A 56,040-nucleotide genomic window follows, 5' to 3' on the forward strand; every position below is an offset into this window, starting at 1 on the left:
CTGGTCACCAAGTCGAACCTGATCCTCGGCATGGGCGAGACCCCCGAGGAGGTCACCGAGGCGCTCAACGACCTCTACGACGCGGGCTGCGACATCATCACCATCACCCAGTACCTGCGCCCCTCGCCGCGCCACCACCCGGTCGAGCGCTGGGTGAAGCCCGAGGAGTTCGTCGAGCACAAGGAGATGGCCGAGAAGATCGGCTTCCTCGGCGTGATGGCGGGTCCGCTGGTCCGCTCCTCCTACCGCGCCGGCCGCCTCTACGCCGAGGCGAAGCAGAAGCGCGGCGAGGACCTGCCGGAGAACCTCCAGCACCTGCTGACCGTGTCGGCGTCGCAGGAGATCACGAGCCTGCTCGCCCCGCGCTGACTCTCGTCGAACAGGCAGGCCACGTGGCCTGCCTGTTCTCATTTGAAGCGGACCTCGCTCGCGACCACGCCGTCGAGCTCGCGCACGAAGTCGGCACCGAACGCGCTGGACGGCGTGTGCGAGCCCGGCGCCACGCCGTTGATCTTGCCGATGGCCCTGAGCACGGAGTCCGCGGTGAGGCTGTACGCGTTCGGCGTCGTGATCGCGCACTCGACCTTGGACTTGTCGTCCCACGCCTCGCCGAACACCTCGGCCCTCGTGTTCGCGCGCTTGCGCTCGTCGGGGCCCTTCACCTTCCCGGCGACGGTCTTCGCGACGTTCTGCACGAGCGGTGTCTGCAGGACGGGCGCGAACACCTGCTGCAGCTGTCCGAGCAGGCCGGGCACGATGGTGAACGTCGTGATGTTCGGGATTCCGGTCGAGCGGTAGGCCGTGCTGACGTCACCCCACGGGATGCTGCCGACCTCACGCGGCCCCGACCGGAAGTAGGCGGTGCGCCTGCGGTGTCCGATGCGGACGCTCTTCAGGTCGCCGTTCTCCCGGATCCGCCCACCGACGGCGGCGGCCTCGACCGACGTCTTGGTCGTGCCTGCGCTCGCTCCTCCCCCGACGACGAACGCGAGGTCGAGGTGCGTGGCCGTCGGCAGGGCGTTCTTCAGGATCGCGGCGAGGCAGTCCGTGGGGACGACATCGAACCCGGCACCGGGCAACAGCATGATGCCGGCCTTGCGCGCGTCGATGTCCCTCAGGCCGACGGACTCGAAGACGTCGATCTCGCCGGTGATGTCGAGGTAGTGCGTGCGGGTCTTCAGGCAGGCGTCGACCATCGCGGCAGAGGTGTGCGCGAACGGGCCCGCGCAGTGCACCACGGCGTCGATGTCTTCGAGGTTCGCCTTCGCGTCGGCCAGGTCGAACGCCCTGTGCTCCAGCCCCAGGGCGGCGGCGACCGGGGCAACCTTCTCGTTCGAGCGACCGGCGAGGATCGGCCGTTCCCCCCGCTTGACCGCGAGCTCCGCGATAAGACGTCCTGTGTAGCCGTTGGCGCCGTAGACCATCCACGTCATGCCGCGACCTTACCGGCGAGTAGCGTTGCGTGAAGCGACCAAAGAGCCGATCAGCAGCAGTGCGCCCACCCCCATCACCGGCAACGCCCAGAGCAGCCTGCGATGCCTCAAATCGGCACAGATGTCCACATAGGCCGGACTGACCGCGGCGGCCGCCGGCTCGTCGAACCCGAAGCCGAGGCCGTTGCCGCAGGGGATCAGCGTCCCGCTCGGTGCCTCGACGGCCAGCATCACGAGCAGGATCGCACCCCCACCGAGCAAGAACGCGAGACCGACCACGACGGCGAAGGTGCGCACTGACATGAGGGAAAGTTACGTCTCAAATGGACTTTGGGATAGCCCTGGTCAGACGCATTGGGGTTGATCCCCTAATCCCCGGCTAAACCGCTCTCACACCCTAGTCGCGCGCTACGAGGGCGAGAACGAGTAACGCTGCTCCAGTCGGTCGGTCCGCGGATGCGGCGCAGGGTCGCCGACCTTGATCCATCCGAGGCGTTCGTAGAGCCGCACACCCCGGACGTTGTCGACGTAGACCAACAGCTGCGCCTCCTTGTACCCGCGTGTGGTCAACGCATCGGGCAGAGCGCGCAGCAACGCCTCGCCAACGCCCTTGCCCCACGCATCGGGATGGACGCCGACGTAGTTGATGTAAGCGGTGTCCGTCCCCTGTGGACCGCCGGCCAGAAAGCCGACCGCCTCACCGTTTTCGCACGCCAGCAGCAACAGCGACGGCTCGTTCGCCAGTGCGTTCTCGATGCCAGGACGTGCCTTTTCCAGCGACGGAACCTCGTCGTAGCCGTCCCTGACCGTGACCGCGTGCGCCCAGATGAGTGCCGCCGTGTCGACGTGCTCAGGTCCCCCGTTGATGATCTCCACGCAGCCCACCGTAGGTCAGCGGCGCAGGACGACGGGAAGCGATGTGAGGCTGGCCATGATGTCGTTGTGCGTCACCGCGGGCTGCTCGTCACCGAAGTAGGTGGTGTGCGGGAACCGGGCGGTGAGCTGCCGCAGCACGGTTTCGGTCTCCAGCCGGGCGAGCGCCGAACCCAGGCAGAAGTGCGGGCCGTGACCGAACGTCGCATGCCCCGTCGTCGGGCGATCGATCCGGTACTGCGCGGCGTCCTCGTGCGCGACAGGACAACGTCCCGCGGAGCCGATGTTGATCAGCAGCAGCGTGTTCTGCGGGACCACGACACCGCCGATCTCGACGGGCTCGGTGGTGATGCGGTGCGTGGCGTGGCGGACCGGCGAGTTCTGCCGCAGCGTCTCCTCGACGAGCACCGGCACGAGGCCGGGGTCGGCAGCGGCCTTCGCCCACAGCCCGTTGTCCAACGCGTCGTGCACGACGTTCGCGATGAGGCCGGCTGACGTCTCGTGACCCGCGACCACGAGAAGGAACGCCATCGCCATGAGTTCGTCGTGGCTGAGCCGGTCGCCGTCCTCGTCGGCGACGACCAACGCGCCGAACAACGAGCTCTCGTCCAGTGCGTGGCTCATGAGCAAGGTGTGGAAGTAGCCGCCCAGCTCGTCGCTCGCGGGCTGCGACACCTCGGGGTCCATCGACATCATCGTCTCGATCAACGTGCGGACACGCGCACGGTCGTCCTCCGGCACGCCGAGCACCTCGCCGATGATGTGCAGCGGCATCGGCACGGCCAGCGCGTCGACGAGGTCGATCTCCTCGCCGACCGGCAGCCTCTCGATCAGCTCCGCGGTGATCTCTTCGATGCGAGGCGCGAGCTCCTGCACCGCCTTGCCGTTGAACGCCTTGACGGCGAGCGCGCGCAGCCGGGCGTGCTGCGGGTTGTCGCTGTTGAGCATGCTCGGCCCGAAGAGCCCGGCGAGGTCCGTCTGCGTGCTGCCGAGCTCGGCGAGCTGGCGCTTGATCTCGCGTTGCAGGGCAGCGCTGTCCTTGGACAGCCGCAGGTCCGCGAGCAGCTTGCGGGTGAGGTCAAGCCCGACCGTGACCACTTGCACGCGAACGCCGTTGGGCAGCGTCACGCCGTGCAGTGGTCCTGCTGCTCGTGCCTCGTCCTCAATCCGATGGTGCTCGCGCGCACGCAAATCGCCGCCCGTCAGCAGGTCTGACATGTCCCGCTCCCCCCGAATGTGCTCGCCACCGTTTCTACCGTGACGAAGCCAGATGTCCAGGGACCGTTCCACATCACTGCAGCGCGTCGAGCACCCGGATCGTCTCCACCGCGGGCAACCGAGGCGGCGGCGCGGCAATCGCCTTGCGCCCCAGCACCCACTCCGGCAGGTGATGCCGCAGCGCGGCCCGTCCCGCGGCGGTGATGTCGACCGGCGCCGCCATCCCGTGATCCATCGCCCGCTCCGGCTTGACCCACGTGATCCAGTCGCGCTGCTGCAGGATCTCCAGGTCGTCTGCGTCCCACTGCTTGGCCGGCCGGTGCTCCAGGTACCAGCTCGTGGCCCCGCGGTGCACGCCACCCTGCTCCACCAGAGCAAGCAGCTTGATCTGCTCCTGCGTGATGGTGGTGCTGACCGGCTTCGCGGCCTTGGCCTTGCGCTTCACAGGTCGTCGTCCTTCGGAGGTGGCGGGCCCAAACGTCACCGGCAAACTCGTACAAAATACGGCACCACCGCGACCCGTTCCAGAGGCTTCTCACGGACCGCCGACAGGCCTGGCCAAGTGGGGGGTGCACCCCCAGAAAGCACTGAGGCGACGTGTGTCTGCGCATTCCGCAGACACACGTCGCCCGAGACGAATGGGAGCAGTTGAGGCCCTTTCAAACCCCTCCACCGCTGTTCAGCGGCTTCTTGATCTTGCAAAGACCTGGTCAGATACGCCAAACGGCGCAGGCCCCTCACCGCCACCCGCGCCCTTCAAGACCCTTCGTAAGCTCAAGCCTCACGAACTCGATGAGCTCGTCGAGCGCTACCAAGCCGGCTCTAGCGTCTACCAATTAGCTAAGCACTACGGCATCCACCGCATCACCATCGGCAGACTCCTACGCTCCCGCGGCATCGACACCACAGCCCCGGCGCTTACCGAGGAGCAGGCGAGGGAAGCAGCCCGGCTCTACGCCGACGGCTGGAGTTGCAAGAAGATCGCCAGGCATCTCGGTGCAGGAGCTGAGACAGTGCGCGAGCGCCTTCACGAAGAAGGAGTACCGATGCGGGGGCCACATGAGCGGATACAGAAGCGATGAACGCCCGCAGCTTGTAGCCAACGCTGCTTGAGCAGGCGAGGCGCAAGATCCTGCCGGACACTTCCTTGCATGCCGGATCCGGACGAAGACATCAGCGCTGGTCATGCTGCGAGCACGCCACGCTCGACACGTGGGCACAGCAAGCAGCCCGTCCGAGTGATACTTCCCGATGAGCTTCCGGAACTCACGCCTGCTGTCTGCCGGATCTTGCTGGACATTCTGTTCGAGCTAAGAGACGGCACAAACCGGCGGCAACGTCTCCGCCCTGAAGACGGTACCGAGCCAGGTACAGAAGCGGCATCGAGGAGCTAGCTCGATATCAGTACCTTCGCCGATTCACAGCACAGGCTCCTTATCTGCCCCCTCCGCGAGAAGTCTCTCAGCCAGCCTCTCAAGTTCGATTATCCGCGACTCCAGGTCGGCTGATGCGTTGCCCTTCTCAGCGATTTCCCCGGCATTCAATTCTTTAGCGCTCAAACGCCGGTGATGGGCCCGTGGTGAGATCCGGTCAATCTTGACGTTCCAAGCTTCCGCCTGCGGAATCATCCACTGTTCACCTGCAGCTGTTGCCAGTTTCCGAGCACCGGGAAACAGGACTCCTTCTTTAATCCTGCGCCTCACCGTACTCATGCTGACGCCATGCCGCCGAGCGAGGCTTACTGCATAGACGTAGCCGTCGAGATTCACTTCACGATCATTCATATACCTCCAGTATGGACTGGGGCGCGAGAAGGATCAAGGTGCACTCATCCGCCGGAACGCGGAGCGGCTGAAGGGACAGAAGGACTAGGAGGCTTCGGAGCTACACTAGCAGTCACTTCGAGGCAGCGGATTCACATCTCGGCACATCTGCTTCTGGAACTCATTGCGCAGATCAGGATATTTTTCGCCACTTACCTTTTTCGCCGACGGCGAACGTCTAAGTGAGTATTGATGATCCGGCAAGCTGCTTCTTATTCTCTGCGCCAGCGCAAGCGCACCGCTACTTCCATAAGTACTGATCTTGTCGACTGCCTTCGATACGTCCCGTGCAGCTTCCCTGGCCGCGACGCTTTCCTCGAAGCAAGGAATGCCTGCAGCGCGCGGAACAGGCGGCGCCGTGCTATTGGTTGGATCAATTCGTTCAACTTCGACCCTCCTAGACGCCGAAAGTTCACAGTCGACTAGCTCCTCGTTGCGACTTTGCGCTCGGTCAGCACTATCTATGAGGTTCTGGTAATCCTCGACTCTGAGCTTTCGCACCTCGTTCTCGCGCTGCTCGCGAAACATGCCTTCCTGGAGCTGCGCAGTTGAGCGGGCCGTGACGACACCACCGATGGCAGCACCGAACAGTGCGGCTAGGAGCGACATGACCGCAGGAAAAATTATCGGCCAACGCGCCGCTGCTCCACTCTTGGATCTTCGCCTCGAAGGTCTAAGCGCCTGAGCCTCGGTTGACGATTGGCGCAACCGGCGCGGAATCATGGCGTCACCCCGTAATCCTCTGCACGTTACTGATCTTCTGGAGGAGGGGCCTAAGCCGCATTGAGGCTCTCCGCAACCCGGCAGGTTGCCTGCCTCCCGTCGTATGACGCACCTGTATCGGGCAAACATCGGCGAGCGTTAGCCCGACGCTGCAGACGTAGCCGTACCAACGTTGGGGTTGGCCTGAACAGGTGGCCGCCTCATTCATCGTGTAACGCCGGGGCGCGGGGAGCCCGATACGGCTGGCACGGCAGGGACAGATGACCTCGCCGGCGTCGCGTCTGCACCGCACGGCTCGACCTTAGGTATGGAACGCCGATTCACCACTGCGAACTGCCGACAGAGGAGCTACGTATGCACGTCGCCCTGCTTGAGCCGCCACCGTTGAAGCCCGATGACATCTTACTATGGTTAATTGAACAGCAGTTCACGAAGGGGGTCATCTTCTATCTAGTCACGGCCTTCTTCATCATCACTGCGTGGATAGGTTTCGGCAAGAAGGCTCTGGAGATCGGAAAGGGCATAGGGGACACGACAGGTGGCATAATCCAACGCCTGAAGCAGAAGCCAAAGGCGTATCGGATGCTGATTCTAGTCGCCACGGGCGCACTACTTGCAGTTGAGCTGTTCTGGATGTACGTCGCCTTCATGGGAGGAAATATTCTCTCGTTTGCCTTTGGCGAGCGTGAGACCACCATCTTTTCGCTTGCCTTTGACAACGGCTCCGCCGACGTTGGCCCGCTTCAGCTCGACAACATTTCGGCGCTATACCTCGCGCTTGCAGTCGTCTGCTTATTTCTTGCTAGTCGCGCCGAGCTTCGCCTAGACGACAAGATAGTTCCGTTTTATGGAACGCTTGCCGGTGCCCCTGCGCTCTACTGGGGCGTACCGACAACCTTTGTGGTAGCTCTCGACACAGCGTCCATGCTGTGGCTTGACGGCAAGGAGTTCCTACCCGACGACATGATTGCACCAGCCATCATCGCAGGAACCTCGCTGGCCTACTTGCTGACCTGTTGGATCGCCGTCTATGCAGCTGTGCTACTCACTCGGCTTTGGCGATCCGCCAGGCAGCTTTACTCGGGATCGCCAGGGGGAACGCTGCCAGATTCACCCTACTCAAATTGGACACCTTGAGTAGAGGAGATTCAGAGGGATGGGGTTAGCAGCCTCCAAGGAGACGCGATAGAACGGATCCAGCCCGACTTATGCTGCAAAAACAACAACGCGGCATCGAAAATTCCGCGTTGACATCTCGATTCGACACTGCCATAGTGGAACATATTCTACAAACAAGAAATAGCCAATAAAAGCCTGTCCGGCTAATTTGCGGTCACCGAGGCTCAAGCTGCAACTTGAGTCTCTTTTGTTTGCGCCGTTCTCGCTGGTCACGACACCACAGACTCCAGGTGTGCAAAGAGCGTACATCGACGATTGCCCGAGCGGAGGCTTGATCGATGACCGGTAAGCGCTGAAGAGCCAACGCCCTCAGTCTCTGAGCTGCCACCGGCTTTGGCCACATGCTGCGATTTCCACCATATGCAATGTTGGCGCGCCCTGGCTAAATAGAACTATCGCATGATCATCGACGCCCCGCCACAAGCTCCAGGTGCAGTGAGCGTGCGGCTTGGCGTGGATACGAACCCTCCCGCCAGGCATGGGTCATGTGGTTCCTAAGCGAGCACTAGTGGTGCAAGCCATCGTGGTCCCAGCGGACCTCTCCGAGCCAATCAGGCTGGAGCAACTCGACAAGCACGACGCCGGCGCGTTCCGCCGGATCGTAGGCGGCAGGTTGGAAGCGGTGCAGCTCACCGAGCCTGCCGCAGGTGTGTACTTCAACGACGAGGGCAAGCTCCAGGAACTGCCCATCAACCATCGACTCACCATGCTGCTGTGGATGCACAACAAGCTGTTCCGCGGTGAGGACGTGATCATGGGCAGCGGTCTCATCGTGGGCCCTCCCGATCACGAAGGTGATGATCAGGACGCCCCCGCCGAGCTGGTAGAGCTGCTGTTCAATACTGCGGCGTACCGCGTGCAAGCTCGAAAGATTGACGGGCGGAGCTGGCACACAACCCTCGACACCGTCCCTTGGTGGACTGACGCGTACAGGTTGGCGCTGAAGCTCGGATTGGAGTGGCGCAACGTGTTCGCAGACGTTCGAGTGGTTCCCGAGCTCCCCTCGGAGCTGCTCGACACCTGGTACGAGGTCGGCATTGCCACGCCACCGCTCCACGACGCCGTCGATCCGGCGTTCACGAGGGACAGCTTCTTGGGCTGCTTCAACCTTGCTGAACTTGAAGAACGAGTCGGAGAGTGCTGGTGGGTGCTCGGCACCGCCTTCTACTACCGCGACGCCTGCTTCATCTGCATGGAAGAGGGCGGAGACGACTGGCTCGTCGTCCGCCACGGCGTAGCAGTTGGCCGAACGGCGCTCTGGCCCCGCCTCAAGGCCGGCGAGTTCGGCGAGTTCGTTGCCCGGCTGCTGGCCGCTTCCAAGGAGCAGTGCTTGCGGATGGAGTACTGACCCGTCAGGCCCGTTGCGCCCACATGGCGCAACGGGCTCATCAACCACCCAACTGGGCACACAAGCTAGTTGTCGCAGCCCGAAACATCCTTTAACTTCTCTGCCTTCACATATCCCGAAAGGGCAGAACCCTCAACCCTTACGTACAGACGGTCTTTGAAGGGCGGACGAGAGAAATCAACAACGACAATCTGCCCAGGGACGACAGCGCCGATACCAGTACCGTTCGCATCGACGACGTTGCCGCTCACCGTCACCTCATGCTTGCGGGCCGGTTGACAAGTGGCAGATGGCTGGGCACTAGGCACAACTTGCGGCGGCAACGAAACCTTCGTCGAACCATCATAGAGTCCATAGGACCCGATCCATACGCCAATAGGCATGGCGGCCACAATGCCAGCCGCTAGGTAGAACACCGAGCGTCTTGCAACGCCACGGCCATCCTCGTGCCGCCGGGCGATCTTACTCAGCCGCTGATCAAGCTTAGTGAGCTTGTCGACCAAGTGGTTCAGGTCTTCATCGGCGTGGCGCCGCCGAAGCGTGACATATTGGTGCCGACTCAGCTTGGCGAGCTCCGGCGGCAGGTCGGTCTCGGCGGGCATTCCCACCCCGTCCAGCAAGATCGGGATCACCCGCACATCCCGCGCAAGCGCCTCGATGATCTCACGGCGAACCCAGTCAGTCGGGTCGTCCACACGTCTCCGGCCGGCTTCGTCGGTAAGCGTCAACCAGTGCGGGCCGATCACAACCAGCAGCACGCTGCTGGTGCGCAGTCGCCCCAGCAGCTCCTCGACGAAATCAGCCCCCGGCTCGATGGACTGGCTGTCCAAGAACACCATGTCCCGCCCGAACCGCCCTGCCAGCTCCCGGTCGATCAATGCCGCCGTGGTCAGGCTGTCGTCTCCGCGGTAGCTGATGAACACCCCGGCCACTAAATCTGCCCCCTTGCTTGATCTCATTGTCGTGCCAGCGTAGCGCCCAAACGGAGCACAACGGCGATTGTCTACCACAGCTCAGATTGCAGCCTTCGCACCTCCTCATTGAGTGCTTCTTCGATTGTTCTGCCGTCCCTGCGGTCGAGTAGGCCGTACGCCATGAAGCAACCAAGTAGGCCCAGCAATGACTTATTGTTCGTTTCATCAACTGCGGGGACGCGAGGATCAATCAGCACGCGCTTGGTGAGCCCCTCGTCGCCAGCAGTCATGATGTAGGTGAAATGCTCCAGCGAGACACGCTCCGCTAGACCACGCATCTCAAGCACTTGACGATAAGTGCTCTTCCATACTTCGTCGATCTCACTGTACGTTTCCAGCAGCGCTTCGCGGATCCTTCGGTTTCCAACGACGTACGGGGTCAAGAGAAACTGAAGTTGACACATGTATGGCCGTTGCTCCAGCGCGGCCCGAATGTTGGCCAATGCCACATCATGGATAGCTTGCGCGAGATCGTCGTCCTGCGTGAGCCGCTTCACCACGTCTGCGGGATCGTGACGCAATGCCCAGTGGTTTCGCCGCACTGCCTCGGAGCAGAGTTCTGCGAGGAACTTGTCGTGCTGCGGCCATAGGTGTTGGAAGCGCCCGCGATTGAGCCATGGCCATTTCGCCTTCGCCTTGTTAATCACTTCTTTGCGTCCCGGCAGAGGCGAGTGCAGGCCGACACCACTGATGCCACCAGTGATACTGCCAGTTTCTTCGTCTATGGAACCATGTGCCGGTTCATCCAGCTTCCACGGTCTCACTCGCTTATCGATGCACTCTAGTCCGATCTCGATGAACTTGCTTTTGTCATTCGTGTCTTCGGCGTCATTGCCTGGCGATGGCGGCATGCGGGGCATCCTGCACTATCCGGAGTGACTGGCACCACATGCTGGAGCATGCTGGGAGCAGAACTTCTGTCTCGCATGGCATCGCGACCACCCGTCGGGCTGCTCTACAGCGGCGGACGCCCGTACTGCGGCAAGTAGCTCACCAACTCCGTGCGTCGGATGCGCGGCTGCTGGCGGCTACCAAGGAGCAGTGCTTGTGGTTGGAGTACTCAACCAAAAGGCCCGTTGCGCTTGCGAGCGCAACGGGCCATCTCAATGTCCGGAGAACCGTCCACCTGAAAAACTGCCGCTCAACCCTTGTCCGGATCGTAGTCAAGCTGAAGCACGTTGATCGTCAGCGGCGGCAGACCCAAACGCCCAGTGATGTTCGAGACGTACTCACGGGCATAAGGATGCAAGGCAAAATTCCCCATGCTCCATGCGTAAGCAGTCAGTTCACCTTCTTGTGGAGTGTCATCACCATCTCGCATGCGCAGCTCAAAAAGGCCTGCCAGCTTGAATTCGACCTTCGCGACGATGTTCTCTCCGCCATCCTCGATACGAGGCGGCTCGTGCGCAGGCTCGTTCTCCGCCTCAGCAATCAAGAGAGAGTAATACGAGGTGACGACAAAGAACCCATCGCCCTCGCTGTACTCAACTTGAGGGTCCTTCTCAAGCTTGTACGCCATGTGGTCACCGGCCGGCATCCGGTTCAGCTTGGCGTTGCTCTCCAAGAGGCGAACGTCGCGGATTTCCGCCCGCGCGGCGATCCGCGCCGCATCACGACGCGCTTCTTGAAGATCATGACCCGTCATGCCGCCTTCTCGTAATCATGCCGCGAATCGCGCTTGGCGTTTTCAGCCCACGCACGCGCAAGGCCGCTCTTGTGCATCTCGGGCCGCTTCGGCGTTACCCGCTCACCCTTCCCGTAGGTAGTCATCCCCTGCGATACCCAATCACTGAGTGCAGGCATTTCCACCTTGATCAGCAGCCGCGCTTCGACCGCCCGCGCGTATCGCTGAAGGGTCGACAGCTTCGGATCGCTCGACTCCTTCTCGAAGCCCGAGACCGTCGGCTGACCGATGCCCATGCGCTTGGCCACTTCCTTCTGGGAGAGACCGAGCACCTGCCGCAGCGTCACGAGAGCATCGATCAGACGCTGACGGTCGTCAGCGTCCTCGTACTCAGCGCGGAAGACAGGGCTCTGCTTCGCCTCTTCCAGGTACGCGCCGAACTCGTCCTCGAATTCGTCCACAACGAACTTCTGCTCGTCGTTTGCGCTCATATCAAGCTCCCACGTCAGCTTGGCCCCAGCCTCTGTTCCACGGCCCGGAGGGGGATCTTAGCGCTCTACCCGCTCGCGGGCTCATCACCGTTAGCATCGCGCCACCGCCGCGCCCGATCAATAGCCCGTTCGAAGTCAGGCTTCGGTGTCTTCTGCTGGTTCTTGTAGAACGCAGTCAGCGCAAGGCAGTACGGGCCCCACGGCGTGAAGAGGAGGCGGTGGTGATTGTTAGAGTACCGATGGCGAATCTCGTAGATTCCGCGGCCGAGCGAATCTACATCGCCACGTCGAGACTGTCCGGTCAGGTAGCGCTCTAGCGCGTTCGACAATCCGGCCTGAGCCCTTACAGGCAGGGCGCGGAACTCTTCAAGCGCCTTCGGGCGACCTGAATCGGTGCGGTACCACAACAACTTGCGGCGGGCGGCTTGGGCAGACTTTGGTTGGTCATTCTCGTCTTCAGATGCCTGCCGGGCACCGCTGACCATAGAGGCTCCGTTCGCCTTCCAACCAGGATGGTTGCACTACTTGCCGTGCATCTTCCCGTGCACGCCGAAGCAGTAGCCAGCTAGCCACAGCAAGCCCGAGGGCTGGAATCCGGGCGTGGACTCCAGCCTCGGATCATCAGCCCTTGCCGCTCTTGTTCTTGGTCGGGTCGACGTTCACCCAGGTCTGCCCCGGCTTCGGGGTGGGCGGGAGACGGTGCCCCTTCGGGACCGTCACCTCGTTGCCACCACCCTTCGGGCGGTACTGACCGGAGGTCGGCGCGGGCGTACCCGGCCGAACAGCCTTTCCAGCCATAACTATGCACCTCGCTTCCCGAAGCGCTACGGCTCCGAGTCACGAAAATGCATCGACCAACGCCCGGCCGAGCCTCGTCCAGTAGAGTCAGAAGAGCGTCCTACCGCACTCAAGACCCCGTCTCGGAGCCAGACCCCGAGGGCGGGGTCTTTGGCTTCTAAGACACAGAGTACACCAGCGGATATCGGTTGCAACCGATACTCTCAACTTACTCTTAGTAAGTTAGGGTGAGGCGGCTGAGGACCTGTCTAGACGCCTATCGCGCGTTCTAGCGTTTCGCGGAGCCGCGAGCTCGTCATCCAGGACCCACACGAACGCCACCCCAGCCCGCGGCAACGTCCACCCGTCGAAGCTGATGTTCACTGTCTTCGCCTTGTCCGCACGGCGCGACTGCTCCACGCGGGTCGACTGACTGCTGGAGATGTAGTCCACCGTGTTCATGCGCCGGATGCCTGCAGCGGTGTAGTCGAGCTGCACATGCAACTTCTTCGCCGGCCGCGGCAAGTCGAGGTAGAGCATGTGACCGTGGCGCTGCACGAGAACCTTGTAGGTGTAGGCGACAGTGATCTCCTCGGCTGTTGACGCACGCTCACCCATGCCAGCCGCGTAGAGCTGCGCACCACCTCGCGAGGTTCGCCGGATCTTCCGTTCCTTGCCGTCCACAGAGAGGCTCACGAGTTCAAAGACCTCAGGATCTTCGGCAGCAAGCCCACCTGAGAGATCAAAGTGCCAAACTGCAGTGACCGCCGGGTCGCGCAGCATCTCCCGGTACTCGCGCTCGTCAGCTACGCACGCGAAGCGCAAGGTGGGGCTCGCAGACCGCACCTTGTATTCCCACCGCACCGTTGCCACGAACATCGAGCCGTGACCAGAGGCCGGGCCACCTGCCCACGGCTGCAGTGAAACCGCCACGTCGACATCACGCCACCGCTCCACGGCGTTGATCACCTGATCACGCACATCGGCGTAGAGATCGTGCGCCAGCTCCTCGTCCTTGAGCCGCAGCGCCAGGGCGTTGGCAGCAACGCGGTCGAGGAGCTCGTCAGACGCCGCGATGCCCTGCAGCATCTCGGGCCTGAAGGCCAGGCTGTCGATCACGGCGTCACGGAACGCGGGGGCTTCATGGCGAAGCGCTCGGTGGATCCGCTTCTCCAGACGCTTGTCTCCGGCGGCGCGATCGAGGATCTGGAAGTAGATGCCCAGCACCCCGAAGCCGAAGAAGCCCGCACCGAGTTCTCCCAGCGGGACAGGGAAGGTCGACAGCAACTCGATGGCCGGCGGCCACCTGTTCAGCATCAGCAAGCCGATGCCGATAACCGTCGAGAGCACTGCGATGAGCTGTGCCTTGGTTTCATAAAGCTGATCGAGTGTGTCCTTCATTCACCATCAATTGTAGCAAGCATTGTTACAATTGTTAATACGCGGAAGTTCTTCGCGTGTGCGGCTACCGCAGAGGAATTGGCCCAGACCACCAGAGCGCGCCGCTTCGCCAGGCTCGCCACATGACCCCGCGTAGCCGATGCGGGCGTAACACACGTGAGCCCACTTCCGACGTACCAAGCATGACGTGTCGCCTAGCTGCGACGAGCGGCCTCCGAGCGCCGCTCGCCGTTCGGTCCGGCTGATCCAGTTTTCGCAGCCGAACGACTACGCAGCGTCAGAATTCTTCGTTTTCGAGAATATTGGCCATTAATTGGCCGCGATTTGACGCACCGCGAGCAGTCGACAAGGGTCGTCGCCCAAACCGTACGGACGGTACCTACTTCGAGTTCCTGCGACACGCCGTGTCGACTTGCGTTGCGCTTATCAGCTCGACGACACTCAGCCTCCAGCTAACCGGCAAAACCTGCCGCTCGGCGCAGAGCATCGAACCGAACGAGAACACCCTCGTTCACTTGAGGCATGATTGATCACGTTCGGGTTACGCTACGCTTGCCCGAACAAAAAACGCGACCCCCTGCGTCAACAGGAGGCCGCGTGAAGCTCCACCCCATCCGCCTGGCCTAGCAACCAGCATGTCTTTCGGAGGAAGCGCGTTGAGTCTAGGGCTGATGCCCGCGTTCCACTAGAGCCACGGCCGAGTGAATCGGCCGCTCAGGTGTTCGCTTGCGCACAAGCCAGCTGAGGTCGATCGACCTTCTCCCTCTTCACAGTCGCGTTTGGTGACGCTCCTGCGCATCCGAAGACGTCGGACACGACGTCTTCGCTAGCAGCGCTTGCGCCGCGGCGGTTGCTGGTTCTTGCTCTGTCTCGAAGCCAGCAACCGTTGGCACACAAGCCTTCGCGCAGTCGGCGATCTCACTTGCAAGTACGGCCGCGTCCGTACACATCAGACTCAACGTCACGACGCGCGCGCTCATCGCTGCGCTCGTTGTTTGCAAGGCAAGGACGACTTCACTTGACAGGCAAGCTTCTCCCCACCGGTCCCGCGACGATCTACCGATTCCGGGCCGGCCTTCCCCTTACTGACTACATCAAGCTCGCCGACGGCGCAGAGGTCGAGTTCGACGGCGCCATGGAGATCGCGAACGCATCCGCGCACGTGCTCGCAGGCATGCGCATCGCCGACGAGGCAGCGTGGGCGCGACACCCGCAGCAGGTGACTGGCCTCGGACTCACGTTGTCGGCGATGACCCCGTTCACCGTGGTTCTTGTCGAGATTGATGTGAACTGGGTGGTCGCCGCATGCTGGGGCGCCAGCGCGCGGCATCTGCTCGACGACGTTCTGCTCGATGAGAGCTTCGGGCTGAAGTTCGGCATCCGCCGCCTCGACCCGATGAAGCTGCGCACGTTGAACAGCAGCTCGCTGGACACCACCTCCCGCAGCAAACAGACCTCGTTCCCGTTGGGCCACCCGCTCTCAGGTTTCGGCCTTGAGCCTGCGGGCGAGTTGGTCACCCGGCTGGCCGGCTCGGCGAGCTTGGAAGGTCTCACCTACCACACCGCCACAGACGGCAAGGCCTGGCAGATCAGGTGCGGGAACTCGCTGCACATCCAGCTGGGCCGCTCACCGGAAGACTTCGTCGCGGATCTGCGTGCCATTTCGGCCATCGTGGACTCGAGCGACGCGGACTCCCCGCTGCGGTTCCTGAACGAGGTACGACCGGTCAGCTCCAACCACCCGCTGAAGGCCGAGCTCGATGCTCGACTCGCGGTGGCACTGGGCGGCGACGAGCGCTTCGGTCCGATCGGGATCTGCTGGCCCACCGCGGTGCACGGCGTGGTGGAAGAGGCTGACTTCTTCATCACCACGAGCATCTGGGATTTCGGCTCGCTAATGCTCACCGCCGACTTCGACATCGACGAGATCACCACCCGGTTCGCTCGCATCCCTGAGGGAGCCCGCCTAGTGGAACTGCAAGCGGTGCGTCTCGTGCCCTGCGAGGACGACCAGGGGCAGGTTGAGTTGGCTCGTCCGATCTCGATGTTGAAGTGGATCGCCTTCGAGACCAGCATCGGCGACAAAACCTTCTGCCTGCAACAGGGACGGTGGTACGAGCTCAGCAAGGACTCCATTGACAGGGTCAACGAGCAGCTGGCCGAGCTCATCGCGAACAAGAGTTCACTGCTGTTCCCCGTGTGGGAGCGGCAGAAGGGCAAGGACGATGAGCACCGCTACTGCGAAGACGAGCTGGCGAAGCAGCCGGGGTTCCTTTGCCTGGATCAGGACTTCGCGAAGACGCCGATGCATCCGAAGCTGGAGCTCGCGGACGGGATCGGCCCCGGTGACGAACTGATCCACATCAAGTGGCCATCGCGCGCCGCTGAACTCGGGCATCTGTTCAACCAGGCGCAGGCGTCGGCCTGGTCGCAGCGTCTTGAGCCTGAGGCGCTGCAGCAGCTCCGGGAGAAGGTGAAAGCACTCGACAGCACTCGCACGCTCACCGACCGGCCGCGGACGGTGGTGCTGGCGCTCGGCGGTCGCCCGTGGGAGGTCAAGAAGATCTTTCCTCTCACGAGGGTCAGCCTGCTGCGCTTGAACCAGGAGCTCACGTACCTCGGCATCAAGCTGGAGTTCGCTGACATCCCGTCCGTGGCGAAGCCGAAGAACACGACGGTCGCAGGGCCGTCGAACGGACAGGCGGCCTAAGCCCGGCGCAAGCCGGCCGCCGGCCGCTTCGGGTTCAATACAAGGCGAGAGCCCTGGGTGTTAGAGGCACCCAGGGCTCTCGCGTGTGCTGGCGGGCTATCAGGTGCCGCCTCCACCGCCGCTCATCGCGATACGCATCTCGCCACCCCCTCAGGGAATCCGGTGAAGATGGCCGAACGGCCACTCGCGACGATATCCGATTTTGGGATATTTGCAACGGCGGTTGTGCCCTTTGCAGATGGATAAGTCGATCTACTCGGCGGCGTACCAGCGACTTTGCGCGCTTCTCCGGGAGATCCGCACCGAGGCAGGTCTCACCCAGGTGCAGGTAGCGGAACGCCTCGACGAGCCACAGTCGTTCGTGAGCAAGTACGAGTCCGGGGAGCGCCGGCTCGATGTGGTGGAGCTAGGTCTGGTGGCCGAGGCACTAGGGACGACGCTCGGCGTTGTGATCACGCAATTCGAAGCAACGAAGGGCTGAGCGGGGCGTCATCGCCGTCTACGGATCAAAACATCGCACGCTCGAATCCTGACAACGCACAGAGGTCAGAGTCTCAATGACCAGGACCGGTGCCTGGAGCCCAAGTGTTAGCCGGGTACGTCAGATCCCAGTTCATGGGGCGCCAGGGTGGGCGCGAATATCCGCCAGCCGATTGACGTGTTTTTTCGAAATTCACAGTGGCGCGAGCAGAGACGGACGCTTGGCGCTGTGCTGCTCTTTCCCGCTCACGCTCCGCAACGCCTACGGCGAAGTTTCGTGCGATCGTAAACAGCACGGCACTTCGACTGAAGTCGGGCTGGTAGCCAACATTTTCATTTCGCACGCGATGCCACCAAAAAGGAACAGCCTCTGGCAGCGGCTCATCTCCTGCGGGAAGCTCTTGCCACGCTTGCGTGACCCAACCCAGAACAGCATCAATATCTTTGGAGGTAGGGAAGGATAGTGCGCCGTCGACGTAGTGCCATCCGCAAGAGATTCCTGCTTCGATGTATACCCGTGCGGCATGTCGACTGAGCCGAACAGGCGTGAACGCAACGAAAGATGAAGCGTCTTTCTCCAGGTCAAATGCCCACTGATCGAGAACAGGCCAATCGGGGTTGACCTGTTCTCGATTATGTCCCTGCCGAAAGCTGAGCCAGACGTTTCGATGCTTCTTTAGCATCTCACTGGCCAGGTTTGGCGACGACTGCAACTGCCGATATGCAGCCTGACTGTTAATTGCTGTTCGTTGCTCGCGCCACTGGTTCTTTTTGCTTCCTCGTCGCCACACCTCGCTAAGCCTCTTTGCGAGATCCATTTCTTGGACAAACGACGGCGCGGTTCCGATGACCGCTGCACGAAAACTGGCTACTTCTCTAACTAATCGCCAGTCGAGGTCTGCCCCGCCAAGTCCTCCTTTAGCTATGACCTGTGCATTCGTGGCCATTGGCCCGCCTCCAAGGCTGTGTCGACACTTCCAAGGTGGCAGGGCGTGGAGCGTATCGGCAGAGGCGAAGTGCCCATGTGACTCGGTGTAGGCATACCCTTCTAGCCTGCTGTACTGAGCGGCGGCCTTGCAGAGCAGAGACGAGCGTCAGCTGCGCCGCCATCGAGTCGCAGAACCGAACTGGGCACGGCGACGCCCGCTGACGCTTCGTGCCAACCGCCAACGAGGCCCCGCTCCTAGCTGAGCGGTTCACGTTGTCTACCCACGCTGAGGTGGCGATCTACCGGTGCGCCTTCTCGAACTCTTCGATGATGCTGGTGGGGATGCGGCCTCGGTCGGAGATCTCGTGGCCGTTAGCCCTCGCCCAGTCCCGAATGGCCTTCGTCTGCTCCTTGGTGCGCGACTCAGCCACGATGGTGCGCGTGGTGGCCGGAGCCTTCCTCGCCCGACCACGAGTCCGGCGAGCGCCGGCAACGAAGTCCGCCAGGCCATCGCGGAGCTTGGAAGCGTTGCCCGGCTTCAGATCGATCTCGTAGGTCACGCCGTCCAAGCCGAAGCTCACGGCTTCAACATCCTCAGCCGCCGTACCATCGAGATCATCGATGAGCTGAACAAGAACTTTCTGCGCCATGCCTGAACTCCTTTGAGGTTTGGGCGGTGACTTTAGCAAGATCACTTTGGCGGAGAAGTCTGTCAGCAGGGGCTCGCTTGGAGTAACACCAAGATTCACCGAAACGACGGAGCGAACATGCACCGCCGTGGAGCCCGCGATGTCGACCGGCGCCGGCTTGGATTGCTGGCGGCGGTGTTCTTCGTCGTCACCCTGGTCGACGCGGTGGTAGCGGTTCAGATGGCGAGTTGGTGGATGACCGCGGTGGGCACCAGCTGCGCGGCGGCGGCCAGCTCGTTGCTCTTACTCCGCCAACGCATCCCAAGCCACACTGCTTCGTACCCCGACTGTCTCGGATGGGTTCGAGCGCCTGCGCCGAGAAAACATGCTGCAGCACAGCATCGAGGCGCTCGTACTGAACCCGCGCTACGCCGAACTGTTCGCCGAGTATGAGCTGGAGATCGCACGGAGGCGGCTTGAGGCCGTGGGCTTCGATGTTGAGGAGTACCTGCGGAAGCTCCCGCCGCGCGGTAGCTGATAGCCCGACTGCCTAGGGCACACCGGAACCACCACGATGCTTCATTTCCCACGGCGGCGGGCTACTGCCCCTTGAAGCCCGCCGTTGAGCGCCCTGATGATCGCTGGTCGTTCAGCTGGCGTGGTGCCTCTGAGCGCGATGGCCACGATGACCGTGCGGCACACCGCGAGGCCCAGCACTGCGAGCAGGCCGGTCAACCCGATGCTCGACCACACAGTTACCTCCGAAGCAAGTCCATCTTCACTGCTTGCGGATTGTTGCAGCGACCCGCGAAGTGAAGTAGCGGCAAGCTAGGTGAAGGGGAATAGCACCTGGTGAAGATTCCGGCAGGGCGCTAAACGCCGAGTCGAGCTAGAGGGTTCGCGCACCCTCACCGCCACGGAGCAGCTCATCCGGGTCCGGGATGTGGAATGTGAGCAGTCGCTTCACCAACCACTCGTCCTCGAAGGTCCCCCCGACCAGCTGCGCCACGAGCGCCAGGCATGCTGCTCGAAGCTCGTCCGGCCTGAGATCAAGTCCGGCTGCGCATGGCGGGATGACGTCGTTGGACACAGGAGGCTCCGTGCTAGCCGGCGGCTCCAGCAGGTAGCCCACGGCGCGGCCGATCAGTGAAGGACCGCAGCTTAAAGCTGCCGAGCGAGTGCATACAGCTAACCGCTCACCCAATGATCCCAAGTCTGTACAGAAGATTACGAGAGCCCACACGCGTGCAACTAAGGGCCTCGGTTAACTAAACCAAAAATTTAGCATTCATAGGCTCCTCCACATGCATTAGCAGTGTGAATAAGTCACCCGTACGGCCTATGGCGCCCCACTGAGACTGATCAATATGGTCCTTCTCGGGGGTGAGCAGCCGGAAGGCTCAAACAAAGTCCCGCTATCCGCCGGGCGAGACATAGTCATACCTTGCCGTTGCCTCAGAATTCTCTCGGGTTACGGAAATTTGGCATGCTCTGCCACCAACACGGGTACGGCACTTAGCGACGGCGTCACAAGCATTCCGCCGTCGCATTGACTTAGGGGGGACATGAAGAAGATATCAGCAGTGGCGGCAGCTGCAGCCATTGGACTCAGCTTGCTTACCGGTAGCGCACAGGCCGCCGATCCGGTCAGTACGGCGGATCAGCTTTCGTTGCAGAACTTCACGCAGACCGCGAAGGCTCGCTACGGCGTCGATCTGAGTTCTGCGGACTACAGGGTGAGCAAGATCGAGGGTGTACGCGTCATCCATCGGAAGGATGTGCCGACCCCTGAAGCGTCCATCACCAAGATGCCGAACGGCAGCATGAGAGTAGGAGCGAAGGTTCAGCATACGTCCCCCACGGGCACTGATGTTGGGAAGCTGGCTGCGCTGGGGGAAGTGACCGCCCAGCAAGAGGCACAGTGGCGGCAGCCGTCTTGTTTCAGTGTCGGCGACGAAGACGACCCAGCAAACATCGGAGACATGCTGACATGTTCAGCATGGGCACGAATGTCTTACCCAGGAGAAACGCGCTACAACTGGGGCTACAAGGTCTACGGAACTTGCACCCATACGAACAACCTTAACACCTACGAGCTCGATGCCTGCGACGTAACGACCCAGCAGTGGGGCGATACCAATTCCCCCAGGCTGCACTGGAACGATTGGCAGCCCAAGGGAAAGATCGATCTTCCGAACTGCCAGGACAAGCCGTTCAGCGTCGGCTGGGGCGGGGTAACGGCCGGCCACACGGCGAAGATCTGCGAGAAGTTGAACCCCGTCCCCACTCCGGACCAACCGGGGTCTATGGCCGCGCTGTGGTCTGGCGACGCCTGGGACGGAGAATCCCGCGAAGTCGCATTCGTCGAGGCGTTTGGTGCTGAAAGCACGCTCGCAATTACCATGTACAACGAAGCTTACTACTATTACTCGACGTGCAGCCTCCTCCCAGGCTTCGACCAGTGCGGTTGACCTGAATAGGTAGCTGGCCGCATACTGCACACTCTGCGGTAGCGGCCAGCTACCCACCGCGGGGGGTTGAGATGAAGGGCGAACACCATCGATCCACCAGGATCCTATTTGTTGTCCTTGCGGTCTTTCTGCTCTCCGGCGCTGGCTTGGCCGTTTGGAAATTAACCAGTCAGCCGAGGGCTGGAGAGCCGGTAACACAAAAAGACGCCGAGATCCTCCTCGAAGAGACGGTTTCCTACGTGAAGGCAGGCGACTACAGCGGCCTCTGCCGTTCGGTGGCCACCGAACCCTCCGTGTGCCGACAGCTCACAGAGGATGCTCGCGCCCAAGCTCCATCAACCGATGCAGCTCGCCCGGTCGTAACTGGGTTCACGGCAGACGCTGGTCAGTTCAGCTTGAACCGGGTATCTGTTCTCCACCTTCAAGGCACACGCGCTGATGGAACGCAGTACACGAGCGATTTCGCAGTGGTACGCAAGCCGAGCGAAGGTGGTCGTCAGCTATCGAGCCTGACACCGGTGTACTGGTCTGGCGTCAAGTACACGCCTGGGCAGCCGTGCAAGGACAGCGAACATCAGGCAGATGCCTGTGGAGCGAACACTCGGACGGTAGCTCCGTAGAGCGGACACAACAGGCCGCCGCATGATGACGATGCCGATTCGTCTCCTCTCGCGCTACGGCGTTCGCGCGCCGTCAACGCCACGGAGCAACTCGTCCGGATCCGGGATGCGGAAGGTCGGGAGCTTCTTCACCAACCAGTCCTCCTCGAAGGACACGCTTGTCTGCTGCTGCACCAGCGCAAGGCAGGCGGCGCGGAATTCACCGGGCTGGAGCCCAAGCCCTTGCGCCCAAGCGGGGATGACGTCGTCGGGCGCGGCCAGCTCCGTGCCGAACGTCGGCTCGAAGTACGCCGTCACCTTGCCGCCGCGCGCCTCGGTGATGCGGAACATCCCATTGGCGTTCCAGTGCACGGAGAAGAAGTGACCTTCGCCTTGGGAGGCACGGCGAGCGATCTCCGGCACCGTGCCACTCCAGCCGTTGTTCTCCAGCGCCACCACGGCGTCCTGGTGCTCGAACACCTGGAAGTAGAAGTCGTCGCCATCGTCGAGCCCGGCATCCTCGGCCTCGATGGTGGTCATGAGCTGGCGCTCCTCGGGGTCGCCCCCATAGATGCGCACCACTTCGTCGACGCTGCGCCCCTGGATGACAGCGAAGGTCATCACCACGTCGAGCTGCTGCACCCACTGGTAGCGGTCGATCAGGTCCCGCACGACTGCTCCTTCGCGATATCCACGCCCGTGTAGGGCACGGTGGCGATCTTCTCCGGATTGGTGATCACCACGGTGAAGGCACTGCCCTCCACGATGCCAGCCCGGCGGTACTCCTGCCGAAGCGTGCCACCTTGGCAGTTCTGTTCACGGAGAGGCACCTCCATGATGCGCACGTTGGCGACAACGCCACCTTCGGCGCTCGAGGCGAAGGCGTACTCGTCGCAGCTGCCCTTCGCGAACTGCGCTTTGAAGTTGCCGCACACAGCGGCGCGCCGGCCTGCGTCTGAACCGGGCGCTCCCTTGTGCAGAGTGAACGGCTTGCCCTCCGCCCACGCCAGCGAGATGTTCTGTGCGATGAAGGGCATCTTGGCAGCGTCGACGAGCACGACCTTCAAGTCGTCGCACTGGCGCTGCTTCAGCAGCTGGTCCGCGGTGCACTTGTCGGTCTTGGGCTTGGCGCCGGGCGCCGCCTGGTAAGCGGCGGCGGTATCGGCGGTGAGGTCGCCAAGGAGATCCGGGAAGCCTGGCACCAGCTGCGGGCCGAGTACAACCACCGCACCACCGATCAGCAAAATCGGCAGGATCCCTAAGCTGGTCTTCGTCGCCACTGCAGCGCCCCCTCAGGCATCCGTCTTCGTGGCTTGAAGTGATCGATCTCGACTTCAAGCGCGAAGGCCAGCGTCTCGGCTCGGAGATCCTCAGGAACAGGACGGTTTGCGGGCAGGAACCGGACATCACTGTGCTTGAGCTGCACAAACTCCGGAGCGCACATCGAGATGCTTGGTGTTCTTCCCGCCTCACCAGGTAGCTAGGTAGGGCCGCGAGTGGGAATCATGAAGAGGTCATCTTCGATCTTGAGGAGCCTCGGATGAGCACCGGCAGCACCAGCACCACCGTGCGCACGCATGATGGCTTGAAGCTCGCGGGAACCTTCGACGCGCCTGATGCTCCGCCGCAGCACTCGGTGCTGTTGGTTCATGGTGCTGGCGTCACCCGCGAAGAGGGCGGCTTCTTTACGCGACTGGCTCGTGGTCTTGCCGAGGCCGGCGTCGCCTCGCTGCGGTTCGACCTTCCCGGCCACGGGGAAAGCGAAGGACGACAAGAGGATCTGTCGCTCTCCGCGGTACTGAACGCCATCGATTCCGGCCTCGACCACTTGAACGAGCTCACGGGCGTGACGCCTCCGTCGATCATCGCCGCGAGCTTCTCTGGTGGCACGGCGGCGTACTACGCGGCGCAGCGACCCGAGGCGATCAGCCGCCTGGTGCTGTTCAACCCGCTCATCGACTACAAGAAGCGCTTCGTCGACGAGAAGAAGGCCTGGAAGGCGGGCTATATCAACGACAAGGGCGCCGAGCAGCTGCTCGAGCAGGGCTACCTCGGCCACTCGCCGACCTTCAAGCTCGGCAGGCCGATCCTGAACGAGGTGTTCTGGTTGCAGCCGCGGGCGGTGCTGGGCGAGATCGCGGCGCCCACCCTCATCGTGCACGGCACCGAAGACACCTTTATCCCGGTGGAGTCATCTCGCGAGGCCAACCGCCAGCTCACTTGTAAGCACCAGCTGCTGGAGCTCGAAGGCTCCCAGCATGGCTTCGCCGTCCACGATGATCCGGAGTACGCACACCCGCAGAGCCAGAAGTGGCAGGCCGAGGTTATCGAAGCAGTTACCAGGTGGCTCGCATAGCCGCCAGGTGAACGAGCCCAATCACTCTGGCGGAACCGCTCCCTCTCTAACGACGATCGTCATAACCAAGCCAAAGCAGTACGAGTTGGGAAAATACCTTCGACCAAACATATCAACCATCTTCCATCGCATCTGCGATGTTCCCTCCAGTGGCTGCGCCCTCACGGGAACGGCGATTTCTACCTCACACCCAGGCATAGTCTCTTCGATCTGAACATAAGCAGGCGTGAAGGGAACGCCATAACCACCGGCTGCGCCATCACGCGCTAGTCGCCGCCCCACCCAGGGAACAGATCCCGCGTTGCGTATGCGCCAAATCTTCTCGAAGAAGTGTCCAGGAGGCATCACCGTCCCATCAGGAACGGTCACATCCGCAACGAAGGAAGACTCATCACCTGGAATTGGGTAGCTGAACTCTTCGATGGCGCGCCGCTGAGGAGATCTCGGCGTTGTTTGAGCCTCCACGTACGCTGACCACAGAATCCCATCGCCGTTGAACATCTCTTCGTACAGAGCGATCAGCTGCCAACTCGCACTGTCCCGACCGGCTTCAACGTTGCTCAGATGCCCCACACTGCGCCCGAGGCGTGCAGCAAGCTCCTTGAGCTTCACTCCATGCAACTGTCGCATCAGGCGGAGTTGCCGCCCGAGAGCCACACGTGCACTTGAGGTCGTCATGCCTACATGCTGGTTTTGAGATCGCCAAAACTATAGAACCGTTCGTACCATTCGCCGCGTTGGAGCGCAAAGGATTCTCGTACGGATGGTTTGGGGTGCCAGTTCGTGGCCAGTTCGTGGCCAGTTGGGAGCACATCTAAGCTCGCTGGCTCATTCGATCAAGGCTTCACAGCTCCATATGGGTGAACCAGCGCAGCCGAGGTAACAACCATGCGTGAGCAGGAGATACGAACTTCACACGCCGGGCGACCTTGGAGCAATTGGTTTTGGCCTCAACGAGGGGGAAGCGTGGTAGCGGAACTCGAGCCAGCAGCACTACTACCCGATGTAAACGCGCGAACCTTCAATGTTCACCTCTTCATCGGAGCACGGCCCAATATCCCAAAGGCCGCAACGGTGCAACGAGCATTTCGGCTCCACCCGCTTGCCAGCCATGCGCGGCTCACTACGGTTCACACGGGGCAACACAGCTCAAAAGCCATGGCATCTGCGCTCATCCGTGAGCTCGGCGTTGACGTTGACCACTATCTCAGGAGCCGTACAGCACAGACGGACCCAGGCCATCTAGCTCAACTCGTGCGAGCATTAGATCAGCACATGAAGCACCATGCGGGCAGAATCGATAGCTCAATTGTTGTGGGAGACGTAAATTCAACTGTCGCCGCTAGCATTGTCTCCGCACGGTATGGGATTCCTGTCGTACATGTGGAAGCCGGCCTTCGCTCGCACTTCCAGGAGCCAGAAGAGCTCAACCGGAAGCTCATAACCGCAGCCTCATCCTTCCATCTGCCAGCAAGTGCGACAGATGCCAGAAATCTCATCGCCGAGAGCGTCGATGCCAGTGACATCTTCCTCGTCGGAAACGCGCATACTGAGACGCTGCTCACCGCGCGATCCAGAAGCGCCCGTAAAGGAATCGTGGCAAGACTGAAACTAACCGATAAGCCGTACACAATTTTGTACGTTCACAAGCCAGCGACGATACGAAATGGCGACTGGGTTTCCGCGCTTTTCGCTAAGGTCCAGCAACTATCGGGCGACCTTGTGATCGCCCTCCATCCTGGCGCCAAGAGGCGACTACTAAAGCTGGCCCCTGAAGTTCTCTCCCTAGAAGGGGCGATCTACGTTCCCTCTTTGAGTCACGGAGAGTTTAGTGCGCTCATGCGCCATTCAGCTTGCGTCGTCACTGATTCTGCTGGCTTGCAAGAAGAATCGACGGTGCTCGGTACTAGCTGCATCACCGTTGGCGCACCGACAGCCAGGCCGGTTACTTGCACAACAGGCTCAGCGACGTTCGTGGGCTTCGATTTGGAGCAGTGTAGCCACGCTCTGATTAAGGTGCGCGAGCCGCGTCAGCTTAACTATCCAATACCACCCTTATGGGACACGGAAGTCTCACAGAGAATCAGCAATGCAATCTCGGAGATATTGAGGCGTACAGCCGATAATCAACAAGGACGGGCCGTCTTACGGGTCGTATGAAGACAGGTGTCGAGATGACCACTGAGCAAACACCGCGAGTACCCGAGCTTCGGCGCCGAAGAGTGGACTTGCCAAACCTGATATCGCTCTTTCGATACCTCGGCGCTACTGGGTTTGCCATCGCGAGTCTTGCTCCCTCTCACCACTTCATCTCCGCCGCAATCCTTGCGCTGCTCATTTTCACGTACCTCAGCGATGTACTCGACGGGTATCTCGCCAGACGAGCCGCAGGCAGAATAGCCCCCGAAGGTCGTGTCATCGACAGCGCCGCCGATAGCTACACGTTTATCGTTGTGTTCCTTGCTCTCCTACGGCTCGATGCAACGTCAGAAGGTGTATTGCTAGGAATCATCGCAGCAAGGTCCATCTTTGACCTCACTCGCCTGATTGCGCTTTCCCGCGGACATGAATATGCCGCACCAACGTCACTCACGAAGGCGAAGGGGCTCGTGTATGCACTAAGCTCAATTGCGCTCTACGCAGGGTTTGCCGTGCCGGGGCTTAGCTGGATGGTGGCTGGCCCCATGCCAGCTTTGATCAACGTGGCCATCATCGCTTTCACGATTCTCGCTGCGGGATCGTTTCTTCGGAGTCATGGCCACCACCTCGCTCATGCGATTTTTCGTCAGACTCCATGAAGCGCGACTTCTTCAAGATTCGCCTCATGGCGATCACCAGGACGCCAGCAACCAGGCCCGCGACCCCAATCGCCACCGATACCCATCCCCCCAGCCATTCCGATATTGCCGCACCTAGAAGCGCCCAAGCGATACTCGCCGGAACGCCGCCAATAATTGAGGCTGCCACAAAACGAGAGAAGGAAACTCGCTTCGCACCGATCACGTAGCTGAGCAAATCCCACGCAGGAGACAAGACGAACCTTGCCGCAATAAGTACGGCGAGCTTGTCGATCCTTCTGCCCGACAGAATCTCTGCGCCGGCGCGGGGATCCCGGCGTGCTATCAGCTGCACGCCGTACCGGCCAAGAAAATAGTTGGCGATACTACCAATTGTGTCACCTAGAACAATAACTACAAACCCGAGCTCCCACCCCAAAGTTCCGCCAGCAAGCACCTTAAGCCCAGCGCCGCCAAGCGGAGCTACAACGTAGGTAAGGATCTTTAGGGCAAGCAACGCGAAGAAGCTTCCAACCCTGTCGAGCGAGCCAGTTTCAACATACTGAGTAAGCTGCTGAGTAGCGATGAACCCAGCTGCAAGAACCACAATGAATACGCCGACAACTGCAGCGAGTCGCGGGGTTGCGTAGCCCTTGAGGCGACCCCAGAGAGAACTGATTGGCGGGCGTTTCGGCATCGTGTTCCTATTATACCGCACGGGAGGCAACAGCTGTGAGCGCGAGCAGGCAAGTCATCCAACTGCTCTCTCCTTGGCAGATCGCGTTCGCTCAAGGGGCGCAACTGACTATCGAGCAGTTCACCTCACGACTCCTTCTGAGGTCTTTGCGCGGCGTTGAGGCGCTCCTGGAGACACGCTCTGGCGTTCTAGTGTCCAATCATCCCTCAATGCTCGATCACCTCGCGATCGGTACGGCCGTGAAACTTCTGCATGACCAGAAGGTTTACTTCCTGTCCAAGGAGAAGCTACATCAAAGCTGGCTAACCCGGCGCTTATGGCATGAGAGCATGGGGTCGATCTCAATCGGCGGACGTCGACTGACATCTACATCGTTGCGCGCGTGCCTTGAGGTTTTGGAGAGCGGCAACCTCCTTTGCATCTATCCCGAGGGAGGAAAGTTTCCGAACGGCACAACAGGTCAGTTCTTCTCCGGAGCTTTCCGGATCGCCCGCATGGCTAGGTGCCCGGTTACAGCTGTGACGATCGGGCAAAACACAACGACATCTCAACTCGGCCGTTTTCCCGCTTTGCGGCAACCATACATCGATCTTGGTTTTCAGAAAGTTGCGTCCGCCGAGACCGTGCAGGGATGGTCTAAAGGAGAGATAGATCTGATTGCAGCGTCAGTGCAGGTAGATGTTCACAACTCTACGTCAACCTATACTGAAGTTACACCTGCGGATGTGAAGGCACTCCGAGAGGCGATTGACTCAATACGTGATCGTCGACGATGGAGTCAGCGACTCGGAGAACGAGCGACGCTATCCCGCCACGCACGATTGCTGGAGATGGTGGCCAGCCGAATGGATAGAGTAGCAGCGCCGTGATTCTCTTCGTCTTCACCAGGTATTGCTGCTGCGCTGCTGTCGCTCGAACTCCTTCTCCTCCCGGCGCTGCCGAGTCATCTCCGCCATATCCAGCACGCCACCGGACTCCATGACATTGGCGATCAGCTGGTCGATCGCGGCTGCGGGCACCACGTAGCGCGTGCGCAGCCTGACCGCAGGAAAAGCGTCTTCGCGGATCGAGCGGTAGACGGTGGCGACATCAACACGCAGCAGCTTGGCCGCCTCGGGGACAGTAAAGAAGAGTTTCTTCGGTTCCTCGGCTGAGTTGGTCACGTTGCCAGGCTGGAGGCGCTCGGCCTCATCTCGTTTGCAAGAAGCCAAGCGCCAGCTGACCGTCACGCCAACACTTGGAACCTTGAGCAAGCCCTCTACCTGCACAAACCGCTAACTTCAGCGCCAATCGGGGGCAGTTTTAGCGGTCAACCGTGGCTTGTAGCTCCTTGACTGCCGGACGGTTCTGCCACGGGGCCAAGGCGTCGACGACCCGCGTCAACTCCCTGTGCGTGCGCTGCGAGCTGACGCCAGCCGCGCGCCTGGCGGACTCCATCCCTGTCTTGGCCGCCTCGTCGGGCTCGCCGGCAAGTGCTAAGGAGCCCGCCATCCAGGAGAGGAAGAAGCCGTAGTCGCGCGGCGAGAAGCTGTCCTCTTTGAGGGACTGGCCATAGAGCTCAACGCCTCGACGCGGTTTGCCTGCTTCCGAGTAGCAGACGGCCATCTGCATGGTCAGCAGCGTGTCGTTGTAGTGCATGCCCATCGTGCAGTCGCTGCTCTCCTTGGTGCCGAGCAGTTGCCAGGCCTCGCTGAGCTTGCGCTCCACCGATCCAAGCGACGCACCGAGCATCGCTTCAGCGCGAGCTACTTGTTGCGCCGCTTCAGCTTGTACACGGTATGGAAGCGCCCACGAACCAGTCCGCACAGCGTGCGCCAGATCAAGCATCCGGTGCGGGTCACGTTCGTCGTAGGCGAGCTGCGCCTTCTTCAACAGCACGTAGCCCTGCATGGCGCTGTCACCGGTCACCTGCGTCCACTCGATGGCCCTGTCGTGCCAGAAGAGCGCGCGTACCAAGTCACCAGCGTCGCGGTAGAGCCAGCCAGCGAACTCGGCACACTCCGCACCAAGTACGAGCAACTCACGCCGAACGGCCGGCTGCACCTCACGCGCGGATTGTTCAATCGCACCAAGGATGCCAAGCACGATCGGAAGCGGCGGGGTCTTCAAGGCATCAGTGCTGCCGTCACCGGCCTTGCACCTACCGAGCTGGTTGCGCAGCTTCCCAACCAAGTCGCTATCGAGGTAGCGCCGGGCATCTTCCATCGCCGCGGCAACTTGCTGGTGTGCCTCAGGATCAAGCGCTGGCAGCGCTGAGGAGAGAACACTGAACTTCAGGAGCGAGCGTCGGCTAAGTGGACTCATCGCATCCTCTCCGGCGGCCGGGGCGAGGGCACCTGGAAGCGCGGGAAACCCTTTCGCTGCAAGCGTAGTTGCATCAACCGGCAGCAGCACCGGCTTCCCATCCACCAGTACAGGCAGCATCACCGCACCGGGTGGCACCTGGGTAACTTCCGGCGAAACAACCTCGCCGTCGACCACGGCCGCCTGCTCATCTGGCTCGCCTGAGAGCAGCTCATCGAGTCGTTCAAGCGACACCTGCAGGTAGCGAGCGAGCTTGGGCCGGATCCATGGCTGAGGGCCCTTAACGAAATCGCCGCTATCCCAGCGGCGCACGGTGCGCACGTCGATGTTGAGGCGCTCCGCCAAAGCCTCCTGCGAGAGGCCCATCGCCGCACGCCTCCTGGCGAACGGACTTAGCTCCTCGTCCATCATCGCCCACTCCCCTGTACGCCTGGCCTCCTATTTGGCCAGATCACCGCCCCGATGTCCGGGTTGTGTCCGGAAACCGCCGCTACGCACGCCCTGTGTTTGGCCCGTTACGACCGGTTCAGTGAGAGTACGGCCACACCGGGCCGGACGGCAACGACGGCAAGGAGGGGCATTGACCAGGCAAAAGACGCTGATCCCCGCTGGCGCCTCTGACCCGCTCCCCACGCTCGACCGGCTCGCTGAAGTCGCGATTGCGGTATTCGACGAGCACCTCAACTCCGCAGAGTGCTGCGCCATCTGCGGCACCGGCTGCGGCACCGGCTGGCCGTGCGAGCAAGTGGTGCTGGCTGACCACAACCTGGCGGTGCTCTAGATGGTGCCGCCCACGAACCGGCAGGGTCGGGGATGCTGGTCCACCCCCGACGCCCATCTCCGACCCTGCCACCCAGCAACAATTCGCCCGCTTCTCGGCTACATCCGGGTGCAGCCGCTTGTCACTGAGCGGCAAATCGAAGTGCTACGCCGCACGATGGCGGCATACGCCAGCCTTGAAGGCTTCGTCCTCACGCGCGTCTTGGTGGACAGGAGCTTCGAGCACACCACCGCACTCGCTGAACTTCTCGCCGCTCTGGATGACGGCGAGGCTCGCCACGTTCTCGTGCCTGCACTGCACCACTTTGGACACTTCGAGGGCGTGCAACTGGCGATGAAGGAGCTGCTGGAGTCGCAGCACGGCGCTCGTGTGCTGGTGCTGTTCTCCGGACCAAGCGCAGGGGTGACGCCATGACTGCTGTCCAGATCCACGAACTGCCTACTGCGGCACTGGCTATTCCTCAGCCCCGCGGCGAGGTGCGCATGTACGAGTTGGGGCTCGTGGCCGTGCCGAGCGCGATCACCTGTGCCCGGCTGCTGGTGGCGTACGTGGCAAGGAGGTGGCGGCTCGACCGCACCTGCGAACGCGAGCTCGGCCGTGCCGCCGAAGCTCTTGTGCACTACGCCGTGGCTGCAGCTGGCGGCGAACGGGCTCACAGCCGCCACGCGGAGGTACTGAACCTGATCGCCTTCCGCCTGGTGCTGACCCCGCGAGCCGTGATCGCCGAGGTTTGGGATTCCGGCATGGAACCACCGAAGCCCTTTCCCGTTACGACAGCAGCAGGTAGCGGCTGCGACCTCCCGCGCCCAGGGCTCCGTGTGGTGTGGTGCGCCATCTGCCTCGAGGGCACAGAGAAAGAAGTCGAGGCTCAAACCGCGGCCGGCTTCCCGCGGCGCCAGCGGCTGCAAGGCCCCGTTCAGGAGTGCGTTGCGATGCGCGACCCGGAGCTTCTCCAGCGAGTCCTTAGTGGACTCCGAGCCTTTGGCGCTGGTGAGGCCTGAGGACGCTCATCACCTTGAAGGCTATGACGATGCCGTCACGTTTCATGCGCTTCACAGCCACACGACTCTCCGCATACCGCCGCCCTCGTGGACCGAGCAGCGGCCGTCGCTGGTTCAGCACATTCTGTAGAAGGGAACGCAGCTCATGACCGAAGTGGTACAGCTGCCGCTCGCACATCGCCGCGGGCATCAAGCGCAGGAACGAGCCACCAAGCTTCGTGCGGGCGTGGTGGGGCTCGGTAAACAGGCGCTCGAAGACCACATACCGGGGCTGCTCAGCTCCGACGGCGCGGAACTCGTCGCCATCTGCGACTCGGCAGGAGACGTCGTCCGCGAGCAGCAGTTCAGGCTCGGCGTGCCCGGCTACACCGACGCCGAGGCGATGTTCATGGCGGAGGAGCTCGACCTCGTCGTGGTGTGCGTGCCGCACAGCGAGGGCAGGCGGATTGTCGAGCTGGCGGCGTCCAGCGGCATCCACGTGCTGAAGGAGAAGCCCTTCGCCACCACCGTGACCGAGGCGCGGGAGTTGGTGGAGCGCTGCGAGAAGGCCGGTATCCACCTGATGGTCACCTTGCAGCGGCGTTTCAACCCGATCTACACCAGCTTCACGCAGCTGGCCGACCAGATCGGCACGCCGTTCATGGTGGATGCCGCCTACACGCTGCACATCGCCGATCCATCGGAAGGCTGGCGCGGCCGCACCGAGCAAGCCGGTGGCGGCTGCATTATCGACATGGGCTACCACCTGGTGGACATGCTGCTCTGGTACTTCGGCCTGCCGGATCGGGTGCTGGCCGACATGTCGATGAGTGCCCGACCAGATCGCAACTACGACGCTGAGGACACGGCGCTCATCCACTTCAGCTACGACAGCGGGCTGTATGGCTCCCTGTTGCTCTCGCGCTTCATCGGGCCGAAGTCGGAGCAGATCAGGCTCATCGGGAACAAGGGCATCGTCCACCTCGAGCGCGGCCGGATTCGCCGGCTGAGCAACGACGGCCAGGTAGTGGAGTCACTTTCCCGCGAGCAGGCGTGGCCCTCGGCCGCGGTGAGCCAGATCAACCACTTCTGCCGGGTCATCGAGGGCATGCGGGAGAACGTCAGCGGCCCCAGCGAGAACCTCGCGCACCTGGCCTTCATCCAGAGCTGTTACGAGTCCGCGCGCTCGCGGGCCCACGTCAACCCGAAGGAGCTGCTGTGAACTCGCCCCTGGCACTGCTCGGTGGAGAACCGGTCATCCGCCAGCCCGGTCAGCACTTCAGCTGGCCCCCGATCACGGAGCAGAGCAAGAAAGCGGTGGTCGAGCAGCTCGGCGAGAACATCTCCATCTACGACCGCTCCGGCGTGGTCGCGGAGCTAGAGGATGCGCTGGCCAACTACTTCGGGGTGAAGCACGCCGTCTCGATGAGCTCCGGCACTGCGGCGCTACACGCGGCTTACGCGGCCTGCCTCATCGAGCCGGGCGACGAGGTGATCGTGCCCGCGTACACCTTCTTCGCCACGGCTACGCCGCTGCTGCACCTCGGCGCGATTCCCGTGCTGGCCGACTGCGACGAGACCGGCAACATCTCCGTCACGGAGGTGGCCTCGAAGATCACGCCGAACACAGTTGCCATCGTGGCGACGCACATGTGGGGCATTCCAGCCAACCTCCCCGCACTGCGTGCCCTGGCCAACGAGCACCACCTGATCCTCCTTGAGGACGGTTCGCACGCCCACGGCGCCAGCCTCGACGGGCAAAAGGTCGGCAGCTTCGGCCAGGCGGCCGCCTTCTCGATGAACGGCCCGAAGCCGTTGTCGGCGGGCGAGGGCGGCTTCGTGCTCACCAGCGATGACGACACCTACTTCCGCCTCCTGCTGTTTGCTCACTACAACAAGCGCTGCCGCAGCGAGATCCCGTCCAGCCACACGCTGCACCGCTTCGCCGTGACCGGCATGGGCTTGAAGTTCCGCATCCACCCGCTGGCTGCTGCCTTTGCCCTCGACCAGCTCACCCACCTAGATGAATATCTGGCCGGCCGTGCCCAGGTCGCCGCGCTCTTGTGCAACGAGCTCAAAGAGGTTGCTGGCATCTCGGTGCCACAGCTGCCGAGCAAGCACCAGGCCGCTTGGTACGGCTTGCCGCTCACCTACGTGCCCGACGAGCTTGGTGGCATCACGGTGGAACGCTTCCACAAAGCGCTGCTAGCTGAAGGCCTGAGTGAGGTCGACCGACCCGACTCAACCTGCCCGCTGAACCAGCTGCCGCTGTTCCAATGCCCAGCAGCCTTGTTCACGCACCAGCGGGAGTTCGCGAGGCTCCGCTACCAACCGGGCGGCTTCCCGGTGGCCGAGCTGGTGCACCACAACACCCTCAAGCTTCCGGTCTGGCACCGGGAGGAAGATGTGCCGCTTGCACGTGCCTACGTGAGGGGCATCCAGAAGGTGGTCGAGCACCACCACGACCTCAAGGGATGAAGATGATCGACTCCGCGCTGCTCGAACGGCTCACTGAAGAGGCCGCAGCCGATGACGTGGTGCAGCTCGTTGTAGGAGCCGTTGTTGAGAGCGACGAGAAGGTGCTGCTGCTCAAGCGTCCTGCGGACGACTTCATGGGCGGCATCTTCGAGCTGCCCAGCGGCAAGGTAGAGCGTGGCGAGGACTTGAAGACGGCGCTCACGCGCGAGGTCGAGGAGGAAACCGGACTCCAGGTCGCGGCCGCTACCGCGTATCTCGGGAGCTTCGACTACACCTCGGGCAGCGGCAAGAAGAGCAGGCAGTTCAACTTCGTGGTGGCCGTGGACACGCCTGGGCCAGTGGTGCTGCAGGAGCACGACGAGTTCCAGTGGGCGCCGATCGAAGAGGAGCTGCCGGTTACGGATGCCGTGAAGAAGGTGTTCGAGGCGTATCGGGAGCTGCAGGCAAACTGAGCGTTCCTACGGCTGGTGTCCCTATCTACAGCAGGGACACCAGCTACGGGTGCCAGCTGATGTCTACGCGGATGTGCGGAATGACGTCGACGAGCAGCCACACAATAAGGCCGCCCGCGATGGAGTAGAACAGGGCGCCTTGGCGCGACACCGGATCCAGCAGGCGGGCACGCCATGAACGACGGACTTCAGGAGGCTGGGCGGAAGCCGCGTCGCCCGTGCTCATGCCGACTCCTTCCTGCTGCCTGTACGAACCGTGTAGGCGTATCGCGGCATGGCAAGTAGCTGACACGTCGCCCACCACTGCTTGCGCAGGTCACCGGTCAAGTCGGCAAGGTAGGCACGGTTCTCTTCGATCCAGTCGCGACGCTCAGCCACGGGCAAAAGATGGGACGCAAACGAGAGGGTCATTGAGAGCTGCCCCTCCAATATTCCACTAATGAACCCATGAACACCTGCCCAAACAGAACGTTTCTCCCCCTCACTGAACATCTTCGGCGTAGCAAGCAATGATGGAGATTCCGAGGACTCGCAATCAGCACCCTGAGGCGACGATTCCACCTCCGACCTCCAAGCCAGCAGCATCGCATTAAGCTCATCATCAAGGATAGGTGCGTTTTCCGAAGAAGGTCGTGATTCCACCAGGAACGTTCCAGATCATGGAGTCCACTCACCCCCTCAGACTCATTTCCATCTTCGAACTCGAAAGGATCCATCAGAATCCGCCCGCCAAACCAGGCCGGAGAGCATGACCGCCCTTAAACGATTCCCTGGCCAGAGCCTCTGCAAGCGCATGCGGCACTTCCTGCGCTCCCTTCTCGGAGAGCTTGAAGTACCGCCGCCGCGGCCGGCCTTCAGCTTCGGCAACCTCGTCCTGCTCCCAGTACCGCTCCACCCACCCCGCCTGCCGAAGCCGTTCGAGCGCGGGGAACAACGTCCCGTTGGGCAGCCCCGTGATCTTCGATAGTTCCAAGCCATAGAGACCACGCACCAGCACCTCGTGCCGCCGCCCCTCCTCGGTGCGGCGCCCCAGGAGCACGTGAAGCAACTCCTGGGTGTGCGCCGTCATCTTCGGCTCTGACATATCCACAACCTACCTAGGTAGATGCTGGCTTGTCTACCTAGGTAGAGGGCGTACCGCTCATGCCTCGCGCACGTCCACCCAATGCCGCAGCCAATGTGCACCAGACGGCAGGCGGCCGAACGAGTGACGCCGCCACCATGGCGGCGTGACACCGTTGCGCGCTCAATGAAATCCTGTTGATCAACACGCCCAAAGGTGTGGTACGCGTCTGCCCGGATGGCGGATGGCGGATGGCGAACCATTGCCCACGGCGAAGCCGTACAACCACACATAGGAACGCCGAGCGAACGGTGGCCAAGTTGGGCAGATGCAAGAGCGCGGTGGGACGAAGATGACCGCGAACGGGGAGTCATCTGAACGTCCTCCACACCCGTTGGCCAGTGGCGAGCCACCGATCGCCTGCGGCTACTTGCGAAGAGGAGAAGGCAAGCGAGTCTCCGTGCCGCAGCTTCAGGACCGGATCATCGCCCACGCCAAGGAACTTGGCTTCGCGCTCTATCACCCTATCTTCGTCGACACGCTCCCAGGCAGTCCCCTGGACCGTCCGGCGTTCCGGGTTCTTCTCGACGTCGTGTGGGAACTCCACATCACCACCGTGATCACGCCGAGCATCTGGCACCTGTCCCAGGAAGAAGCCGAAGCTAACCAGGTACGAAGGCGCCTTGCGGCCTACGACTGCCGCGTGATCTTCATGCGTTAGGTGTGGCCAACTCCCGCTCCATGCCCGTCACGAGCGAGGCTCGCAGCCGCAGGCTGAGGTCGAGCGCCTCATGACGGAGCCTGCCGAGTTCGTCGTAGCGCAACGAGTGCGGCAGTTGGCCGTGCCGCGGCCACACTCGAAGGTGCATCCGAAGCACGTCGCGGTTCAACAGGTACAGCCGCTCCCTGGTGTCGAGCAGTTTCCCGGCAAGCTCACGCGCCGCCTTGAAGTGTCGGCTTTCGGTCGCCAGCAACTGCTGCGCCAGCACCAGAGCCGGCACGTTGTGCGCCGCGCGCCGGTTCTGGAGGCGTGAGATTCCTACCGCATGCAGCAGGTCGAAGCTGGTGCTGCGCGTTCCATCAGGCGCAAGCACCATGACTAGGTGCTGGGCCAGCCTGAGTTCGTTTCCCCGAAACCGGCTCGCGCGAAGGTACTGCAGGCGGGCCCAGCTCAGCTCAGCCCAGTTGCGCGGAGCCGTCACGAACAGGTTGGTGAGGAACGCCTTCCGGCGTGGCCCGTCGAGCTCGTTGAGCTGCGCCTGCATCTCTTCGAGCCACACCGGAAAGTAGTGCTCGGGCATGCCGATCGCGACGAAGGTCAATACCCAATGGCGCGTCTCGCTCTGAAGGTCGCGAACGTACTGCCAAGACCAGAGAGCCATGGCGGCGCCGGCCCACATCGCCATCACGATCAGGCCCACGATCATCGAGACCACGAGCGAGAGATCGAGAGCCTGGCTCAGCGCGGTTCCAAGCGGAACCGCCGCGAGAAGCGCTAGCCAAAGGCAGCGCTCACCCGACTCCTTCAAGCACTCCTCCGGTCATCGGGAGTGCAAGGCACCCGCCAGCTCACACCAATATCCTCACCGAGATCATCTCGTGACGCTCCCGTTACCTTGGAGTACCACACCATCAGGCGTTTCCCCGGCGGCGCTGTATCTGACGTTTTGGCTGCTTCTCCTTGTTTTCCAAGGGCTCCTTGACGCCTTCGAGTGAAGGAAGCGCGGACGGCGTGTCTCTCACGACGTGAGACTCGATCACGGTTGGAGGCGCGCTTGCCGGCTCGAACTCACCTTTCGCCAGGCGGGCCAGCTCGGTCACGCGGGCGAAGGGCTCGTTTCGTCGAGAGAAGACAGCCCAGAGCACTCCTCCCACGACGACCAGCGCGATGAACAGGAGCCCGCCAACCAGCCATGACATCCAGGAGGCGAAGAAGACGCTGGCGAGCGAACCCCCGCCACCAAGTACTGCAGCCACAGGCGTGAGACGCGCGCGGCGGCCGGCTTGTTGAACGGGTGCGCGACGACGACGGTGCCGCGGAGACATTGAACGAAGTACCTCACGTAGAAGCCAACCGAGATGATGCACAACCTGCACACGCAATGTGCCCGCCGCGGCGGAGAGTCCGAAATTGTCAGGGGCGTGCGGTAAGCCTCGAGGCGCACGGAGCACCAGACGAGCAGGGGAACGCGGGCATGGACCTGTCGGCCAGGTCGGCGATGGCGGTGCGGGCTGGCCGCAGCTGCGTCATGTGCAGAACCTACACCCTATGAAGAGCTCTATATAGGTCCTTACGCGCCGCCACCCGATCGTGTACCGGTGGCCATGATCACTCAACATTCCGCAAGCCCCGGACGTTCACATCTGATGGTCTGATCGCGCCGTCCGGGTGCACTGAAGGGTGTTTCCAGGCACAGGCCCTGCAGGGTATCCAGAACTCAATATAGGGTGCTTCGTTGTGGGAGCGCTGCGGATGACCGTCCAGACGCAGGCCGTCTTGCATGCTTTTTTGGCCGATCCAACTGCCGAGCTGTACGGCCTAGAGATCGCCGACCGAACCCACCTGATGCCTGGCACGACGTACCCGATCCTGGTTCGCCTTCTTACAGCCGGCTGGATCACCGATCGCTGGGAAGACGTCGACCCGCGCGAGGAAGAACGGCCGCGGCGGCGCTACTTCAAACTCACAGAAGAAGGTGCGGACAAGGCCCGCGAAGCGCTTCGCACTGCAGCCTCGAAGGGGTTCGTGCAGTCACTCGCCCAAGGGCGCCTCGCGAACGGACTGGGCTAGGCAGCCCCGTCGACCTTGCGCCTCCAGCTGCGCCGCGAGGTTGCCAGCTGCTCAACAAGCTCGGTGATCACTAGCGTCGTGTGGTTGATCTCCAGCATGTAGGCAACCTCAAGCGGGCACGGCAAGCGGTCTTCCGGTCGAGGCCGGTCAGTTCGCGCTTGCTCCGCAAGGAGTCCGCTGCAGCTCTTCGCCAGCCAGGCAGCGTTCGTGACGATCTTTGGGTGATGGCGCTCGCTGACGCACGACTCCAGCAGGCGGCCCCAGAACCGAAGCTTCCGCATCTGGCGCTGTCGTTGATGGCGCTGCTCCTCGTGCTTCGGCCATACCGGCATCTTGGAGCGCAGCAGCGCGTTCATCCTGCTGATTCGCGGCAGCATCCACATCGCCGTGAGCCAACTCGACAACTCACGCAGCACGTCGAGCTTCTTCGCAACCCATGCAGCCCATGTCGCGCGCAGCAGCACGACAAACGATCTCCCGATGTGCGACCGCACCACATCACGCTGCTTCGGCTCCAGATCTCCGAGCTGCCCTTCGAAGTCTGCAATCCATGAACGAGCCTCTTCGAGCGGAAGCAAGGGAGCGATCAGGAGAAGCCATGCCGTCTCTCGTGGCCGAACCGGAAGCGACCGAATGACGAGGCAGTAGCGCACGGCGTAGAGCAGAGCTGCGGTACCAACCACAGCGCCCGGAACGACGGGAGAGCTCTGCTCCGCTTCAGCCAGCGCAGCGGCGAGCGCAAGCACTCTGTCATGACTCCCGGAAGCGACCGGCAGCCAGACGGCGCTCACTCCGCGTTCTTCCCGCCTGCGGGCCACGAAGGGACGAACCGCGGACGGTTCTCGGCGGAAACCCAACGTCCGTAGACGGTTGCCCGGTGCAGCTGGCGGCCCTTGCGCCCAGGTGTTGACACCTCAGCCATATCCCAGCGCGTGGTGACCTGATTCAGCCGGCGCAGGCGCACCAGCACGGGATACAACCGTGCTGGGTTGAGGTCAGCCGCCTCCGCGAGTGCTGCCGTATCAAGCTCGATGTCGGGTCGTGCTGTCAGGGCTCGCAGCACGCGACCGGCGTGCCGCCGCCGTCGCCAAAACATGGCCGGACAGTACCCCGACCTGCCTGTTTTGTTCTCTATATAGGGGGTGCACTTCACCCCAAAGAGATCACGTAGGACTTACGACTTCACTCGTTTGGCCCATGGTTAGAGCCATCCCGTAGGTGCCGCACCTCAACGGATCACCCATCCGAGGCTCAGCGACTCAAACGTCACTGGGCATGCCTCGGGTGCCCGTAGCGGAGTCAGCACGGCTCCAACGCGCCATTAAGTTGAGTCAAGTCTGCAAGTTGAACGGAACCGGACTTCACGTGAACCTGCGCAGTCCAGGTCTTAACACAGAAGCTTGCTCCCTCATAGGAGATCCACCTCACACTGAATCTCCCTTCACCCCCTTCAATCTTCTCAACTGCAGCCTTAGCTGATGTCGTCACGTGCCCCAGGTTAATCTGTCCAACAATGGCAAGACTCTCGTCATATACCACGATACTTTCAGGCCACGAAACTCCACCCTGTGTGCACTCCAAAACCGCCGCCACCTCATCCTTTCCATCGCCAGTGATATCCGCTACCGCAACCAGATCTCTATCGCGCTCCGGAGAGCGCACGGCAGCCAGACGAACAAATCCATACATCCCGTCAATCCCGGGAAGCTTCCCTCTAACGAGCTTTCCCTCTGGGTGCTGACACAGACTCGGAACACGAGCACCCTTTAGCTTGTCAATAGTGGCCATCCTGGAGCCGGGTGCGATTGTAGCCTCTTCGCGCCAAAGACTGACAGGGGGCGGCGCGTAAAGCATCAGGACACCATTGGCAATATCATAATGGTGCGAGCCTTCGAACAACTGAAGATTTCCGACGTTGCAGTATGTCTGCGGGTCAGGGTCTTCAACTTCACCATAACAATCGGGGATAGCCAGAACCGCACGACCATCTTTACCTACGGGACGCACAACTGTAGCAGGGAAGTCACCCTCAGGAACCCATGTTCCCCGTTCTAGCTTCCATAACTTCGAAGTCGAGTGTACGACCTTCTTATCATGATGATTCTGCTTGATGCCATCGCACGTCCACGAAGCAATCGTGGCATGGAGAGTTCTGCTTCCGTCCCACCATAGGTCATGTACCTCAATACCTTGAGCCTGGTTTGAAACAAATCCTGGAGGTGCCGCCACACCCCAATCAGTACGGGTCACCTCGCCGGCCGAGCTAATCAGGACGATCGGGAAATCAGATTGACACAAACTTGGCCTATTTTGAAGCGCAACAGCGAATAATGAGTCTTCCTCACCCACGCTCATGATACCTGCAGCGGGAATATACGAATTGGACTCAAATAGTCCAACATCCCAGCGCAGTCCACCATCGGATGAGAGAAGTTCAAGCTTCTCCTGCCCTACTTTCGCTTGCCCCGTAGTTAGAACGAGATGACGTGAGCCTGCCAAGAAAAGCCGCGCATAGTCATTGAGGATAGTGATCTTCGGCAGGCTTATCTCCTCTCCTTTACCAAGTGAACTTAGACTAAACTTGCGCGCGGTTAGGTACATCATCACGCCACTAGCCAGTATGTCGTCATTACCGACCGCCGCTATCCACTGGCAGTTTGGGCACGGGACACGCCGGGTTTCACCTGTCCGAACATCGACCGAGATGAGCTGCTCATTTGCCCTCTTCTCACCCAAGAACCTAACACCAGCCAACAGAGCAATATGTCGACCATCGTTTGACCAGGCAACCTGATTGTTGTGCGGATCTGATCGATCAAATGGCCTTGAAACCCGTGCAACCACTTCACGCTCTCGCATCACGACAAGCTCTGTGAGGGTTGTATAGGCATAGGTAGAACTGTGGTCAGCGTTTACACTGTGCCAGCCTAACCAGTCAACTACATCCCGGATCCGCAATATAGCCATCGTGGTTGAGCCAGCGAACAAACATACGACTAGGGTGAGCAGAGCCAACTTCTTGGGTGACACGTGAGCACGCCTACCTCTCTATCGGCGTCTTCGGATCTACACTCTCCCAGGAAAGCGTCGGCCCTTGCCGATAAATCTTCTGGTATCCAGAGTAGGGAAGGCCATTTTCCTTTGCGGTAGCCATGCCAGTCACTTCAAACTTCTTACCCGACGAATCGATCTCCTGCAAGAACGATCCTTTTTCTGTTGCAACAACCAGCTTCAGCTTGAACTTGCAATGCTGCCGCTTCGTGTAAGCGCCTACAGTTAGGACTTCAGTCTCGCCTGATGCCAGCTCTATGGTCTGCCCGGCGAAGTAGTTGACGCCCGAACCCTGAAGACCATCGTTCAGCAGCGTCATCTGTTCTGGTATTGGGTTCGGGTTGTCGAGATTGAAACCAATCTTAATGGTTTCTCGACCGCCGCCCTGCGTGTACCCCATGAGAAAAGTTCCGGAGATGGGCGGCGAACATTCGGTAGCTATCTTTATGTCCGTAATACGAACAGGCTTGGCGCTATTTCCTTGAACGGTGATGTTTGTGAAGCCCGACTCAAGGGCGGTACCGCCGTGCTTGTCGAACCAAGAGTGGAAGCCTTCGCCACCAGACGAGGGGACCTCATCACGCAGCGCAAGTACTCGGGGTGGCTCGGCTACGACATCGGAAAGCACGAACCTGTGGTCACGAGCACTATTCCTAAAGGTTGTAATATCCTGAATCTTAATAGGCAGAGCGTCTGCTGAAGCGTCTTTCAGATCACCGCCCACACTACTACCAGAGCCACCCTCGACAAGCTCGCTGATAAAGAGAGTTGCACCCACAGTGAGCACTGTCGCGGAAAGCAAAACTAGCGCAACCGTAGTAGGTCTCACCTGGCGACCACGCTGCTTGATCGCAACTCCACCGCCAGCTGACGGCAATTCTGAGAATGATTCGACTGGCGGTATGCCCTCCTCTGAATCCAGGTGAGCGTCGCCTGTAGATAGCATGTTCGCCATCTCACTGATGCCATGGTCCAGCTCCCGCCGGCTTGTCCTGGTTGCCACACTAGAAATGCCATGGGAAACTGCGTGACGCCCAAAGGAATACGCCGAATCGACCAGAGCGCTGGCAAGCGATCGCCGAAGTCTTAAAACACGATCCCGAACCCTGTTATCACTTACGAACAACCCGGCAGACTTTGCAAGTCGATCAAAGAGGTAACTGTACTTCTTTTCATCTATTAGCTGCAGGTCAACGGAAGAAATTTCCGGAAAGCCGGGAGACCCATCCAGGTTGAAGAGCAGCAAGGCTGCTTCCTGAGCGCTGATCTTCTCAAAGCGCCCGTCAAGTTGCTCTATGCCGAAACGCAGAACACGTTCAAGCGTGGCTACGTCCCAACCTCCAGGCGCCAGATGGCTTGAGATCTCCCGAAGCTCCCGCAGTTCCAAGGCCCCTTGGCCGCCCAGCTTTACGAAGGCACGAGTGAGAACTCGCCGCGCCAAGCTGTCGAGCTCGATGGTGACGCGCCCAACGAGGTCATCCCTATCCACCGCATGAGTATGCACGCAGCAGCGGACTCAGGGCGAAGGATTCATCAGATCGTACTATTCCATCCCGCCGAGCCTGCGGCGGACACTCCTGTTGGCTTCCTGCATCTTCTCCACGATAGCCACTTTCGCTGGATCATCAAAAAATTGATCTTCAATCAAGTCGTTCAATATTTCTCCGGCCACGCTTCGAACAAGCTCCTCCCTGTCTTCCAGCATACGAACGCAGGTATCGAGGATGTGTTGCCGCTTCTCGGGGTCAGCGCCGTAGTGCCAAACAAGAGGCGTTGCCATATGAAGCACGGCGGAAGACTTCGTCCACTTATTATCGGTGCCCACAAGCGTGAAGTAGACCTCTGCGGCCTTGTCGGGTAGTTGTTCGGCAAGCTGCTCAAGATCTCTACTCAGAATCAGGCCAAGCTCGCTAATTGCGGCTGCTGGCGTAGCAGTCTTTCGCTCTTCCCAGTCTGGGTCCGTCTCAGCCTCGTTGATGGCCTCTACCAGCCCTGCAATCTGTTGCGGTGATATCTTTTCGAGTCCGAATACGCCTGCGGGAAGTTCATGCCCTTGCTCCCGTTCGGGGGATGGCGGTCGTTCATGGTTCATAGTTGGTCCTTTGTTTACAAGATCAACTATGGACTTTGGCAGAATTTTTTTCAAGCCCTTGAGAACCGGGGGTACTTAGCAACTCATCTAGAAGAGTTCAACGAGTTACCTCCCAACTTACCGCCCGACTTGCGCGTGACCAGCAAGTTCATCGCCAAGTCGAGCGGCAAGCCATATCCAGCTGCTCCTCCACTTCCTAAGTTTGGTTGCAGTCGGTAAATCCGCCGACAAGCCCAGAAGGAAGAGGAGTAGGAGCCATGCCACACAACCGCCACACCAAGGAAGTTCACACCGAAGAGCGCCAGCTCATCGAAGTTCAACAAGTGCAGATGGAGAGGCTTTCTCGCGCACTGCAAGACGAAGCACACGGCGCCGCGACGCCTTTTCTTCCCGTGGTCAATCCCAAGAAGACCCAGCGCAGCGAGCGCCGTGCTCAAGCCAGAAAGCACAAGCCCGCCCGATATCGAAACGCCGGGACGCAGTCCTTCTAACTAGGCAGTTCTCCGGGGCCGACCAAGCGTCGGCCCCGGACTTCCTCAGCCCCTCGAACCATCAAACTGAAAGGACACATCACCATGTCTTCAAAGAGCAACGCCCACGCCCGCCGCATGCTCGCGGCAGCGGCCGTTATTGCTCTCGCCGCACTTGGGACCAGCTGCGCTTCCGAGTCGTCGCCCCGCGGCGAACTCGGCGCCAATCAGGAACTGCTCAAGACCTGTGACCCGGCGGCTCCGCCCGCGTCGCTCATCCAGATTGACGGCACCGGCTCCAGCGACTCGGACGCCATCACCGCCGAGCGCATGACGGCCGTCGAGGCCATCGTCCGCCGCACCGCTGTGTGTTCGGGCTACCTGCGAGTGGTGGTTTTCAGTGTCTCGAGCGCGGCCACCATGGTGCTCTTCAACAGCGCGCTCAAGATGGACGGTGCCACGGAGAACGCGCGCCTGAAGCGAGTGCCGGACGCGGTCGCCGACGTCATGAACAAGGTGCGCTCCGCTTACGCGCCGGCAGTACAGGCATTGCCACAGTCAGGCTCCGACATCACCGCGCAGCTCCGGCTGGCGGCCGAGTGGAAGCTGCAGCTCGGCGGCAACCACCGCCTGGATCTGACAGTTCTCTCCGACGGTTTTCAGAACGTCGGGGTGGATCTCGGCGCCCGAGCTCTGAGCAAGCAGGAAGCTGAACGCCTGGCCGAACAGCCGGCCGTTCCGGAGCTTGCCGGAGCGTCCGTGGTTGTCGCGGGGCTGGGGCGTGTGGCTGAAGGTGCGCCGCCGTCCGCGGTCGTCGAAGGCCTGGTCAGCTACTACACCAAGCTGTGCCAGCGCACCGAGGCAAGCTCGTGCACGGCCGTCAGCGACTACGCCACCGCCACCCGCTGACGCCGATGAAGCTGTCGACCACCCGCACCTCGACTCTGATGCAGTCCGTGGACGCCTGGACGGACGAGGCCGACCAGATCACGCTGCCGCGCCTCAACAACGTCGGCGCCCATACCCGGCCCACTCAGCTCGGCACCACCTACGCCGAGATCGAATACGCCGCACTCGCCGACGAACAGGAAGCGGCGTGGACGGCAAGCGGTGAGGACTCAGCACGACCACACACAAGCACCGCTGCAGCACTCGAGGCACCTGCTGTAGCAACGACCTTCGTTCTCGCCGAAGCGGGCAAGGAAGTTGTTGCCGCGCAAGCCGATCGCCAGCACGCCATGCAGGTGCTCGCCCCGTACGTGCGGCGGGAGCCTGGTGCGAAGCTCCGCTACTGGATCGCCTGGATCACGCTCGTACTCGGTGACACCGGCGGCGTGTGGTCGGCCGCGGTGGTGAACGGCGACGTCCCGATCATCGCATTCTTCCAAGCTCTCGCCTCCGGCTTGGCTGCGGCCTGCTCGGGCTTGGTCGGTGCCGAGCTGAAGGACATGCGCATGGCCCAAGCCCGGCGTCGCGACCCTGAATCACTAAGCGAAGACGAACGGCGGTATCAGCGGTTCTTCACGATCTCCACCGACGGCACGTCGATCGTGAAGCTCATCGGCGCTCTGTCGCTTGTGGTGGTGGCGCTCGTGGCCGTGGGCATCTTCGCGCTCAGGGCCGCCATCGAGGGCAACATCTCCGGCCTGACCTTCGGCTTGCTCGCTGCGGCCACGGCGCTGGCATCAGGGTTGCTGGCGTACTCGGCGGCGGACGACGTGGCTGATCTGCTCTCCTCGATGGACAAGCGCGTCACCATCTCAGAGAAGCGCTATCTCGCGTTGGCAAACCACAAGGCGCTCACCGACAAGGCTGCGCACGAAGCTACCGCGAAGTCCATCCACACCGAGGCCCAGCTCCGCGGCGAAGCCGCCGCCAAGAGAGTCGAGTCGCTCGGGTGGCGCGTGCAGCGCAACAACCCCGGGGTGCTTGGACATGGCTTTGCACCAGGGGAATCCCACGGTGCCATCGGGTGGCGTGCGCGACGAGGCGACGCTCGATGAACACCGAACAGCGACTCCACGCCTCGGCGCTCCTTGCTCCGCGCCTGCTTGGCACAGTGTCCTTGGGCAGGGAAACTGCAGCGCATGCCACCAAAGTGGGCTACGACCTTGGCGACCCCGGCCGGCCTTCCTCGGTGCCAACCCTCCTGATCGCGGTGGCCGACGACTCGGCGTCGGTCACCGCCCCTGGAGGCACCGATCCGCTCGTCAACCGCTACGCCGAGATGGATCACGCCTTTAGGACCGTTGCCAGGCGGGGCTCGCGGCGCGAACTGGCAGCCGTGCTGCACTTCGATTCCCCCTGCGATGCCGACGTCGCCCCGCGGCCGCTCACCTTGCATACCGTGCGTGCACTCCGACAGGGGCTTCGGTTGCCAGGCAACGGCTTCGGGTCAAGCGAGCTCGGGCCAGCCTTGCGCCGAGCGGTTGTGCTCGCACAAGCGCACCCGGAACACGAAGCCACCCTGGTCGTCCTGAGCGACTTCGCATTGCTCGACTCCGACGTCGACGGCGTACTCGCCGAGTTCGCAGCGTTTCCCGGCCAGGTGCACGCAGTACTGCTCGGCAGCGATGCCAGCGAGCACCAGTTCGACGCCTCGATCACGGTCACGCCAGTTCACCGGAGCGACCCGCCAGGTTCGGTCGCCTGGGCGCTGTTCTCCAGCCTCATGACGCACCGAGGCACGGCACAGCCTTCTTGATGAACGCAACGTTCAGCCACAGCAAGAGAAATCAGCAGCAGCTGCCCGCTGGAACCTCCACGGGCCGATGGAAGGAGGAAGCCGTGAACGAGCACATCATGCCGACCAGCTCCACACAGCAGTTCCGCACCGTTCTGGTGGATCCTCCATGGGACGTTCTCCAGGAGGAAACCGCGGCGCAAACCGGCACTACCCACTCCTGAGCTTGGAGCGCATCAAGGCGATGCCGGTGGCCGAGCTTGCCGAACCCAACAGTCACCTCTGGCTGTGGTGCACGAACTCGACGCTTCGCGATGGCTATGACGTCGCAGCTGCATGGGGCTTCACCGTCAGGGCGCCGCTTACGTGGGTGAAGTTCCAGCTCGGACTCGGGCACTACCTGCGCTGCGCCACGGAACACCTCCTGTTCGCCACCCGCGGCCGCGCGCCGGTGAACTTTCGCGCCCAGCCATCGTGGATCCAGGCGCCGAGGCAAGAACACTCACGCAAGCCTGATGAGCAGTACGCCGTAATCGAGCGTATTTCGGACGGCCCGTACCTTGAGATGTTCGCGCGGAGGCGCCCACCAAGCACACACTCGTGGGCGGTGTGGGGAAACGAGATCGACTCCGACATCACCATCCCCGGCTACCCCGTACCGAGCGATCGTCAGGTGTACTGAAGATGAATGATAAGAAGTCACCGTTCACCGATCCTATCGGATACGTCCTCCGCCCCCTCCTTATCCTTTGCGCTGCAAGCGTGGTTCTGAAAATCACGGCCACCTACCTGCATAGCTACGCACCTTGGATCGGGCTCGCCGTGGCACTCTGGCTAGTGATCGCCGCAGTCCGTTGGACCTGGTCACGCAGGAAGTAGGCGTGACATGGCCGTACATGAACCGCGTTTGGCTGCACCGCTTCCAGATGTCAGAGACCACCGATCGGTGTTGTCGAATACGCAAACTGTGTTCAAATCAGATAATTTCTAGCAGATAATGAAACAGGACTGCGGGGCGCCACATGCGGCAACTCGTAGAGGAAAGTCTTGGCGGACACCTCCACGACGCACACGGCGGCGCAGAGCCCACGTCCATATCAGAACCCTCGAAAACGAGGATTACATTCCATTTACACACAGACTGCGCAGCTCCGTCAAGCGCAGAGCGTGTTGCTGGCGTGTGCTCCCACCTCGTTTCGAGCTATCGAAAGGAGGCAAAGTCATGTCCGGGTCAGCCGAAGAACCCAATGTAGTAATTACAGCAAGTCCTCATGTGCAGCCGGCCGTTCTCACGCTGGCCCGCGCATGCATCGCCCTCGCCCGCCTGCAGCTGGCGGAGGAGAAGGTGTCCAAGAGCGCCACGCCGCGCCGCGGCCCTGATGGCGCTTCCGCCGAGGAGCCCAGCCATGAGTGAACTGATCTGGCGCGAAGTGATTCCGCCCAAGGGTCTCACCTTGGCTGCCGTTACCAGCCTCGTGCGCGCACTTGCTGGGAGGCCCCACTTCGGACTTGCAGGCCTGCAGCCCGTCGTCCTCTTCGAGTTGTGGCTGTCGAAGGAGTCTGCTCGTTGGCTCGTTGGCTACGACGAGCAACTCGGCCGCCACTTCGCCGGCGATTTAGCGGCTCAGGTTCCGAACCTGGCGTTGGTGACAATGCAGGACTCGCCCCGGAAGCTGCCCACTACTGCTCGCGAAGTGCGACCGACCAACATGGCGTACCCGCTGCGCCTTGACACCGCGGCGTCCGTCACGACGGGACTGCTCGGCCTTCGGCAACGGCTTGGGCAGGAAGAATCCGTTGTGCTGCAATGGATAGTCGGCCCGAGCCATGCACGGTCGATGCCACCTGCACGTCTCACGTTGCTCCAAGCGCTCGGGCTCAAGCCTGCGCCGAAGGCCGCCAGCGGTGACCAGGCGGCCTGGCGCACGAAGATCGCGGAACCGCTGTTCGGCATCCGCGGCCGTGTCGGCGCTGCGGCCAGCACCACTCATCGCGCTACCCAGCTCATCGGACCAGCTGTCAGCGCACTCGCACTCGCCTCCGGCCCCAATAACCGTGTGGTCGACAGCTGGCAGTCGAAGAACATCGCGAGACGCCTGTTCATGCCAGCTCGACGGCCCCGCAGCTGGAACGGCATGGTGAACGCTGCGGAGCTAGCCGTCCTCGTTGGCCTTCCCGTCGACGGGGTACAGCTCCACGGTCAGGAATCAGCACTCGCGCCGCCACCGCGTTCACTCCTGTTGAGCGACCAGGACACCGAGCTCACAACAGAGCGCGTCGTTGGCACCAGCACCCACCCGCGGACCGCAGACAGAGCCGTTCGTGTTCCAGCAAAGAGCCTCGCCTCGCACATACACCTCATCGCACCCACGGGCGCCGGCAAGTCCACCACCTTGGCCAGGTGGGTGCTTCAGGACATCAAGGCCGGTCGCTCGATCTTCCTAGTAGAGCCCAAGGATGATCTCGTGACAGATGTTCTGGCCCGCATGCCAAAGGAGCTCTGGCCGCAGGTTCGCCTCGTTGAGCCAGGTGCCTCGGGACCCGTCATCGGATTCAACCCGCTTGCCGGGCCCGTGGCCGACGCCGAACGCCGGGCGGACTCCTTGCTCGGCTTGTTCCGCGAACTGTTCGGCACAGCGCTCGGGCCACGCAGCAGCGACATTCTGCTGCACACCCTGATCATGGCTGCACGCCTCGAGGACGGCACGCTCACCGACATCCCCGCCATCCTCACCAACGACGGCTTCCGCCGCCAGGTGCTCGCGAAGGTGAGCGACCCGCTGACCATCGCGCCCTGGGCCGCCTGGTTCGACAGCCTCAGCGAGTTGGAGCGTTCCCGCGTCGCCATGCCAATCCTCAACAAGACGCGGGCGTGGACAGCCCGTGGACCACTTCGCCATCTGCTTGGGCAAGCCGCGCCAGCTCTCCGACTCGACGATCTCTTCAAGGACGAACAGCTCATTGTTCTGGTGAGCCTCAACACCGGCTCCGTTGGTCCGGAGACCGCCAAGCTCCTCGGGGCGCTGCTGCTTCGACAGCTCCGCGAAGCCATCCAGCGGCAGTCGATGGTGCCGCGGGACTCGCGTAGGCCGGTCTCCGTCATCGTGGACGAGTGGCAGAACTTCGTTGATGGCATGGATTTTGGCGACATGCTGGCCACAGCCCGTGCCCTTGAGAGCGGCTTCACGTTGGTGCACCAGCTCTTGCCGCAGCTGACCCCTCGCCTCCGAGCTGATGTTTTGGCGAACGCTAGAAGTCGCATGATCTATCGACCTGCAGAAGCCGACGCCAAGGAACTTGCCCGCGTGCTCGGCGGCGACACCACCGCCGAGGAACTCCTACGCCTTCCAGCTTTCCACGCAGCGGCGCAGGTGCTCGTCGACGGCGCCACGAGCCGCCCCTTCATCGTCAGCACCTCACCACTCAGCGAGCCAACCGAGGATCCTTCGGCGGCACGGCAGGCCATCCGGCAGCAATTCGGCGTGGCACCCGAGGAGATCGACGCGCGCCTCATTCAGAGGTGGCAGGACGGCGGCGGAAGCAACCCCGATGGAGGTGTTGGCTTCGTACGTAGGAGGACCTCATGATGCGTCGTCCTCCTACCGCTCGCCCTACCTATCGCATCAAGCACGCAGCCACCTGGCCAGCAGCGATACCTAGTTCACGCCACCGACACTTCGCCCCCGCCGGAGGTGCCGTGTGAGCGGCCGCGGGCGAGCCGCCCGGCTCCGTGAGCGGCTCTCCGAGCGCGACCTCGGCATGCTTCGAGATCTTGCTCGGCTTCGTCTGCTCACCGGGAAGCAGCTCCGCAGACTTCATTTCGCTGTTGGCGACCTGACGACGCAGGCACGCAAGGCGCGCAGTGCGATCGGGCGGCTCGCCGAACTCGATCTCGTCGTGCGGCTCTCGCGTCGGGTCGGTGGGATGAGGGCAGGAAGCGAGGGCTTCGTCATCGGCCTCAGTGGCTGGGGGCACGCCGTGCTCGCACTCGACTCGACGGCTGAACCTCGGCGCCGGCGCCGGGTCATCGAAACCAAACCCGCCTTCCAGTCACACGTGTTGGCAGTCAGCGAGCTGTACGTGCAGCTGGTTGAGGCCAGCCGCCTGGACCTCGCGGAACTCATCGACTTCACCGGCGAGCCGGAGGCATGGCGCCGCTTCGGTGGCATCGGTGGTCAAGCCGTGGTGCTTAAACCCGATGCCTTCGTTCGCCTTGGCATCGGCGAGTTCGAGGTGCTGGCGTTCATCGAGCAGGACATGGACACCGAGTCCTTGCCGACGATTGTGCGCAAGTGCGAGGTGTACATCGCGCACTGGCGAAGCGGGCTGGAGCAGCGACAGCTCGGCGCCTATCCCAAGGTCTGGTGGCTCGTACCGTCTGTGCACCGCGCCAGGTCGATTCGCGGCGCACTCAAGCGCCTGGCCGGAGAAGCACAAGCGCTGTTCGAGGTTTGCCTCACCACAGAAGCCATTCCATTTCTCACTCAGCCACTACCCGAAGGAGGTGCGTCATGACCGCCATACCCGAACTCCCCCTCAACCACGTGCTGGTCGGAGACGCCCGAACTCGGCTAGCTGAGCTTCCTGACGGAGTGGCCGACTGCATCATCACGAGTCCGCCGTACTGGAGCCTCCGCGATTACGGCCACGAAAATCAGATTGGCAGCGAGTCCTCCGTGGACGACTGGGCCGACGAGATCGCCGCAGTGTGCAACCAGCTCGGCCGCGTGCTGGCGCCCTCCGGAGCACTGTGGCTCAACCTCGGCGACTCCTACGCCCGCGCACCACGCGATGGTGCCGCCAAGAAGAGTCTTCTACTTGCACCACAACGGGTTGCGGTGCAGCTCACCCGAGCGGGTTGGCTGCTGCGCAACCAGGTGGTGTGGGCGAAGAAGAACCCGATGCCCTCCTCCGTTGGTGACCGCCTCACCACGACCCACGAGTTCATCTACCTGTTAACCAAGCAGGAGCGGTACCACTTCGACCTCGACGCCATCCGCGAACCAGCAGTCACCACGATGACAGCCAGCAAGTTGGCACGCCCTGGCTATCCACCACGCTCGGCCGCACAGAACCTTGGCGGCGGAACAACTCCACGTGTCGATCTGAACAGCGGGCTCGCCGAGATGAAGGCGCGTGGCGTGCAGAGTCACCCACTAGGCCGAAACCCAGGTGACGTCTGGCACTTCAGCACCGCCAGCTTTCGGGGTGCGCACTTCGCGACGTTTCCGCTCGACCTCGTGCGCCGCCCGTTGCTCAGCACCTGCCCGGAGCGAATCTGCACCACCTGCGCTACGCCGTGGCGCAGGGCAACACAGGTGATCAACGGGCGCCGGCTCGCCGTTGGGCCACTCCGAGCGGGCTGCACACATGAGGCGTGGCGTCCCGGCCGAGTGCTCGATCCGTTTCTAGGTGCAGGCACCGTCGCCCTTGCCGCCGAACAACATCAGCGCGACTGGCTCGGGGTCGAGCTGAACCCGGACTACGCCGCGATGGCAGAGCGGCGGCTGGCGGAGTGGCGAACGTCGAAGCAAGTGACACCGTCCGAGAACACCAATGCATAGCGAAAGGAGGAAAGAAGCTATGGAGAAGCAACCACACCAACGAAAGGAGGCCGGACAGGGCCCAGAGGTCAACAGCTACGGCACCGACGATCCGGAAGTGCAGGCAAGAATCGAGCAGGCTCGCGCTGACGCTTCAAGGGAGCGCAAGCGCGATCGGGCGACACTGGAACACCTTGTCGAGAGCGGCATGAATCCGGACGATGCCGAGGCGGTCATCGAGTACGCGCACAGCATCGGCAGGCCGCTCTCAGTGGAGTTCGCGGAGCCCAAGGCAGCCGACGCCATGCCTGAACGTGAGCGCCGTTACCGGCCGCAGGTGTACGCCGTTGACGTCGACAGCCGGGAGCGGGGCATCCAGTACGGGCTGTGGATCGAAGCCGAGCAGGACGCGGAAGGCATCGCCGCGGATGTCGTCGCCATGCTGGCGAGTTCACCGACCGTCGACGCGTCCCGGTGGGAGGTCAGCGCGACGCAGAGCTTCGCGGGCCTCGACCTCGACGGCCTCAACGACCCGAAGCTCATCGCTCAGCTTGGCCGCGGCGTCCGCGAGCACGGCGCTGCGTACGCCGCATGGGCGGGGATTGCAGGCATCAGGGATGCCGAGGAGCTCGCGAAGTTCAACGACTTCTTCGTCGGCTCGTACGACTCGCCGGAGGCATGGGCACGCGAGGTCGGCAGTGACCTTGAGTGGGAGTCACACCTTGACGAGGTCGTGCAACCTGACCTTCGCAGCTACGTGGCGATCGACTACGCCAAGTTCGCACACGAAGCCATGCAGCAATGGGATGCCGTACAGGGGCACGACGGTCGGCTCCACGTATTTCTCAGATGAGCACCAGCTCAGGCCATCGCTCCTCGGTGGCCTGTGGCCGCTCGCGCGCCTTGCACCAGGCAGGCGTGGGCGGTCACACCACACCGAGGAGAGGAACAGCGTCATGACGGATCCCACCGGAAGGAACGGCGTGAAGACGCTCGGCATCAAGTTGCCGAGCGAACTGCACGCGCAGTTCGCGCTTGTGGCGCAGCTGGACGAGCTGAACTTGGGCGATGCCGTGCTTCGCGCAGTTGAGCTGTACGTGCAGACCAAGCGTTCGGAGCCGGACTTCGCCGCGAGGGCTGCGGCGGCACTCGAAGAGATCGAGCGTGAGGCGAAGAGTCGGCGCGACGCCATCGAAGGACTGTTCGGCGGCGAAGCCACACCCGGCAAGCCTGCGAGCCGCTCGAAGAAGGCGGAGCCGCAAGGCTAAGCCCTCACTCGAAGGCGGTAGGTGGCAGATTTTCTCCACCTACCGCCTGCTTAAAACACACGGCTGTCAATTCCACAGCACACGCCGTACAGATTAGGACAGGATTTCCTCTCTTGGCACATCGGGAGAGTACTGAGAAAATCCTGAAAGAAAGGATTAAAACAATGAGAGAAACGGCAATTTTAACGCGCACAAGGATCGCCCGCGCCAGGCTGCCAGCGTCCCGAAAACACCTTGCAGTGTCCTTCATTCGAGCAAACAACCGGGAATCGGCCGAGGCTCAACGTGAGTTGTGCCGCCAGCACGCCGAAGCCATGACCCTGCACATCACTTACGAGTTTGCCGTGATCGGCGTGGGCTCCAGCCAAATGGCCACATTCGAGGCTCTCATTGGACTCTTCTATTACCTCAACAAGAACCCACAAATCAGCCATCTTATAACCGTGGACTGCAGCAGGCTGACTCGCCACGGCGAAGTTTTCGCCATGATCACAGCCATGCTGGACGAGCTGGAAGTTGAACTCACGACTCGCGCCGAAATTATTCGGCTCATCCATAGATCAACCAACAAGGAGGCATGATGTGCGCATCAACGGCGAGAACGAAAAGTCAGAACTGATCGATCACTCCTCCCACGCAGAGGAGACCGAGCGCTCACCCAAGACCGTGGCAAGCCTGGCAAACATTGCCCGCCGCAGGGAAGCGCGAGCCAACGTCATCGAGGAGCTTCGAGCCAAGCAGGTCCCCGAATCCGTCGAGGAAGTTGGCGATCTTTCTCCGAGGTTGGCAGCAGCCAGCAGTCGATCACAGCGAAAACCACGCCATGCAACTGAAGGCACGCGATCTGCGCCGATTGCCTTCATCTATCTGCGCGTGAGCACCAAGGAGCAAGCTCAGCGGGGAGGCAACGCTGAGGGCTACTCGATTCCTACCCAGCGCAGCGCCTGCTACCTGAAGTCTGAGCAGCTTGGCGCCACCGTCGCGAACGAATACGTAGACGCCGGGGAATCTGCCCGTTCAGCAAAACGTGATGACCTCCAACGCATGCTTCGAGATGTAAAGCGCTTACGGCCAGATTTCGTCATTATCCACAAGATCGATCGCCTCGCCCGCAACCGTGAAGATGACTTGGCAATTAATCTGCTGCTGCGCAGGTACGGCGTGAAGCTCGTGTCATGCATGGAGCACATCGACGATAGCCCGAGTGGACGCTTGCTTTACGGCGTCATGGCCGAGATCGCACAGTTCTACTCAGCGAACTTGGCCGAAGAGGTCATGAAGGGCCTCATTGCCAAAGCAGAAGAGGGCGGTACTCCATACCGTGCGCCAATTGGCTACACAAACCGACGAGAGATGCGCGGAGGCATCGAACGCTCGTGGGTCGAACTGGATGAGGAGCGCTGGGATATCATCCGCTGGTGCTTTGACGAGTACGCCACAGGCGAGTGGTCGGGAATCGACCTGACACTTGCCGCACAAGCAAAGGGACTGACCACTCGCCCAACCCGCACTAAGCCAGCAGCACCCATCTCTCTAACAACGATCTACCACATCCTGCAGAACCCATACTACATCGGCATCGTGTCGTACCGAGGTATTCACTACGAAGGCAGACACAAGGCTATCGTCGAGCCAGAGAAGTGGCTGGCAGTGCAGGATATCCTAGCCGCCCACAACAACACAGGCGAGAAAGACCGCAAGCACAACCACTATCTCCGAAGCACCATCTACTGCTCTGCATGCGGCGGGCGCTTGGTGTACTCAGAGGCCAAGGGCAACGGCGGCAAGTACATCTACTTCATGTGCTCAAAGAAGAAGACCAAAGTGAATCACTGCCAGCGACCAGCTGTACGGGTGGAGCGCATCGAAGAGGGGATTCTTCGGTTCTACGAGGGCTTCCAAGTCAAGCCGGAGGCAGCAGCTCTGATCCAAGCCGGCGTTGAGTGGAGCCTGGAGGCTCAGCGCGAAGATGCTGAGCGAACGACGAAACGAGCGAAGGCACGCCGAGCATCAGTCGAGGCAGAGCGCCAAGTACTACTTCGAGCGCACTACGCGGGCGCTGTGCCGCAGGATCTCCTTGCGAGTGAGATGCAGCGCTTCACGCGTGAGCTCGCGGAGGCCGACGGGCAGCTATGCGCTGCCCAGGTGGCCACGACCGATGTGCTGTCGACGCTGACACTGTCACTGCGGGCAGCAACAAGATGTGAAGCGCAGTACACATGGGCACCGAACCAGATTCGGCGACAGATCAACCGCGGGTTCTTCAAGAGTCTGTGGATTGGCGAGGATGGCAGTGTCGAGCGCTACGAGCTGAACGAGCCGTTCAAGTCACTTCTGGCGGTTCAACGGCCGCTGACAGGCAGCACAGCTACCGCAGAGGCGGAAGCATGTATGCCAGCGGCTGAAGCCGTCGATGGCAGTACTGCTGACTCCACGACAGAACGAACCACACCCTCGGTGGTTCTACGAGCATCGTTCCCTGCGAACAATGTAACAGATAGTAAAGAAAACAACACGCACCGTAGATGGTCCTCTACGGTGCGTGGTTTGAATGACGCATATCTGGTGGGCGC

The 56,040-nt window shown here is 61.8% G+C and carries 64 protein-coding genes (2 of these 64 only partly in view); 33 read left to right on the plus strand and 31 right to left on the minus strand.

Going from position 1 to position 56,040, the window contains the following annotated elements:
- Positions 1-369: the 3' portion of a lipoyl synthase gene (gene lipA, locus FXN61_RS00295; protein WP_167969184.1), read on the plus strand. Its footprint begins 633 nt before the window's first position; 369 of the gene's 1,002 nt are visible here — the last part of the coding sequence; its start codon lies off the left edge, out of view; it ends in the stop codon at positions 367-369.
- Positions 370-407: 38 nt separating this feature from the next.
- Here the strand turns inward: lipA and FXN61_RS00300 are convergent, their stop codons facing one another.
- The 5 genes from FXN61_RS00300 to FXN61_RS00320 all read right to left on the minus strand — a co-directional run bounded on the left by FXN61_RS00300 (position 408) and on the right by FXN61_RS00320 (position 3,969).
- Positions 408-1,433 carry a saccharopine dehydrogenase family protein gene (locus FXN61_RS00300; RefSeq protein WP_167969185.1) on the minus strand — a complete coding sequence of 342 codons (1,026 nt, stop codon included), beginning with the start codon at positions 1,431-1,433 and terminating at the stop codon, positions 408-410.
- Positions 1,434-1,442: 9 nt separating this feature from the next.
- Positions 1,443-1,736 (minus strand): hypothetical protein, encoded by a 294-nt coding sequence (locus FXN61_RS00305; RefSeq protein ID WP_167969186.1) that lies wholly within the window; start codon positions 1,734-1,736, stop codon positions 1,443-1,445.
- Positions 1,737-1,841: 105 nt separating this feature from the next.
- Positions 1,842-2,309 (minus strand): GNAT family N-acetyltransferase, encoded by a 468-nt coding sequence (locus tag FXN61_RS00310; protein WP_167969187.1) that lies wholly within the window; start codon positions 2,307-2,309, stop codon positions 1,842-1,844.
- A 15-nt stretch (positions 2,310-2,324) separates the two neighbouring features.
- Complete coding sequence (locus tag FXN61_RS00315; protein ID WP_167969188.1) at positions 2,325-3,524, minus strand: cytochrome P450; 1,200 nt, start codon at positions 3,522-3,524, stop codon at positions 2,325-2,327.
- 73 nt (positions 3,525-3,597) lie between these two features.
- Positions 3,598-3,969: a hypothetical protein gene (locus FXN61_RS00320; RefSeq protein WP_167969189.1), complete on the minus strand. Its 372-nt coding sequence runs from the start codon at positions 3,967-3,969 to the stop codon at positions 3,598-3,600.
- A 193-nt stretch (positions 3,970-4,162) separates the two neighbouring features.
- Between FXN61_RS00320 and FXN61_RS00325 the strand changes: the two genes are divergently transcribed.
- Positions 4,163-4,606 (plus strand): helix-turn-helix domain-containing protein, encoded by a 444-nt coding sequence (locus tag FXN61_RS00325; RefSeq protein WP_167969190.1) that lies wholly within the window; start codon positions 4,163-4,165, stop codon positions 4,604-4,606.
- 336 nt (positions 4,607-4,942) lie between these two features.
- Here FXN61_RS00325 and FXN61_RS00330 read toward each other — a convergent pair whose 3' ends face one another.
- Positions 4,943-5,308, minus strand: coding sequence for a hypothetical protein (locus tag FXN61_RS00330; protein WP_167969191.1), 366 nt, complete (start codon positions 5,306-5,308; stop codon positions 4,943-4,945).
- Between the two features lie 105 nt (positions 5,309-5,413).
- On the minus strand, positions 5,414-5,956 hold the full coding sequence (locus FXN61_RS00335; protein ID WP_167969192.1) for a hypothetical protein: 543 nt from the start codon (positions 5,954-5,956) through the stop codon (positions 5,414-5,416).
- A 468-nt stretch (positions 5,957-6,424) separates the two neighbouring features.
- Between FXN61_RS00335 and FXN61_RS00340 the strand changes: the two genes are divergently transcribed.
- Complete coding sequence (locus tag FXN61_RS00340; protein WP_167969193.1) at positions 6,425-7,207, plus strand: hypothetical protein; 783 nt, start codon at positions 6,425-6,427, stop codon at positions 7,205-7,207.
- A gap of 553 nt (positions 7,208-7,760) precedes the next feature.
- Positions 7,761-8,597 carry a DUF3846 domain-containing protein gene (locus FXN61_RS00345; protein WP_167969194.1) on the plus strand — a complete coding sequence of 279 codons (837 nt, stop codon included), beginning with the start codon at positions 7,761-7,763 and terminating at the stop codon, positions 8,595-8,597.
- A 65-nt stretch (positions 8,598-8,662) separates the two neighbouring features.
- Here the strand turns inward: FXN61_RS00345 and FXN61_RS00350 are convergent, their stop codons facing one another.
- From FXN61_RS00350 to FXN61_RS00380, 7 genes are all read right to left on the minus strand, one after another.
- The gene (locus FXN61_RS00350; RefSeq protein ID WP_167969195.1) at positions 8,663-9,520 is read right to left on the minus strand and encodes a toll/interleukin-1 receptor domain-containing protein; all 858 of its coding nucleotides are present in this window, start codon (positions 9,518-9,520) and stop codon (positions 8,663-8,665) included.
- A gap of 80 nt (positions 9,521-9,600) precedes the next feature.
- Positions 9,601-10,422, minus strand: a complete 822-nt coding sequence (locus tag FXN61_RS00355) for a hypothetical protein (protein WP_167969197.1) — start codon at positions 10,420-10,422, stop codon at positions 9,601-9,603.
- Positions 10,423-10,712: 290 nt separating this feature from the next.
- Entirely contained in the window at positions 10,713-11,216 is a 504-nt protein-coding gene (locus FXN61_RS00360; protein ID WP_167969198.1) for a protein-export chaperone SecB, read from the minus strand.
- The gene (locus FXN61_RS54065; protein WP_167969199.1) at positions 11,213-11,686 is read right to left on the minus strand and encodes a helix-turn-helix domain-containing protein; all 474 of its coding nucleotides are present in this window, start codon (positions 11,684-11,686) and stop codon (positions 11,213-11,215) included. Before FXN61_RS54065 ends, FXN61_RS00360 begins: the two co-directional genes overlap by 4 nt.
- 65 nt (positions 11,687-11,751) lie before the next feature.
- Positions 11,752-12,171, minus strand: coding sequence for a type II toxin-antitoxin system RelE/ParE family toxin (locus tag FXN61_RS00370; protein ID WP_167969200.1), 420 nt, complete (start codon positions 12,169-12,171; stop codon positions 11,752-11,754).
- Positions 12,172-12,307: 136 nt separating this feature from the next.
- Positions 12,308-12,484, minus strand: coding sequence for a hypothetical protein (locus FXN61_RS00375; protein ID WP_167969201.1), 177 nt, complete (start codon positions 12,482-12,484; stop codon positions 12,308-12,310).
- A gap of 222 nt (positions 12,485-12,706) precedes the next feature.
- Positions 12,707-13,864: a hypothetical protein gene (locus tag FXN61_RS00380; RefSeq protein WP_167969202.1), complete on the minus strand. Its 1,158-nt coding sequence runs from the start codon at positions 13,862-13,864 to the stop codon at positions 12,707-12,709.
- A 1,018-nt stretch (positions 13,865-14,882) separates the two neighbouring features.
- Between FXN61_RS00380 and FXN61_RS00385 the strand changes: the two genes are divergently transcribed.
- Together FXN61_RS00385 and FXN61_RS00390 are read left to right on the plus strand one after the other, a co-directional pair.
- The gene (locus FXN61_RS00385) at positions 14,883-16,574 is read left to right on the plus strand and encodes a TIGR04141 family sporadically distributed protein (protein WP_167969203.1); all 1,692 of its coding nucleotides are present in this window, start codon (positions 14,883-14,885) and stop codon (positions 16,572-16,574) included.
- Between the two features lie 238 nt (positions 16,575-16,812).
- On the plus strand, positions 16,813-17,055 hold the full coding sequence (locus tag FXN61_RS00390) for a helix-turn-helix domain-containing protein (protein ID WP_167969204.1): 243 nt from the start codon (positions 16,813-16,815) through the stop codon (positions 17,053-17,055).
- A 73-nt stretch (positions 17,056-17,128) separates the two neighbouring features.
- Here FXN61_RS00390 and FXN61_RS00395 read toward each other — a convergent pair whose 3' ends face one another.
- Both FXN61_RS00395 and FXN61_RS00400 read right to left on the minus strand, forming a co-directional pair.
- On the minus strand, positions 17,129-18,001 hold the full coding sequence (locus FXN61_RS00395; protein ID WP_167969205.1) for a hypothetical protein: 873 nt from the start codon (positions 17,999-18,001) through the stop codon (positions 17,129-17,131).
- A gap of 280 nt (positions 18,002-18,281) precedes the next feature.
- Positions 18,282-18,632, minus strand: a complete 351-nt coding sequence (locus FXN61_RS00400; RefSeq protein ID WP_167969206.1) for a histone-like nucleoid-structuring protein Lsr2 — start codon at positions 18,630-18,632, stop codon at positions 18,282-18,284.
- Between the two features lie 364 nt (positions 18,633-18,996).
- Here FXN61_RS00400 and FXN61_RS00405 point away from each other — a divergent pair, with 364 nt between their 5' ends.
- Positions 18,997-19,149 (plus strand): hypothetical protein, encoded by a 153-nt coding sequence (locus FXN61_RS00405; protein ID WP_167969208.1) that lies wholly within the window; start codon positions 18,997-18,999, stop codon positions 19,147-19,149.
- A gap of 351 nt (positions 19,150-19,500) precedes the next feature.
- On the opposite strand, the gene FXN61_RS00410 is transcribed toward FXN61_RS00405, so the two are convergent.
- Positions 19,501-19,701, minus strand: coding sequence for a hypothetical protein (locus FXN61_RS00410; RefSeq protein WP_167969209.1), 201 nt, complete (start codon positions 19,699-19,701; stop codon positions 19,501-19,503).
- Positions 19,702-20,176: 475 nt separating this feature from the next.
- On the opposite strand from FXN61_RS00410, the gene FXN61_RS00415 reads away from it, so the two are divergent.
- Positions 20,177-21,082 carry a hypothetical protein gene (locus tag FXN61_RS00415; RefSeq protein ID WP_167969210.1) on the plus strand — a complete coding sequence of 302 codons (906 nt, stop codon included), beginning with the start codon at positions 20,177-20,179 and terminating at the stop codon, positions 21,080-21,082.
- A 674-nt stretch (positions 21,083-21,756) separates the two neighbouring features.
- Here the strand turns inward: FXN61_RS00415 and FXN61_RS00420 are convergent.
- Positions 21,757-22,353, minus strand: coding sequence for a DUF6461 domain-containing protein (locus FXN61_RS00420; protein ID WP_167969211.1), 597 nt, complete (start codon positions 22,351-22,353; stop codon positions 21,757-21,759).
- Complete coding sequence (locus tag FXN61_RS55000) at positions 22,341-22,961, minus strand: NucA/NucB deoxyribonuclease domain-containing protein (RefSeq protein WP_167969212.1); 621 nt, start codon at positions 22,959-22,961, stop codon at positions 22,341-22,343. Before FXN61_RS55000 ends, FXN61_RS00420 begins: the two co-directional genes overlap by 13 nt.
- A 260-nt stretch (positions 22,962-23,221) precedes the next feature.
- Here FXN61_RS55000 and FXN61_RS00430 point away from each other — a divergent pair, with 260 nt between their 5' ends.
- Complete coding sequence (locus FXN61_RS00430) at positions 23,222-24,037, plus strand: alpha/beta hydrolase (RefSeq protein WP_167969213.1); 816 nt, start codon at positions 23,222-23,224, stop codon at positions 24,035-24,037.
- Positions 24,038-24,058: 21 nt separating this feature from the next.
- On the opposite strand, the gene FXN61_RS00435 is transcribed toward FXN61_RS00430, so the two are convergent.
- The gene (locus FXN61_RS00435; RefSeq protein WP_167969214.1) at positions 24,059-24,715 is read right to left on the minus strand and encodes an NBR1-Ig-like domain-containing protein; all 657 of its coding nucleotides are present in this window, start codon (positions 24,713-24,715) and stop codon (positions 24,059-24,061) included.
- Positions 24,716-24,925: 210 nt separating this feature from the next.
- On the opposite strand from FXN61_RS00435, the gene FXN61_RS56125 reads away from it, so the two are divergent.
- Positions 24,926-26,197 (plus strand): UDP-N-acetyl glucosamine 2-epimerase, encoded by a 1,272-nt coding sequence (locus FXN61_RS56125; protein WP_376770555.1) that lies wholly within the window; start codon positions 24,926-24,928, stop codon positions 26,195-26,197.
- 14 nt (positions 26,198-26,211) lie between these two features.
- Positions 26,212-26,835, plus strand: coding sequence for a CDP-alcohol phosphatidyltransferase family protein (locus tag FXN61_RS00445; RefSeq protein ID WP_167969216.1), 624 nt, complete (start codon positions 26,212-26,214; stop codon positions 26,833-26,835).
- Here FXN61_RS00445 and FXN61_RS00450 read toward each other — a convergent pair.
- Positions 26,756-27,511 (minus strand): TVP38/TMEM64 family protein, encoded by a 756-nt coding sequence (locus FXN61_RS00450; protein WP_167969217.1) that lies wholly within the window; start codon positions 27,509-27,511, stop codon positions 26,756-26,758. The two genes, FXN61_RS00445 and FXN61_RS00450, sit on opposite strands and share 80 nt — an antisense overlap.
- A gap of 35 nt (positions 27,512-27,546) precedes the next feature.
- On the opposite strand from FXN61_RS00450, the gene FXN61_RS00455 reads away from it, so the two are divergent.
- Positions 27,547-28,380 carry a lysophospholipid acyltransferase family protein gene (locus FXN61_RS00455; protein WP_167969219.1) on the plus strand — a complete coding sequence of 278 codons (834 nt, stop codon included), beginning with the start codon at positions 27,547-27,549 and terminating at the stop codon, positions 28,378-28,380.
- A gap of 12 nt (positions 28,381-28,392) precedes the next feature.
- Here the strand turns inward: FXN61_RS00455 and FXN61_RS00460 are convergent, their stop codons facing one another.
- Both FXN61_RS00460 and FXN61_RS00465 read right to left on the minus strand, forming a co-directional pair.
- Positions 28,393-28,674 (minus strand): helix-turn-helix domain-containing protein, encoded by a 282-nt coding sequence (locus FXN61_RS00460; protein ID WP_167969220.1) that lies wholly within the window; start codon positions 28,672-28,674, stop codon positions 28,393-28,395.
- Positions 28,675-28,813: 139 nt separating this feature from the next.
- Positions 28,814-30,226 (minus strand): helix-turn-helix domain-containing protein, encoded by a 1,413-nt coding sequence (locus FXN61_RS00465; protein WP_246290510.1) that lies wholly within the window; start codon positions 30,224-30,226, stop codon positions 28,814-28,816.
- A gap of 169 nt (positions 30,227-30,395) precedes the next feature.
- Here FXN61_RS00465 and FXN61_RS00470 point away from each other — a divergent pair, with 169 nt between their 5' ends.
- The 6 genes from FXN61_RS00470 (at position 30,396) to FXN61_RS00495 (ending at position 34,506) form a co-directional block, all read left to right on the plus strand.
- On the plus strand, positions 30,396-30,596 hold the full coding sequence (locus tag FXN61_RS00470) for a hypothetical protein (RefSeq protein WP_246290511.1): 201 nt from the start codon (positions 30,396-30,398) through the stop codon (positions 30,594-30,596).
- Between the two features lie 108 nt (positions 30,597-30,704).
- Complete coding sequence (locus FXN61_RS00475; protein WP_167969221.1) at positions 30,705-31,010, plus strand: hypothetical protein; 306 nt, start codon at positions 30,705-30,707, stop codon at positions 31,008-31,010.
- The gene (locus FXN61_RS00480) at positions 31,007-31,597 is read left to right on the plus strand and encodes a hypothetical protein (protein WP_167969222.1); all 591 of its coding nucleotides are present in this window, start codon (positions 31,007-31,009) and stop codon (positions 31,595-31,597) included. The genes FXN61_RS00475 and FXN61_RS00480 overlap by 4 nt, the downstream gene beginning before the upstream one ends.
- A gap of 145 nt (positions 31,598-31,742) precedes the next feature.
- Positions 31,743-32,798 (plus strand): Gfo/Idh/MocA family protein, encoded by a 1,056-nt coding sequence (locus FXN61_RS00485; protein WP_167969223.1) that lies wholly within the window; start codon positions 31,743-31,745, stop codon positions 32,796-32,798.
- A 95-nt stretch (positions 32,799-32,893) separates the two neighbouring features.
- Entirely contained in the window at positions 32,894-34,054 is a 1,161-nt protein-coding gene (locus FXN61_RS00490) for a DegT/DnrJ/EryC1/StrS family aminotransferase (protein WP_376770557.1), read from the plus strand.
- Positions 34,055-34,056: 2 nt separating this feature from the next.
- Positions 34,057-34,506 (plus strand): NUDIX hydrolase, encoded by a 450-nt coding sequence (locus FXN61_RS00495; protein ID WP_167969275.1) that lies wholly within the window; start codon positions 34,057-34,059, stop codon positions 34,504-34,506.
- Between the two features lie 43 nt (positions 34,507-34,549).
- Here FXN61_RS00495 and FXN61_RS00500 read toward each other — a convergent pair whose 3' ends face one another.
- Together FXN61_RS00500 and FXN61_RS00505 are read right to left on the minus strand one after the other, a co-directional pair.
- Positions 34,550-34,732 (minus strand): hypothetical protein, encoded by a 183-nt coding sequence (locus tag FXN61_RS00500; RefSeq protein WP_167969225.1) that lies wholly within the window; start codon positions 34,730-34,732, stop codon positions 34,550-34,552.
- A gap of 489 nt (positions 34,733-35,221) precedes the next feature.
- Positions 35,222-35,590 (minus strand): PadR family transcriptional regulator, encoded by a 369-nt coding sequence (locus FXN61_RS00505; RefSeq protein WP_167969226.1) that lies wholly within the window; start codon positions 35,588-35,590, stop codon positions 35,222-35,224.
- Positions 35,591-36,029: 439 nt separating this feature from the next.
- Here FXN61_RS00505 and FXN61_RS00510 point away from each other — a divergent pair, with 439 nt between their 5' ends.
- The gene (locus tag FXN61_RS00510) at positions 36,030-36,290 is read left to right on the plus strand and encodes a serine integrase family protein (protein WP_167969227.1); all 261 of its coding nucleotides are present in this window, start codon (positions 36,030-36,032) and stop codon (positions 36,288-36,290) included.
- Here FXN61_RS00510 and FXN61_RS00515 read toward each other — a convergent pair.
- Entirely contained in the window at positions 36,280-37,098 is an 819-nt protein-coding gene (locus FXN61_RS00515; RefSeq protein ID WP_167969229.1) for a hypothetical protein, read from the minus strand. The two genes, FXN61_RS00510 and FXN61_RS00515, sit on opposite strands and share 11 nt — an antisense overlap.
- A 103-nt stretch (positions 37,099-37,201) precedes the next feature.
- The gene (locus tag FXN61_RS00520) at positions 37,202-37,546 is read right to left on the minus strand and encodes a hypothetical protein (RefSeq protein WP_167969230.1); all 345 of its coding nucleotides are present in this window, start codon (positions 37,544-37,546) and stop codon (positions 37,202-37,204) included.
- Positions 37,547-38,042: 496 nt separating this feature from the next.
- Between FXN61_RS00520 and FXN61_RS00525 the strand changes: the two genes are divergently transcribed.
- Positions 38,043-38,360 carry a PadR family transcriptional regulator gene (locus tag FXN61_RS00525; protein ID WP_167969231.1) on the plus strand — a complete coding sequence of 106 codons (318 nt, stop codon included), beginning with the start codon at positions 38,043-38,045 and terminating at the stop codon, positions 38,358-38,360.
- Here the strand turns inward: FXN61_RS00525 and FXN61_RS00530 are convergent.
- The 4 genes from FXN61_RS00530 to FXN61_RS00545 all read right to left on the minus strand — a co-directional run bounded on the left by FXN61_RS00530 (position 38,357) and on the right by FXN61_RS00545 (position 43,557).
- The gene (locus FXN61_RS00530; protein WP_167969232.1) at positions 38,357-39,151 is read right to left on the minus strand and encodes a hypothetical protein; all 795 of its coding nucleotides are present in this window, start codon (positions 39,149-39,151) and stop codon (positions 38,357-38,359) included. The genes FXN61_RS00525 and FXN61_RS00530 overlap by 4 nt on opposite strands.
- Before the next feature lie 508 nt (positions 39,152-39,659).
- A complete protein-coding gene (locus tag FXN61_RS00535; RefSeq protein WP_167969233.1) occupies positions 39,660-41,222 on the minus strand; it encodes a hypothetical protein in 1,563 nt (520 codons plus the stop codon).
- Between the two features lie 178 nt (positions 41,223-41,400).
- Complete coding sequence (locus FXN61_RS00540) at positions 41,401-42,900, minus strand: hypothetical protein (protein ID WP_167969234.1); 1,500 nt, start codon at positions 42,898-42,900, stop codon at positions 41,401-41,403.
- A 54-nt stretch (positions 42,901-42,954) separates the two neighbouring features.
- Positions 42,955-43,557, minus strand: a complete 603-nt coding sequence (locus FXN61_RS00545; protein WP_167969235.1) for a hypothetical protein — start codon at positions 43,555-43,557, stop codon at positions 42,955-42,957.
- Between the two features lie 203 nt (positions 43,558-43,760).
- On the opposite strand from FXN61_RS00545, the gene FXN61_RS00550 reads away from it, so the two are divergent.
- The 13 genes from FXN61_RS00550 to FXN61_RS00610 all read left to right on the plus strand — a co-directional run.
- Entirely contained in the window at positions 43,761-43,994 is a 234-nt protein-coding gene (locus FXN61_RS00550) for a hypothetical protein (RefSeq protein WP_167969236.1), read from the plus strand.
- Between the two features lie 117 nt (positions 43,995-44,111).
- The gene (locus tag FXN61_RS00555) at positions 44,112-44,882 is read left to right on the plus strand and encodes a hypothetical protein (RefSeq protein ID WP_167969238.1); all 771 of its coding nucleotides are present in this window, start codon (positions 44,112-44,114) and stop codon (positions 44,880-44,882) included.
- Entirely contained in the window at positions 44,819-45,976 is a 1,158-nt protein-coding gene (locus tag FXN61_RS00560; RefSeq protein WP_167969239.1) for a hypothetical protein, read from the plus strand. Before FXN61_RS00555 ends, FXN61_RS00560 begins: the two co-directional genes overlap by 64 nt.
- On the plus strand, positions 45,973-46,677 hold the full coding sequence (locus FXN61_RS00565; RefSeq protein WP_167969240.1) for a hypothetical protein: 705 nt from the start codon (positions 45,973-45,975) through the stop codon (positions 46,675-46,677). The genes FXN61_RS00560 and FXN61_RS00565 overlap by 4 nt, the downstream gene beginning before the upstream one ends.
- Positions 46,678-46,882: 205 nt before the next feature.
- Entirely contained in the window at positions 46,883-47,338 is a 456-nt protein-coding gene (locus FXN61_RS00570; protein ID WP_223165261.1) for an MT-A70 family methyltransferase, read from the plus strand.
- A gap of 591 nt (positions 47,339-47,929) precedes the next feature.
- On the plus strand, positions 47,930-48,070 hold the full coding sequence (locus FXN61_RS00575) for a hypothetical protein (protein WP_167969241.1): 141 nt from the start codon (positions 47,930-47,932) through the stop codon (positions 48,068-48,070).
- A complete protein-coding gene (locus tag FXN61_RS00580) occupies positions 48,063-50,243 on the plus strand; it encodes a type IV secretory system conjugative DNA transfer family protein (RefSeq protein WP_167969242.1) in 2,181 nt (726 codons plus the stop codon). Before FXN61_RS00575 ends, FXN61_RS00580 begins: the two co-directional genes overlap by 8 nt.
- Before the next feature lie 112 nt (positions 50,244-50,355).
- A complete protein-coding gene (locus FXN61_RS00585) occupies positions 50,356-51,171 on the plus strand; it encodes a replication-relaxation family protein (RefSeq protein ID WP_167969243.1) in 816 nt (271 codons plus the stop codon).
- Between the two features lie 77 nt (positions 51,172-51,248).
- Entirely contained in the window at positions 51,249-52,220 is a 972-nt protein-coding gene (locus tag FXN61_RS00590; RefSeq protein ID WP_312877461.1) for a DNA-methyltransferase, read from the plus strand.
- Between the two features lie 19 nt (positions 52,221-52,239).
- Positions 52,240-53,052 (plus strand): antirestriction protein ArdA, encoded by an 813-nt coding sequence (locus tag FXN61_RS00595; protein WP_167969245.1) that lies wholly within the window; start codon positions 52,240-52,242, stop codon positions 53,050-53,052.
- A gap of 103 nt (positions 53,053-53,155) precedes the next feature.
- Positions 53,156-53,467, plus strand: coding sequence for a hypothetical protein (locus FXN61_RS00600; RefSeq protein ID WP_167969247.1), 312 nt, complete (start codon positions 53,156-53,158; stop codon positions 53,465-53,467).
- Positions 53,468-53,580: 113 nt separating this feature from the next.
- A complete protein-coding gene (locus FXN61_RS00605) occupies positions 53,581-54,048 on the plus strand; it encodes a recombinase family protein (protein WP_167969248.1) in 468 nt (155 codons plus the stop codon).
- Position 54,049: 1 nt separating this feature from the next.
- A protein-coding gene (locus tag FXN61_RS00610) for a recombinase family protein (RefSeq protein WP_167969249.1) crosses the window boundary here: on the plus strand, positions 54,050-56,040 show its 5' portion. The gene runs 34 nt beyond the window's last position; the window shows 1,991 of its 2,025 coding nt (coding positions 1-1,991); the start codon lies at positions 54,050-54,052; the stop codon falls past the right edge of the window.

The organism is Lentzea indica (assembly GCF_012184385.1).
In the GTDB taxonomy this organism is placed as follows: domain Bacteria; phylum Actinomycetota; class Actinomycetes; order Mycobacteriales; family Pseudonocardiaceae; genus Lentzea; species Lentzea indica.

Excerpts from the sequence above, each read along its gene's own strand:
- FXN61_RS00300 (WP_167969185.1), bottom strand. The coding sequence starts at position 1,433 with ATGACGTGGATGGTCTACGGCGCCAACGGCTACACAGGACGTCTTATC.
- FXN61_RS00305 (WP_167969186.1), bottom strand. The coding sequence starts at position 1,736 with ATGTCAGTGCGCACCTTCGCCGTCGTGGTCGGTCTCGCGTTCTTGCTC.
- FXN61_RS00315 (WP_167969188.1), bottom strand. The coding sequence starts at position 3,524 with ATGTCAGACCTGCTGACGGGCGGCGATTTGCGTGCGCGCGAGCACCAT.
- FXN61_RS00325 (WP_167969190.1), top strand. The coding sequence starts at position 4,163 with ATGGGAGCAGTTGAGGCCCTTTCAAACCCCTCCACCGCTGTTCAGCGG.
- FXN61_RS00330 (WP_167969191.1), bottom strand. The coding sequence starts at position 5,308 with ATGAATGATCGTGAAGTGAATCTCGACGGCTACGTCTATGCAGTAAGC.
- FXN61_RS00335 (WP_167969192.1), bottom strand. The coding sequence starts at position 5,956 with ATGTCGCTCCTAGCCGCACTGTTCGGTGCTGCCATCGGTGGTGTCGTC.
- FXN61_RS00340 (WP_167969193.1), top strand. The coding sequence starts at position 6,425 with ATGCACGTCGCCCTGCTTGAGCCGCCACCGTTGAAGCCCGATGACATC.
- FXN61_RS00355 (WP_167969197.1), bottom strand. The coding sequence starts at position 10,422 with ATGCCGCCATCGCCAGGCAATGACGCCGAAGACACGAATGACAAAAGC.
- FXN61_RS00360 (WP_167969198.1), bottom strand. The coding sequence starts at position 11,216 with ATGACGGGTCATGATCTTCAAGAAGCGCGTCGTGATGCGGCGCGGATC.
- FXN61_RS54065 (WP_167969199.1), bottom strand. The coding sequence starts at position 11,686 with ATGAGCGCAAACGACGAGCAGAAGTTCGTTGTGGACGAATTCGAGGAC.
- FXN61_RS00370 (WP_167969200.1), bottom strand. The coding sequence starts at position 12,171 with ATGGTCAGCGGTGCCCGGCAGGCATCTGAAGACGAGAATGACCAACCA.
- FXN61_RS00375 (WP_167969201.1), bottom strand. The coding sequence starts at position 12,484 with ATGGCTGGAAAGGCTGTTCGGCCGGGTACGCCCGCGCCGACCTCCGGT.
- FXN61_RS00380 (WP_167969202.1), bottom strand. The coding sequence starts at position 13,864 with ATGAAGGACACACTCGATCAGCTTTATGAAACCAAGGCACAGCTCATC.
- FXN61_RS00390 (WP_167969204.1), top strand. The coding sequence starts at position 16,813 with ATGGATAAGTCGATCTACTCGGCGGCGTACCAGCGACTTTGCGCGCTT.
- FXN61_RS00395 (WP_167969205.1), bottom strand. The coding sequence starts at position 18,001 with ATGGCCACGAATGCACAGGTCATAGCTAAAGGAGGACTTGGCGGGGCA.
- FXN61_RS00400 (WP_167969206.1), bottom strand. The coding sequence starts at position 18,632 with ATGGCGCAGAAAGTTCTTGTTCAGCTCATCGATGATCTCGATGGTACG.
- FXN61_RS00405 (WP_167969208.1), top strand. The coding sequence starts at position 18,997 with ATGCTGCAGCACAGCATCGAGGCGCTCGTACTGAACCCGCGCTACGCC.
- FXN61_RS00415 (WP_167969210.1), top strand. The coding sequence starts at position 20,177 with ATGAAGAAGATATCAGCAGTGGCGGCAGCTGCAGCCATTGGACTCAGC.
- FXN61_RS00430 (WP_167969213.1), top strand. The coding sequence starts at position 23,222 with ATGAGCACCGGCAGCACCAGCACCACCGTGCGCACGCATGATGGCTTG.
- FXN61_RS00435 (WP_167969214.1), bottom strand. The coding sequence starts at position 24,715 with ATGACGACCTCAAGTGCACGTGTGGCTCTCGGGCGGCAACTCCGCCTG.
- FXN61_RS56125 (WP_376770555.1), top strand. The coding sequence starts at position 24,926 with ATGCGTGAGCAGGAGATACGAACTTCACACGCCGGGCGACCTTGGAGC.
- FXN61_RS00445 (WP_167969216.1), top strand. The coding sequence starts at position 26,212 with ATGACCACTGAGCAAACACCGCGAGTACCCGAGCTTCGGCGCCGAAGA.
- FXN61_RS00450 (WP_167969217.1), bottom strand. The coding sequence starts at position 27,511 with ATGCCGAAACGCCCGCCAATCAGTTCTCTCTGGGGTCGCCTCAAGGGC.
- FXN61_RS00465 (WP_246290510.1), bottom strand. The coding sequence starts at position 30,226 with ATGATGGACGAGGAGCTAAGTCCGTTCGCCAGGAGGCGTGCGGCGATG.
- FXN61_RS00480 (WP_167969222.1), top strand. The coding sequence starts at position 31,007 with ATGACTGCTGTCCAGATCCACGAACTGCCTACTGCGGCACTGGCTATT.
- FXN61_RS00485 (WP_167969223.1), top strand. The coding sequence starts at position 31,743 with ATGACCGAAGTGGTACAGCTGCCGCTCGCACATCGCCGCGGGCATCAA.
- FXN61_RS00495 (WP_167969275.1), top strand. The coding sequence starts at position 34,057 with ATGATCGACTCCGCGCTGCTCGAACGGCTCACTGAAGAGGCCGCAGCC.
- FXN61_RS00500 (WP_167969225.1), bottom strand. The coding sequence starts at position 34,732 with ATGAGCACGGGCGACGCGGCTTCCGCCCAGCCTCCTGAAGTCCGTCGT.
- FXN61_RS00505 (WP_167969226.1), bottom strand. The coding sequence starts at position 35,590 with ATGTCAGAGCCGAAGATGACGGCGCACACCCAGGAGTTGCTTCACGTG.
- FXN61_RS00525 (WP_167969231.1), top strand. The coding sequence starts at position 38,043 with ATGACCGTCCAGACGCAGGCCGTCTTGCATGCTTTTTTGGCCGATCCA.
- FXN61_RS00550 (WP_167969236.1), top strand. The coding sequence starts at position 43,761 with ATGCCACACAACCGCCACACCAAGGAAGTTCACACCGAAGAGCGCCAG.
- FXN61_RS00555 (WP_167969238.1), top strand. The coding sequence starts at position 44,112 with ATGCTCGCGGCAGCGGCCGTTATTGCTCTCGCCGCACTTGGGACCAGC.
- FXN61_RS00565 (WP_167969240.1), top strand. The coding sequence starts at position 45,973 with ATGAACACCGAACAGCGACTCCACGCCTCGGCGCTCCTTGCTCCGCGC.
- FXN61_RS00580 (WP_167969242.1), top strand. The coding sequence starts at position 48,063 with ATGAGTGAACTGATCTGGCGCGAAGTGATTCCGCCCAAGGGTCTCACC.
- FXN61_RS00595 (WP_167969245.1), top strand. The coding sequence starts at position 52,240 with ATGGAGAAGCAACCACACCAACGAAAGGAGGCCGGACAGGGCCCAGAG.
- FXN61_RS00600 (WP_167969247.1), top strand. The coding sequence starts at position 53,156 with ATGACGGATCCCACCGGAAGGAACGGCGTGAAGACGCTCGGCATCAAG.